The sequence below is a fragment of the Runella aurantiaca genome (assembly GCF_003339505.1).
GTDB lineage: Bacteria > Bacteroidota > Bacteroidia > Cytophagales > Spirosomataceae > Runella > Runella aurantiaca.
The window spans coordinates 1-57,671 of sequence record NZ_QPIW01000007.1; the positions used below are offsets into that span (position 1 = coordinate 1).

Sequence of the window (57,671 nt, forward strand, 5' to 3'; positions counted from 1 at the left end):
ATAGATGAAAAATTTGTAAATGTTGTATTATTCTGTGGTAAGTTAATCAAAAGTTAAAAACCCCAGCAATAGTTAGCTGGGGTTTTTAAAGAAAAACAAAGTCCAAAGTAATTTCCAAGGGAAGCCTGATTAAATCTTAATGCCCCAAACGTCGTTCATCGAACGTCCAAGCAAAGCATTGGCTTCTTTATCATTTTTAAACGATTCTTTCTTTGGATTCCATTGCAGCGGTCGATTGAGTTGGTAGGCAATATTTCCGATGTTGCAAACCGACGCCGTCCGGTGGCCAATTTCCACGTCACAGATGGGTTTGCTCCGTTTACGCATTGCATCAAAGAAATCTTTATAGTGATTTTCGCTCTTATACACGTGTTTTTCAGTTTCTGCGATTACCCGCGTAGCCAATGAGGCAGGCGTAGTTTCTATTTTTTTACGTTGTACCCGAAGTTCACCTTCCGTTCCCGTAAAGAGAATCGCGTTGTTCCAGTCCCATTTTTCGTGGGTCATCACGATGCCATTTTCATAGCGATAGGTCAGAAAAGGATGCTCTTTGCCATCGGGGGCAATCACTTCTACGGGGCCGCTGTTGTCCATGTCAAGTGCCCATTGTACAATGTCAAACATGTGAGCCCCCCAATCGGTCACCATGCCGCCGCCGAATTCTTTGTAATTCCGCCAATTGGGAAATACGTCTTTTGACGTGGGGGGGGCCAATTCTGAATTGAAAGGAACTGCCGCATTGGGCCCCAACCATGCACTCCAATCCAATCCTTCAGGAATGGTTTCGGCGGGCAAATCATAGGGTTTGGGCGGCGGACCAACATTTACCTTAATGCTTTTAACTTCGCCGATGTAACCATTCCGAATCAATTCGGCAGCCTGACGAAACTCTGGCCACGAACGCTGCATACTCCCCGTCTGAAACACACGGTTGTATTTGCGAGCGGCATTGACCATAGCCCGACCTTCTTTTACGGTCAATGCCAGCGGTTTTTCGCAATAAATATCTTTTCCTGCTTCGGCTGCACGTACGGCCATGGCCGCATGCCAGTGGTCAGGAGTAGCAATCACAACTGCATCTACATCTTTTCGAGCCAGCAATTCACGGAAATCATTGTAGACAGGAATCTCAGAATAAGTGCCCGACTGCGGATTTTTTTCGTAGAATGTTTTAATTCGGTCAATCGTCAATTGGGCTTTGGCTTTGTACACTTCGCTCATGGCCACAATCCGGGCTTCATTGGTGCTCAAAAACGAATTTGTCAGTCCACGACCCTGCTTTCCCGTACCGATAAAACCCAGCGAAATAATATCACTTGGCGCAACATACTTCGTTCCGTCGGGGCGAGTTCCTCCTAAAACGTGACGTGGAACAATCATTATTCCTGCCAAAGCAGTGGCAGCTTTGGCGACAAAGTCTCTACGGTTGATGGGGGTTGAGTTTTCTTCTTTCATCTGAAAATTGAGATTGAATATAGATACTCTCCCAAAAGCAGCCTAACCAAAAGTTTATACTTGTGTTAGGCGCTATTCACCGACATTTCCCAAAAGGCATTTCCTGAAAGGCTGTGATGAGTGATTATCAAGGTTATTAATGAACAGGTACTGAAATTTACATTTTGAAATATGTAACCCAAACTACCTTTTAGGAGTCTACCCATTATTCCATCCGCTGAATCATGATTTTTTCAATGATAAGACAAATCATTTTTTGGACAATCTTTTTGAGTGTTGTCGAGGCCGCATACGGACAGAAACGCTATTTTCCGCATTACACCACTGCCGACGGCCTTCCCAGCAACACGGTTTACAAAGTAGTGAAAGATGAACGCGGCTTTTTATGGCTAGCCACCAGCAACGGTATTTGTAGATTTGACGGTCACCACTTCGAAACTTTTTCTCTCAAAGGGTTAGTAAACGATGTTGAATTTATCGATATCTATATCGGTAAACAGGGCAGAATCTGGTTTATTCCTTTCTCAGGTGATGTTTTGCTTTACGACGGCTATACATTTCAAAACGGAAAAGATTTTTTCGGTACGTCTTTCCAATCTGTACAACAAATTTATGAAGATGACTTCGGCCATGTATGGATTGTTAAACAAGCGGCTGATATCTTTCGCTTCCATCTCTCTTCCCGAATACTAACTGTAATCAAAGGGAAAGCATATTCGTATAAAACCATTGTAAACATTTTGTCTCCCCATGAAGTATTTGTCAATGACGGCTATCATTGTTTAGAGTTATTCAGTAGAAAATCTCTTTTTTCATTGCCTGAAAGTTTCAGCCGCAACCGTCCCCGAATCATCTATCATGTAGATTCCCTTCAATACATTTACCCTTCAAACTCTGCCATTTGTTTTTATAATGCAGGGAAAATCAACACCATTCAAGTGCCAGAACTGCCTTATAAAAACACTATTTTTGTCAATTTGCACTCCAAAACAGTATGTGTCGGCACTTCTGATCGGGGATTGTTTTTGTTTAAAATGGAAGGGGATAAACTTTCGTATGTCTCCAACGAATTGCCGGGGCGAAGCATTACTTACACTGCTCCCGACAATGAAGGAAACATCTGGATCGCCACCTACAACGATGGGCTTTATTGTATGTCTCCCCAAGCAGCTTACCAAATTTCCAACATCGGCATCTACAATACCGAGCCTTTGAGCGTTGGAAAACTTGACCGGGAGTTATTGATCGGTCTCAACCGAGGAAATATTGAGATTGTGGTAGATAATATTCCGCGCAAAAGCATTGACTTTGAAAAGTCGTATAGTGTAAAACCCCTTACATCGCGTGTCAAAAATATCCGTATCAGACCGAAGGCTGCTTGGATGTCGTATGAAAATATCCTTTACCACTACAATGGTCGAACATTTAAATCGTACTTTATCAACGGAAATATCAAAGACATTGCCTTCTCTGATTCATTGATTTTTCTGGCCACGCATCATGGCGCTTATATCTCCACTGAAAATCAATTGGCAGAATGTGAAATAAAGCCTCCTTTTACCACATCCAAATACCATTATTTATTATCCAATCATTCCGATAAAAGAAAAATAAATTTGGAGCGTACTACGGCCATTGCTTACGATCCGTTTGAAAAACGCCTTTGGATAGGACAAACCAATGGGTTGATGACATTCAGTCACCGCAAAATAGATTCTACCCTGAAAAATAACGTTGTCAAGCCGCAAATACCGGATATACTGCCGCCGGCTTTGCAAAACTTCAAATACAGAATAACTGCGTTAGCTACTCTGCCAGACGGCAGCTTGGTGATCGGGACCACCGTTGCGGGTATTTTTTTCTACAGGAACCGGCAGCTTTACAGCCTTTCCGTCGAAGAAGGTTTATCCAATAATTTTGTGCAGTCCTTCTTTGTAAGCAACGATAAAACGCTGTGGGCAAGCACGATCAATGGACTGAACAAAATACGCATCGAAAATGTCCTACAAAAAAAATGGCAAATCACGGTTTATAACGTGAGCAACGGATTGGCTACCAATGTAGTGAATGATGTGTTTGTAAAAAATGACTCTATCTGGGTAGCGACAACGGGTGGAGTCACTTTTCTAAAAGACATTTCGAGCAGCGCTAAACTGCCGATTCTCGTACACATTACCAACGTTTGGGCAGATGGCCACCTCACTCTTGTCACGCCACATTTATCCATAGAAAGCAAAGAAGAAATTAGGTTTAACTTTTATGCCATCAGCCGTCAGTGGGCTGGCAATGTACGCTATCGTTTCAGACTCTCGGGGAATATGTTCGGTTCTTCTTCGTCTTATAGTCAATGGAGTAACACCGATGAGCATACTGCTGTCTTCACAAAGTTACTGCCAGGCAGCTATCGGTTCGAGCTGGAAGCTATTTCGAAAGAACGAGGGTTACTCTTAGGAAAAACATCCTTAAATTTCAAAGTTATGATGCCTTGGTATCTCAATCCCATCATACAGGGCTCCCTTATTACTTCTTTTTGTTTTGCTCTACTGACCGTTTTGTTTATGTATTATTATCGCCGGGAGCGTAAAGCAAGGGCATTCAATGAAGAATTTAATGAGTTGGAAAAACAGGCGTTTCGGGCCCAGATGAACCCTCATTTTATTTTTAATTGCCTCAATGCCATTCAGGAGTTTCTGCTCAACAATGAATCTGAACAGGCCCATCGGTATCTTTCACAATTTGCCAAGTTGATTCGTAAATCATTGGATTTTACTAAACACAGCAGTGTCTGTTTAACCGATGAAATCGACTTCTTGAGGCTGTATATCAAATTAGAACAATTACGGTATCTCCAACCCTTCAGGGTTGAGGTGAACATCCATCCAAGTGTGAAAGCCAATGAAATAGAAGTTCCTTCTCTTTTGTTGCAGCCTTTTGTTGAAAACGCCATCAGACACGGGCAACTGGGACGGATGCGGGAAGAGGGGCTTCTTAAAATAGATTTTGAGTTTGCAGAGAAGTATTTATACTGCACAATCGACGACAACGGTGTAGGTTTGGAGTTTTCCCAAAGTGCCAAAACGACCCTTACAAAAGAACATACTTCACAAGGTTTGGACATCGTTAAAAAAAGAATAAAATTAATCAATCAGTTGAGTGACGAAAGCCACAGTATCGACGTCTTTGATAAGAAGCACCTCAATCCTCCATTGCGGGGGACGCGTGTGTTGATGAAGTTATATACCGGTTAACCTGTGAATACTGCCTTGCCTGACCCACGTGAAGTATACCGAGCCGTCATTGTTGAAGACGAAGATCGGAGTCGTAAATTACTAGAGATCATGCTAGGAAAATATTGTCCGCAGGTTAAAATCGTCGGTGTTGCCGATACCTTGGAAACGGCCGTAATAATTATCAGTTCCCTCCAGCCGGATGTGGTATTTTTAGATATTGAACTGCCCGACGGCTCAGGCTTCAAAGTGCTGGACCAGCTGCTCCATCTTTCATTCAGCGTTATTTTTGTAACTGCCTACGAGCATTACGCCCTAAGAGCCCTCAAACGCTCCGCGCTGGATTACCTGCTCAAACCTCTTGATATTGATGATTTGGTAGCCGCTGTAAAAAAGCTACCCCCATTAGGTACCGTTAAAAAACATCTGGAAGGGCAGAATATGATTTTGAACAGCTATATAAACGGAGCACCCCGCGACCAATACATCATGGCCTTGCCCACCCTTGACGGGCTGATTTTTATTCATGACGAAGAAGTGATCGCCTGCCGCAGCGACAGCAATTATACCCATCTGACGTTAACCAATAACCGTAAATTTCTGGTTTCTCGTACCCTCAATGATATTGAGGAGATGTTGTCAGAAGATTTATTTTGCCGGGTACACCATTCCCATATTGTAAATCTCAAACATATTCGCCGCTACTTTAAAGGCAAAGGCGGCTATTTGGAAATGTCTGACGGCTCTACAGTGGAGGTTTCTTTTCGTAAAAAGCATGACTTTTTGGCTCGCTTCGCCTAAACGCACTTCCTGCCTTTTTCTTCACACTTACTCACTCACTGCCCACACTTACTCAGTATGGTTTTAGTGGGTTAGTGTATTCCTATATGTTTGATGCATCAATCAATGCCAAAGATTGGGCTAAAAGTGCATCAGTTACTACTAATTAAGCACCATGAATACTCACTTGCTTCCGCTTTCCAACCTTGGTTTACCAAATCTGATGATACAGACCCCTGATGGCAAACGTCCGGTCCATATTTCAGAAATCGTATTTTTAGAAAGTGCCCGCAATTATACCTTCGCTTATTTAGCAGACGGCACCCGCCTTATTACTTCCAAAACCATTGGACTTTTTGAATTACCCTTTGCCAAGCATGGCTTTATCCGTATCAACAAGAGCATCATTACCCATTTGTCCTACATCACTGAAAGCTGTAAAAACGACGGTTATGCCATCAGGCTCCGCAATGGCCAATGGCACACCTGCTCAAGACGCCGAACCCCAAAAGTGAGAAAAGTCCTTAAACAGTTAAAAACTTTATAATTATTCATCTATGAGAAAGCTATTTCCGTTATTCCTTTTATTTCCTGCTTTGAGTTGGGGGCAAACCAACATGACCATTCAGGATAATACTGCAAGTATTACCATTACACCTGATGGACTTAGAAGTTATCGTCCCATCAATACTGGGCTGTATAATACCGCCATTGGAGAGAAAGTTCTTGAATTGAATACGACAGGTCAGCGAAATACCGCCGTCGGCTATAGCTCTCTGAATAAAGTAAACGGCAATTCAGACAATACGGCGGTGGGGTACAATGCCCTGAAACTTACCAATAATGTCGAAAATACTGCTGTCGGCGCAGAGGCTTTGTCAAAGAATGCGGTCGGAAACGGCAATACAGCTTTAGGTTTCAGGGCCTTAGGGGAAGAATTTGAGGGTTGGCAGAATATTGGCATCGGCACTGGTGCCGGCATGAATCTCTACGGGGGAGGATACAACATTTGTATTGGTGCAGGGGCAATGGGCAGCACTCCTTTCGGAGGAGTAAGTCCCTCCAATTATCCGGAAAACAATGTCGCCGTTGGAGGTTTTTCTTTGGCAAACTGCAAGACAGGGTTCAACAACGTTGCCATCGGTTATCAGGCAGGCGCTTCCGAGACCGGCTCCAATCGACTTTATATCGAAAACTCTGGCACTACCACGCCACTCATAGGAGGTGATTTTGCCAATGATGTTGTAGGAATTAATATGCCCATTGGTGCCCTGGCCGCCAATCCGACCTGGAAACTCAAAGTAGGCGGCGATATCAATGCCACCGGCAGCGTAAGAGCAGCGGGCGTTGTCCTTACTTCTGATCGCCGTTTCAAAAAAGACATCGCTCCCCTGCAAAATGCCCTGACCCGGCTCACTGGCATTCAGGGAGTGACCTATCTGTGGCGGAAAAATGAATTTCCCGACCGGCATTTTACGGACAAAAAACAAACCGGATTTATCGCGCAGGAAATAGAAAAAATATTTCCTGAAATGGTCGATACTGATGCACAGGGGTACAAATCCATCAATTATATCCAATTAACTCCCGTTTTGGTGGAAGCCATCAAAGAATTGTCTGAGCAGGTAAAAACGCTTCAAAATCAGCATAAAAACCTTGAGGCTTCGATAGAAGACATTTTTAAAATACTAAAAGAAAAAGGAGCAAATCATCCGGGTGTAAACTAATGAAAAAACATTTCCTTTGGCTTTCTTGTTTTTTTCAGGCAGTATCACCCTATTTGGACAAAACTGCGGCACTCCCTCTGCTACGGATGCGGATGAACTTTTCTTTGGCAAATTCATCCATAAGCGCCTAAAAGGTAAAAACACCTGGGCCGGTGCCGTAACCGTCAACTATGTCCCTGTAAAGGTGCACATTAATCGCAATGATGACGGCAGCGGCGGGGTGGACCTCTTTGCCCTCAATGCCAAATTTGCCGAATTGAACAGGGCTTTTTTACCCGTAGGATTTCGGAGGTTTGTGCGCCAGCGAAGGTCTCATTAACTGCCACTACCAGCGAAGGCTACACCTATGCGTGGAAAAACAATGCCAGGACACTGCCCAACTAGACTTCTCAAACGTTGGCTGCGGCCCAAACGGAGAATTACTGGGTGGAAATTTCACAGAACGGGTGCAGCAATGAATCTGGACCCGTTGTAGTGACTATCAACCCCAAAGTGCAGGTGAATCTTTCGGGAATTGCAAGTATATATGCAGGTCAGTCGGCCAATCTAAGTGTATCATTGGCCGCCAGAGCCCTTCCCTATCAGCTTACCCTTTCTACCGGTCAGCAGTTTACAAACAGTATGAATAACCCTTTTACGATTACGGTTTCTCCCACAACAACGACAACCTACACGATTACACAGATAAGCAATACACAATGCGGGGCCAGCACTGCGGGTGGAAGTGCCCTGATTACAATCCTGCCAACGCAGTTGCCATGTCCCCAAACGCTTGCCGTCCATACCGCCCACCCAGGGCCTTATCAAGCCTCGGAAACAATAACAACAACGGGTACGATTCAGTATACTTCCGGAAATATATCTTACACCGCAGGCAAGTCAATCACCATCACCTCTCCCGCCACGGGCGGCTTTTGGCAAAGTGGCCCCAATACCGTTTTTGAAGCCAAAATTACAGGATAAAAGACTCAGGCTTCTCCTATTTCCAGTTTTATCACTTTCTTTTCGCTAAAAACACCTTAGAAAAGCCCCCCAATTAATTTCTAGTCACTTTTTCGAATGGCAAAAAACAAAAGCATTTTTTATCTTAATTACTTTTCAAAATCAGTTTCTAACAGTTGTTTTTCATTAAAAATACCATTTCCGTCTGGCTTTCTCTCTCTCATTTTTTTAACGTCATCCACAGAAATGCCTTTTCCTTCTTTCGCAAACGCATTTTGGGTAAATCGAATAATGTCAGTAATGTCCTGATCGCTAATTTCTTTGTTATTAATAAGTGCCGGCATTTCGTTGTTCAATTGGTAGAGTTTTCCATTGACCTGAATCGGCCCGCTGACACCGTGTAAAATAATGGCGGCCAAGCGGCGCATTGAGCCGTCGATGTATTCGGAACCCTTGAGCGGCGGGGCTAAATCCTGAATTCCCTTGCCATCCGCCCCATGACAGGTAGCGCAGATGGTTCGGTACAGTTGTAGGCCTTTGGTTCGGTTGTCTACTGTATTTTTTTCTTTGACAAAAATGGGGTTCATTTCCTTTTTCTGCCGGTTATTGAGGGCTACAGTCAAGCTACTTCTAAGTAATGCATTGGGATTCATGGCATTGAGGTAATTTTCTTCTCTCCCTTCCAGACTGCTGACAATCGCCTCCTGATAGATTTTTTGAGCCGCGTATTTTTTGTCAATTTCGGTGAGAATGGGTAAGAAGGTTGCCTCAGACAATTTGAGCCAAGCATTCAACGACATAGATAAATAGAGGTCTATCACTTCATTGTTTTGCGCCAATAGCTGGGTGCAGGTAGTTTTCATTTTGGCAACATTGGGCATGGAAGCAAAACGCTCCAAAAGTCCTAAAGCATGGGCGATGGTTTCGGGCTGTTTTGATTGATTAACCACATCGCTCAAAGTGGTAAACGAAAGCGCATTTAAGCCTTCAAGTACATATAGCGCGTGAATGGCCGTTGCAAATTCATTGCTGTTTTTAGTTAAATTAATCAACTCTTTGACCACTATAAGGTCTTTCTTTTGAATCAAAATCTGCTGTGAACGGTCTCTTATCCAACCATTTGAATGGCTGAGTAATGCCACCAACTCTTTTGTAGAAGCCTTTGTCAAATCTGGGATTGGGTGGGTTTTGACGGCTTTGCTCGTTATTTTCAAAATACGCCCTGCATTCTGTAAAGTGTCCAATTTCTTAGCGGCAAGCTGCTCGGTCAGGTATTGCGAAATATACGCCTTGTGCTGAATAATACCCCGGTGCATATCGACCACATAGATGGCGCCGTCGGGTCCGTTAAACAAATTGACGGGACGGAAACCTTCGTCGGTAGAAGTAAGAAACTCTTTCCCCTCAATGGCTTGGGTGGCGGTAGTTTGGGTGTTTTTAAACGTCAGAATATTTCGTTTGATGAGGTTGACCTCGGGCACGCACACAAAAGCATTTTGGTTATACGACGCAGGAAAAGCCCCTCCCCGATACACCAACGGCCCACAGGCAGCAGTCACATCTTTCAGTAGTCCTTTTTCGTCCAAAACTCCTTTTTGATACCCCCGATTGACCGACGTTTGTTGAATTGGGAATACCCTATTATTAGTCAGCCGTTGATTTTCAGCTGTTGAAGGTTTAAAGTACCGGTTCCGAATCGCTTTGTTGGGCAACACATAGTCACCCTGCAATTGGGTGCTGTTGTTGTTATAATAAAGCCGTCCAAAATTATCTTTGGTTATCCCCCACTGCCCCCGATACGACGTCGGTTCTTTGATCCATTTCCCATTTTTAAGCTGGTACCTAAAATTGTAATTGGCGTTGTAAATCCAATTGTCAATGTTCATCATCAATCCGTTGGAAGAGTGCTCCACGTTGCCGCCTTCGGCATATACAGGGTCAACCAAGGTTTTTTTGCCGGGTTTATCGTTTTTAATTTCTACAAACCACAGTTTGGGGCCATCAACGTACAGAAGTCCACCGTACACGTGAGCCAGTCCACGGGGCAAAACGAGTTTATCCAAAAAGACTTTGGAATGGTCGGTCACACCGTCTTTATTCCAGTCTTCTAAAATGGTGATTCTACCGTTGGGCACTTCTTCGCCAATGCCTTCGAGATTGGGCATATAGCCAATCATTTCTACCACCCACATTCGGCCTTTGTTGTCAAAGTCCATGCTCACGGGCGCTTTTAAAAATGGTTCGGAGGAAATAACTTTCAGTTCAAATCCATCTTCCACTTTGTAGCCATCGAGCGAAATTTTGGGTACATCAGAGGGGAGAATTCTGAAGCTTACCATGAAGATGGAAAGCGTAAAGATTAAACAAAATGTAATCTTAAATTTAAGGGTGTTAATGGTGAATCTTGGGGTTTTCATTATTGCTCAACTGCTGGTTTTACTTCTTCAAATAAGGTCCTTTTTTATTCCAACCGATTTCTACTTTAGACAAATACCACGTTTTTCCTTTGTCATTATTGCCCTGAAAAAACAGATAATATCGGCCATCTTGGGCTTTAAAAATGTTGGGATGCCCGCTTTCACTTTCATTCCATGCGCCTACCTCGCCGTTTTTTAGGAAAGGCTCTTCTGATAAACGTTTCCAGTGAATGCCATCCCTACTGCGGGCAACGCCGATTTGCTGAGGTTCGTTGTTGTAAGCTCCCGCATAAAACATGTACAAATATTTGCCATTTTGAATACAGGATGCCGCTTCAATGCATTTTTTCTCCCAGGCCAATTCGGGTTTCAACATGGGCATGTTGGGCACTTCGGTCCAACTGTTGCGGTCAAAATTGGCCGTAATGGGTGCCACGGCTACGCCTTGTTGCTGAATTTTGTAATCAGGGTCTCTGGTAGCGTAGTACAGAAAATAGTTGTTTTTGTAAGCAATCACTTCTGCATCAATCGCCCTTCCACAACTCCAATCGCTTATTTTCGGTCTGAAAATGGGGTTTGTGGCATCTCGTTCAAAATCAATGCCATTGGTAGATGAGGCGTGACAGATAGCGTCCAGTTTACCATTTCCATAGGTTTGATAAAACAAATGCAAAACCCCGTCTTTTACCAATGCTCCCGGTGCACAAATGCCTTTTTCTTCTACAGTTCCTTTTTGGCCTTTGATGTTCCCTTTTTTATCCCAATGCACCAAATCATTGCTGGAAGCAATACCAATGTACCATTCTTTGAACTGCTCGCCTGGCACCGAATAATACATCCAGTACTTTCCCTGAAAAAAATCACGTAAGGGTCCTTAGCATACGGTCTGGTGGGAATATCCAAATCTCCGTAATACATTTCGGGTTTTTGAGCAATCAGCATTTCTCCCTTCACCATAAATAGAATGAAAAGCAAAATGTTTAGGAAAACTCTTTTATCGACGAAATTATTAATAACTTGACTGACTTCAAAAAAAGTCACACGGATGACGCGGATTTCTTTGAAAACACGGATTTTCACGGTTCGCCGTTGTGCGGAGCCGTCTGTGCGGCAAAATCCGCGCTGAAACATCCGTGTTCTAATGTTGTCGCTAAATTCCTTATAGCTTCGTTTATTTAATTGAGTTTCATGTCTCATAAAAATGAGCAAAAATTTTATCAGTTCTTTAATTTGCAGGCGAGACACTGCAACGGGAAATGTCTATTTACCCTCTCACTTAGAATACATCCGCAACATCACCACACCATGATGCCGAATGTCAGTTATAAATGAACCGTTAAAGATACCCAAGTCTTTTTGCCGCCAAACATCGCGCAGCATAAACTTGCCTTTCAGGCCCACTTTTGCAAAATCAAAGGTAAACGATTTCGATGTTTCATCACCCCAACGGAAGTAAGATTCGGGCGTTTTGCCAAAATCACCAACGTTAAACAAACCCACCGCATACGAGCCGTCTTCCAACGGCTTGAGCCATATTTGAATACCATCTTTGTTCCAAACAAGCCGAGCCGACTTGCCCAGTGGGTCCTGGTCAATTTCAATGACTTCATCGTTGGTCAACAAATTCAGCGTGAAGGCATCGAGCTGTTCAATAGGACAACCTATCAGCAATGGGGTGGCCAAAAGGCTGAATAAACTCACGTGGCTGTATTGTTCGTCGGGCGTAAGGCGGGTGGGGTGTAGTTGCGTGCCCGTGGTGACATTACCCACAATCATCATGTCGGGGTCGTTCCAATGTCCGGGACCGCCGTAGGGTGCCCACTTATCTAACGTAAACGCCGACACAAAGAGGCTGTTCCAACTGTCGCGAATATCAGGCCCCGTACGGTAGCTGTTGGTCAGCCTTACCCAATCTTTGACGTGGGCAAAGGGGGCAGAATTGGAAATACTGTACAAAATATCACGCCCCGATTGCTTCAAAGCCACCGACATCCGCTCCGCTGATGGAACTTCGATTCGCCAATCGTATTTGAGGTAATCAATGCCCCATTCTGCAAATTGTTTGGCGTCATTGGCTTCAAAACGGTATTTACCCACGTAGCGAAAAGCACGTTTATTGGCGACGATAGAGTCAGTAATTTGGCCATTTTCAAAATCGGAAGAGCCACCGATATAACCCGCATAACTCGTAATCATGGGGGTAGAATAAACGCCAACTTTTAGGCCCAAACCATGAATGTAATCCACCATTTCGGTAAATTTTGGAAACTTATCATTTGGCTGAATGGCGTTAAATTTCCCGCCGCGTTTGCCCTGCCAAGCATCGTCAATGTTGATGTAAGTCCAACCGTGTTGGTTCAGTCCCATTTTCACCATGGCCTCGGCGGAGGCAATTACTTTTTGTTGGTCGATGTTTCTAGCCCAAGAATTCCAGCCGTTCCAGCCAATCGGAGGCGTGAGGGCAATCGTATCGCCAATCTTTATTTTTAGTTCTTTGGTGGCTTCACCGAGGGCATTTTTGGCCTTCAACGTTGCGGTATAAGTCCCTTTTTTCAGCACTTTCCCAGTAATAATACCCGTTTTTTCGTCCAATGAAAGGCCTTTCGGCAAGCCTTTGGCCGAGAAGCTCATGGGGCGGTCGCCTGTGGCGGCGATGGTGTACAAAAAAGGGTTGTTGGGCGTAGCGCCGAACACTTTGGCGGAGTTAATTTTGGGATATTTTGCCGTTGGAGGGGTCAAAATATAGCGTTCATCGGTATTTGGAATGTTTTTGGGAAGGTGTTTATCCAACATCACCAATTGGGCATCAGCCCAATTTGAATAGACCTTGGTTCGTCCCTCGTCATTGACTTTCACCAGTAGGCCCAGCCGCTGTACGCCATCCAACTTAACATTTACGGGTTTGGGGGCATCGCCCAACCGCATTTCTCCGCTGTCAAACAACACTTTACGGTCTGCCACCACATAAAAGGTATGGGGCAAATCTTTGTTGCCTTTGTCGTCAACGCCCACCAACGCCGAAAATTCGGTCGCTTTTCCGTTCAGATAAAAAGCCAAAATACTCGTAGCATTCACCCCTACTCCACGGTTGAAATACCTACCGTTGATGAGCATCGAATCTCCCGCTGCTGTCGTTTTGGGCAAGACCGCTGGTATGCCTTCCGAAAAAGATTTGATGGGTAAATCATCGAGCCAAAGGGCTTGTGTTTTTTGGGCAAAAAGAGGCACTTGTACTGCACAACATATAAGTATTAACCAAACTACTCTGTACATATTTTCAATTCATTTTATTTCACTGCTCTACATTTCTCTAATTCCCAAGTTGGTGAATCGTGCCTTGAATAGATCCGTTTAGAGGCTCGCCTTTGGTATTCTTAATTTTATAATCGACGGTGATTACGTCCACTTTTTCTAAGTTTTCGATGCTCAAAATCAGGCTTTTATCTTTTGACTGCGATTTGCTTACTTTCAATGTTTTTGGGTTATGACGTTCAGAGCCATATTTTTTACTACGTAATAATTGCCAAGTTTTTACTTCAAAATTAGACAAATCAGACGCAGAATTTTGGTCTATTTGAGTATCAAAATCAAGCACTATACTTTTTTCAAGGACTTTCATTTTAATGGGTACAGGCATGGTCTTACCTGTATAGCGTATTCTGTATAGCCCTCCCCCACGCATCATCTGGTTGGTTCCCCATGCCGACATACCGCAAGCATACAGTTGACCATCGGTTGGATTAAACCTACCACGCATCACCCCCGTCAGGAATTTAATGCCGGGCAAATCAATCACCGCGCCTTGTTCTTGCCCATTTACGGTTTCGTTTAAAACATATTGAATCTTGCCGTAGCCATACGAAAGGCTCAAAAGTCCACCATTCAATGCACCCCATTTGTTGCTTTCTACCCAAACCATTTCGGAGGGCGAGCGGTCGTATTTCATATCTACCCACACCAAAGGCTGTTCCATGGCGGCCCTTGATGAGTCTTTGGGTGGATTATAGCCCCACATATTGCCATAAAACTTACCAGCGCCTTTCACCCAGTTTATTCGGTTCATTGGGTTCCAATAGCCTTGTTGGTCGGTCACGATAAAACTGCCATCGGGGTTGATACAAACGCCATTTGCCGCTCTGAAACCTGTGGCAATAATGTCGGTTTTTGAGCCGTCGGCACTTACTTTCAATAAAGTCCCGTGTTGCGGAATAAGTGCCTCACGGGCGTGGCGTCCGCTTTTGGCATAATAAAAATTACCTTCTTTATCGGTTTGCAAACCCATGGCAAATTCATGGAAATGATCCGTAACTTGATGATCATGATTGAAACTTTCGTAAAAATCAGTTTCCATGTCGCCATTCAAATCTCTCAACAATACGAGCTGGTCCCTACACGTGACGTATATTTTTTCATTGACCACTTTTATTCCCAAAGGCTGAAAAAGCCCCGAGCCAATGCGCTGCCAAGTCAATGCACCCTCAGGATTGAGCACGCCTTTAATCAACCATACATCGCCGTCGGTAGCACATACCACGGCAGTATTGGCATCTTTAAAAAAGTCTATCCCGCTCAACTTCATTCGACAAGCCCATGGATTCTCGAAAGGCGGGGTGAGTTGGTCAACGGCAAACGGGCCGTCCTCTTTTCCTCTGGTAGTAAAGGTTTTGAGCACTTCGGGATAATGCGCACGGCCAGTACCCAAGGTGTATTTTGTCAATGATTCTGGCTCTGGCAAATCCTTTTCAGAAAAACTAGAACCTTTTTCGCTAATGGCCAACGTGACTTTAACTGCTTCTTTGGCATTGACATTCATAAAAATCTGTCCATTTTCTTCTACCAGCGTAGCTCCTTTGCCCCGTAAACTCACCTTGGCGGAAGCCGTCGCCACGCGCATTTTCAACATTGAATTGGAGGGTGAGATATTGAGCGTTCTTGTAAAAATGGAGGGTTCGATAACCCCAAATTTCTCTAAAATGGCCGATTCACCTACGGTGTATGAAACGATGATTTGGTCTTCGTAATGATAAAGCCCTTTGTAGTTTGCCCAAGATTTAGGCAACGGCCCAAAAGCCCTTCCATCCCGAGCTACAAACCTTGGGTCGTCAAATTTTCCCGTTGTAGGATTAGCCCAGCCTGGGCTTACCGGAGTTTCAAAATGCAGTTTTCCGATGGTGCGGGGGTAGGTTTCGTGTTTATCATTTAACAAGATAGCGTTCCAATCAATAAATCCTTCGCCCGTGTAGGCACCCGCTATTCGCATGAGGTCATGGTCAAAAATCATCCAAGCTTTTCCTTTAGAAACGCCCCCTGCACCTTTGTCTAAGCGAACTGCGATACCTTTGTACGCAAAATTGTTTTTTGAGTAATCTTCATCTTTGAAAGGCGATGGTCCTGGCGAATGAAACCGTGGGATACCCGTTTTTTCGTCGGCCAATTCGTAGGTGTTTATCAAAAAATTACCGTAATCCATGTCGGCCCAAGGCTGATAAGGCCTTGATGCGGGGCCTCTTGATTTGCCTTTGGGGAGAGAAGAAAGATATTCGGGCGTTACTTTCGGAAGGCTTACGGCTTTGTTTTTTGAAACAAATTCTTGTTGAATATAGTGAATCACGTCGTATTTCTCCTGTGGAGTTAGTGCTACTTGCGGCGGCATAGAACCGTACCCTTTGGTCACAGTTTGATACATCGAATAGGCATCGCCCCCCGCTTTGAATGGCTCTGACCAAAATTTTAATGACATCGGAATTGAACCTTCGTTTTCTTCATTTCCATGACAATTGATGCAGGTAGCATTGTAGATGCGTTCGCCCCGCACAAAGGCTTTATCGTCAAAATCGGCAATAAAACCCGCATGATCTAGGCCCTTTTCAGTAGTTGGCAGGTCCTTTGACGCAAGATTGTATGCGATGTTATTACTCGTTTTGCAATTGATAAGTATCAATAAAAGTACAAGCAAAAGATAAAAATGGCGCATATTCATCATCGTAAAATAGACTGAACAATTAACTAACCACTGAGATTGATTTTTAAGGTTTGAGATAGTCTATTGACTGGAGAAAAGCATCTGCTTTCAAAATCGTTTCTGATAGGAAAGGCTCTTTATTGAAAAAACCATGCCCTTGATTTTCAAATAAAAAAAGGTCGCAACGACTTCCTACTTCTTCTATTTTTTTCTTGAATTTCTGCGCAGTTTCTACAGGAATCAGGTTGTCTTTTGTACCCAAAAAGAAAATAGTGGGTGGAAAACCTTTTTGGATGTTGTGCATTGGCGAAAACTCAACATATCTTTCTCCAATTCGTTCAAATCCATAGCCATCTTTTCCATTGTCAATCACGGGATTAAACAAAACTAGGGCATTAGGTTTTGCACTTATCGCCACATCGTCGGTTGGTTCATTGATAGATTCATTGGTAAAACAAGCCGCAGCCAAATGCCCACCCGCCGAACCGCCCGACCCGACAATTCGATTGGCATCAATACCCAGTTTATGGGCATTTTTTCGCAAATACCGAATCGCTGACTTTGCATCTTTCAAACTTTCAAAAGGAGTAGTGTTGTGTCTTGACTTTACCCTGTAATCTACCAAAACCGTAATTAAATTCTTAGATGCAAAATATAAAGCATGAGGTTCAAATTGTTGGGTAGTACCCCCGTTCCAACCGCCGCCAAAGAAGACCACGATGGTTGGATAAGTTCTATCTATCTGGAAAGACGCTGGATAATAGACTTTTAAGCCTAATTGTACAGTATCAATCTGTTTATAATCTAATTCCACAACCTTGTTTTTTTCTTGCGAAAAACAATTCATTGAAAAATGTACAAGGATAAAGTAAAAAAGGAACCTGATTTTTATAAAATGCCTCATCTTCATACAAAAAAATATTTATTGTAACGTTTATACCGTCATTATAGTAGCGCTTGAAGGCCCTTTAAAACGCCCAATGGTTATTCCTTCACCCAAGTCAACTGCTTCCAATGGCTTGGGCCTTCATTGGTTTGATTTACGCCTTGGGTACTTCGGCCGTCTCGGATATATTTTGTCAACAAATCAGTGAGTTCTTGAACTACTAGAGGTTGTTTGTCTTGCACATTTTTTGTTTCGGCAATATCGTTTGCCATATCATACAGCTGTACCGAAGGTAAAGTTTTTGCTTCTTCGCTATTTTCTTTAGGAAAGCTGTTTCCTCCCGAATGGGAACATAAAACAAGTTTCCAATTTGCTTTTCTGATGGCAAAGAACCCATTAGAAGAATGATGAACCACGGCCTCACGTTTGGCATAACGTGTGTTTTTACCCGTGATTTCACTTAAAAAACTGTAACTATCCTCGGCGGTGTTATCGCTTATGGTCGCATTGGTAAGTTCGGCGGCAGTTCTAAAAAAATCGGTTGTACTCACCAATTGAGCACTTACTTTTCCTTTGTTTAATTTACCACCCCAAGATACGATAAACGGCACCCGATGCCCTCCTTCAAAAATATCGGTTTTTACACCACGGTACATTATAGAAGGATTATGTCCTTTGCTGAGTTGAGCTTTCATGTCGGCAGGATTGGCAAAACCATTGTCCGACGCAAAAACGATGATGGTATTTTCATAGACACCATTTTTTTTCAGGGTTTCAACTACTTGCCTCACCACGTCATCTACCATTAGTACAAAATCACCATAGGGTGAAACGCCGCTTTTACCTACAAATTTACCAATAGGCAAAATAGGCGTATGCGGTGCTGCCAAAGGGAAATAGAGAAAAAAAGGTTTGTCTTTTTTGGCATTTTCGTTGATGTACGCAATCGCTTTCTCCGTAAATTTCCCCAATACTTCTTCCGGCTTGAAATCAGGTGCCGCAAGCCCTGCCCTAAAGAGCCGAATTCCAGTCATCCCCGCAATCGAGTCTTTCGGAATAGAAGTACAAAAACCATTTTCAACGTAAGCATAGGGCGGCATATCCAACGAAGCAGGAATACAAAACGAATAATCGAACCCTCTCGCGTTGGGACCTTCTTTCACTTGCTTTGAATAATCAATTTTGGTTTCGCCAGCCTCTCGGTTATTCCAGTTCCACCCCAAATGCCATTTACCCACAACGCCAGTGGTGTAGCCTTGTTTTTGTAAAAATCCAGCAATGGTTTCCCTTTTTGAATCCATTAAAGGCGGGTCATAGCCGTGCAAAACGCCACTTTTCATGGTAGTTCGCCAGCTATATCTACCCGTCATGATGCCATAACGAGTGGGTGTACAGACCGAAGAGGTAGTATGCGCGTCTGTAAAGCGAACGCCCGATTGCGCAAGTTGGTCAATATTTGGGGTAATGATTTTGCCGTTTGGATTATAGGCCGACACATCACCAATCCCCAAATCGTCGGCAAGGATGTAAACAATGTTTGGTTTTTGCTGTTTTTGGGCAAATAATGCCAAGCTACTCATCAACAAAAAACAGGCGATTTTTAGGGTTTGCATTGGGTTCTGATGTTAATTGAATATTTCTTAGCGACGCCATCGGATGGGGGCCGAGGCATTCACCCCAAAATGATTACCTCGTTACTAGGACAATCTGATAGTATGCCTGAAAGGTGTAAAGCCCGTCAAATAGACCGTCGGGGCATCCATTGCGGGCAGTGCTCCTCTCAGTTGTATACCTTTGTGTTCGGCTTTGCCCGGACCAAATTGAATGGTATCAGCATTGACCGTGTAAGAGGCTGATTCGCCCGTCAATAGGTACGCAGTATCTTTTTTGGGATGTTTTGTAATCCCCGAAAACGTGCCCCCCGCCCTAAAAATCAACTCAAATGACACAGGTACACCTTCCGTTCCAGTCATTTCAATGTCGATTTGCAATCCATTATTGGCCTCGCTTACTTTTACGATTGTTTCCAGTTTTTGAATTTCACTCTGCGGACGGTTTGCCCTCGGCATTTTGTCCCAATCTCCATCAGGCACAATTTTCTCTTTGGCAATCGGCTGATAATAAGGCCCTTCGAGCGAATTTTGCATCACCCAAGTGGTTCCTTCCTGCGTGATTTTTGCCGATTGAAACTGCCCTTTCCCGAAAAAAGACGCCGCTACCCGCATGGCTTGCAACACCGCGTTGCCTTTGTGAAACGTGAGCCAACTTGCGTTGTTGGACAAAATCGTGGCGTCCCAATTTTCCCGTCGAATCCGCACCAAACCCGAATACGGAAAGGCTTTGGCATAACTGGTCGGCAGGGGTTTGTCGGCGGGTAAGGCGCGCCCAAGGGTGGGGTCTTCCAGAAAATAATCCAGATAACCCGCTAATTGATTCTTAGTGCTCGTTTGTTCAATGAGCCGACACATGGCGGCCATTTTGCCGTTGTTGTCCAGCAAAGCCATGTAGCGATAGCAGTAATAATAACGCGACATGTTGCCGATGGTGCCTTTGTCTTGTCGGTTGGAGGCTTCGGTTACCACCTCACCGTTGGGGTGGACGTAATAAAGCGTCATCATCAAATTCTTACGGACTGGCTCCAACAATTCTGGTTTATTCAAGCCTTTCGCAATGATAATGAGTGAACGGTTTACAATGGGTGAATAGCTGTTGGTGCTTTTCTCGTTGTATTGTCCATCGGGGTCAATATCTATGTGCTCAGCCAACCATTGTTCGATACGAGCCACGTAGCGCGGGTCGGGGAAAAGTTCATTTAATTTGGTCAGGGCCGCCGAGACCACCCAACGGTGATTTGGGGTATGAATACCGCCCACGGTCAGGGCTTCGCCCGCTCTTTTCAAAAATGTTTTTATCAATTCGAGCGGCGATTCCGCACCTTTGACGTTTGACAGTTTCAAGTATTTATAGGCAGGAATCATATTTTCCAAAATAAAACCCGTATCGGGTGTAGAATGGAAATTGGTTTCCAAGAGGTCAATCGTTCCGTCAGAATGCTGCATTTTTAGTAGACACTGCGTTGCCGATTCTACCTCTTTTACCAATTCTTTGGATTGATAAAAAGCAGATTCGGGGCAAGACATTAACATACAGGCCGTGGCAATAAAAGCCGCTGTAGAATGTGGATTCGGAATCTCCATGTCATTCATATAGCCACCAGCATATTTATGATTGGCATCGGTGACTTTCAGCGCTTTGTAGTTGGGGAAATTTTGGTCGTAAATTTTAATCCAATCGAGCAACCACGCAGGTTTCGGAGCGGTGTATTTATCAAAGTGTTGAAATCCCAACAATGGCACAGCACAGAGCGTACTGACTCCTGTGGTCACAAAAGTTCTTCTATTCATTCGAAATGGGCGATTTAAGGGCTTAGTTTAATGAGTTGTATAAAACAACAAGTATGGGAGAAAGAGTACAAAAACCTCTCTTCTACTCTTTTATACGTTAATTATTGCGTAGGCCAATTACAGTCTTGATTACCTATTTTTAAAACTCTCTGATTTTAATGCTTCTAAAATGGACTTCGTCGCCGTGGTCCTGCAAAAGAATATGCCCGGCGGGTGCCTGCGCAAAATTCGGGTAGGTGTTGTATTTACTTTTGGCCACTAGATTGCGAAATATCTGCGAATAGCGGTCGTATTCCACCATTTTGAGGTTATTGAGCCAATGTTCGACGTGCCCATCCCTTACTACCAATCGCAATTTATTCCATTTACCCGGCGGATTCATCCGTTTTGCGGTACTACCTTCCGACAAATTTTCGGCCGTGATAAGGTCATACAAAGAAGCCGTGGTACGGTTGCCCCCCACCCCTGCTTTGGCATCAGGATGCTCTTTGTCGTCGAGGATTTGAAACTCTGGTCCTAGGCCCGTACCCGCTCTTTCTTTACGGTCTTCCACCACAAAATATTTTAGCCCGCTGTTGGCCCCCGTCGTGAGTTTAAAATCCATTTCAAGCTCAAAGTTTGAAAATTCTTTGTCGGTAATAATATCACCACTTTTGACCAGCGTATCTTTTTTAGTACCAAACACTTTCAAAACTCCGTCCTGAATAGCCCAGCCTACCGTTGGAAATGTATCGTAATTTGCCAATCGCCAGCCCTCGGTGGTCTTGCCATCCCACAGCAAACGCCACCCCTTCCTTTTTTCATTTTCCGACAACTGGTTGAGCAGATAACTTATTTCGGGTGCTTCTTCGCCCCCTTTAAAAATGACCTCTTTCAAGTTATCCGTTGCAATTCTGATGTTTTTCCATTGAACCGTCAGCCCCACCTGCTCTTCTTTCTTGATTTGATGCACCTGCAACGCAATAAATCCACGAGCGGTTTGAGGGTCGAGAAGGTTGGTACATGGAATACCGTTTATCCAAGTTTTAAGACTATTACCGATGGCCTCAATGTGGTATTTATTCCATTGACCAAGTTTAAAGGCCTTTTGTCCTTTGGGATTTACGGACAAGGGATACAGCCAACCGTTGCGCCCTTCGTCGAAAATTCCTCCCGACCAAGCCCGGTCGCCAGGGTCGATTTCGACCTGATAGCCGTGTACTTTTCCAGCCATAACGGCGGGGTCGCTGATGCTTCTGATTTGAATGCCTGAGTTCAGGCCTGCTTCTACTTTTACGTCAAGTTCCAACACAAAATCACCATAAATCTGCTCGGTACACAGGAAGGAATTGGGTGTATTGAGTTGAGAAACTCCGACAATCGTGTTGTTGATGATTTTGTATTCTGCATTTCCATTCCTTTTTACCCAACCTTTCAAATCTTTTCCGTTAAAAAGGTCTTTCCATTGGGCAAAGGAGTGAAGGGAAAGAAGTATAATTGCGCAAATTAAAAAAAAGGATTTCATTGTGTATTTTGAATAAAAATTGAGTGGTGCAAACCAAAAGAATTAAAAAAAAGAGAAGAAAAATGGCTTCTTCTTCTCTTTTTTGGGGAATAAATTAATTTTTAATAGCCCGGATTCTGGGTCATTTTAGGGAACGACAAATCAATTTCACTTTGCGGTATCGGCCTTAAATTATGAATCGCTGAAATCGACTGTCCTTTTACCCAAGGATTGTATTTCTTGACGCGTTCCACCAATTTTCCAGTACGTTTCAAATCAAACCATCTGCTGTATTCACCCATCAGTTCTCTCGCTCTTTCGTCCAAAATCAAGTCTACGGTGATATTCGCCGCCGTGGCTCTATAAGAGGCGGTTGTCAATGATTTTTGGTTTTCGGGGGCAGCGGCACATTTTGGGTCAGTCCCTTTTTTGGTTCCTAAGGCACGGTCCAATACTCGATTGTAATAAACCTCTGCACCACCCAATTTGCCATTTTTAGCACCTTTGACGATGGCTTCTGCCGCAATCAGATAAGCTTCCGCCGCTCTGAATACACATTCATTAAACGTTCCGAAGGCATCACCGTAAGGAATGCCCGGCTGCCAAAATTTCCACATCAGCGGCGGTTGAATGTTCAAGCCCGAATTGTCAATGGGATAGCCGCCGCCATATTCATCGGCATTTACCACGGCATAGTTTTTCTTTCCTCCCAAGTCCACCCCTCTTTCGGCCAATGTTGTGGCAGGTTTGTTCCAAGGCCTAGCAATCATCACGGTATCGCCCACGTTGAAGTTAATCCTTAAAGCGGGATTGCTCAGCGGTAGCGGTCGGTAATCTTTGACCGCCGCAAGAGCATAGCCAACACTTACAAAATTGTGCGCATAACGGGTGTCATTATCGGTATCAAAAAAGCGATAACCAGCTGGCGTAACTTGATGTATGCCCAGGCAGCGATTATAGTCACTTGTTCTGCCCTTTGTACCGACAAATCCCTCGCCACTTGGCCCAAACTTAGAGTGCAGGTCATTGCCACCAGCTGCATCAGGGCTAAATGCCGCGTCTGTTTTGTTGGTCAATACGTCAGAATTGTATTGAACTGCAAAAATAATTTCGGCATTTTTATCATTTTGAGCGCCCGTGTATTGCGTCAGGGGGTTGTTTGAACGCTTTGGGAATAAATCGCTGTAGTTGGCGGCCAAAGGATAAGTATCAATGACTTTGTCGGCGTATAGAAGTGCCTGATCAAAGTCTGCTGTTGTCCCGCCTAAAGCGTTGTTGAAGTTCCAACCTCTTGTTAAATACACCCTTGACAACAAAAACTGCGCTGCTCCTTTGGTTATGCGACCGTAATTAGTGGCGGTAACGGGCAATTTTGCTTCACAATCCAACAAATCGGTGATGATTTGTTTGTACACATCCGCCGAAGCTACGCGTTGAAAATCTTTGCTTGGCGACGTGATTTCTGTGAGTGGCATCGGAATATCGCCCCATTGCTGCACCGCATAAAACAGACACAAAGCCCGTAAAAACTTCGCTTCTGAAACCCTTGCATCTTTCAATGCAGGCGCCATTGTGGTAATATCATTGGCGCGAGTGATGGCCGAGTTGGTTCTGGCAATCTCTGCATACAGGAGCTGCCAAAGGCGTTGAATATCCGCCAAATTAGCATTAAACTCAGCATTATAGACATCAAACAAACTGGGAACATTCTCTTTTCCAGTGACGGCCGAAGGATTCCAGCCGCTCTGGGCGGTAAAAATATCGGTTCCCTGCAACACCAAGATTCTGTTTTGGTGAATGTTTCTCAAAAGAGGATAACACGCACGAACCAAATCTTCAAAACCCGCTTCGGTTTTAAAATAAACGTCGGTGGTAAGTGTGGTAACGGGCTTTTCAACCAAAAAGTCTTTTTCACAACCCGTAGCAAAAACGCCCATAAAGGCAATTGCCACCGATGTAAGTCGTATTTTATAGTGTGATTTCATTGTTTTTCTGATTAATGTCAAGGTTAGAAACTGATATTTACGCCAAAGGAATAGGTTGCCGACGGCACATCATCCTGGAAAATAGCGGAATTGAATTCGGGATCAAAACCAGTAAAATTGCTAAACACAAATGGATTCAACACTTGCAGATAGAGCCGTGCATTCGACATTTTCACCTTATTCAACGCCCGGTTGCCCAAGGTATAGCCCAAGGTAATATCAGAAATTCTTAAGAAGCTGGCATCTTGGTAAAAAATGGCATTGCGATAAGGATTTGCCGCTACTGTGCCGAAGAAAGTATTGGACGGATTATCGCTTCTCCAATAATCCAAGCCTGCTAATTTGTTGTATCTCGTACTACCAATCTCTCCAAAGGTCCCTGCCAGGGTATTGTTTCTGTATTGTACTCCGTTGCGGTAATAGGTAAAGAAGGAGAAATCAACATTTTTGTACTTAAAACGATTGGTAATACCCAAAATCCAATTGGGAAGCTGCGTACCCAGATACGTCCGATCATCAATGGCATCGGTTGAAGAAATCTGTCCGTCATTGTTTTGATCCACTACCCGCACAGACCCGGGCACTTGCTTGTATTTTGTAGCCAAGTCTTTGTCGGCGGTTTGCCAAATCCCGTTAAATTGAAAATCAAAATTGGCCCGGATCGGATAGCCGACAAAAAGATTATTGCCTTTATCTGCCATCTGACCGTTTCCATACAATTCGAGCAATTTGTTTTGGTTTCTGGTAAACGCAAACGTAGTATTCCAATTAAAATTCTGTTTAGAAATGTTCACCGTATTGAGCGTCAGCTCTACGCCTTTGTTCTCAATTTTACCCACGTTGGCTATTACTTGGGTGAAACCCGTCGTGGTGGGGAGTTTTTGATTCAAAATCAAATCATCGGTCTTTCGGTTGTAAATTTCGAGCGAAGCGGCAATCCGGTTTTTAAAGAATCCAAAGTCAATCCCTAAGTTTAACTCTTTGCTCCGCTCCCATCTCAAATCTTTGTTAGCCAAATTTAAAGGGGCAAATCCATACGCCGCCGCTCCGTCAAAATCATAGCCTGTATTTAGCAAACCAGCCTGTGTACTGTAAGGATTGACGGTTGAGTTGCCTACTTGACCGTAGCTCAGGCGCAGTTTTAGGTTTGAAAACACATTCAGACTATTAATAAATTGCTCATCACCCAATCGCCACGCAAAAGCCACCGATGGGAAAAACGCCCATTTGTTACCTTCGGCAAGTTGTGAAGCGCCGTCTGAACGACCAGTCAGGGTCAGTAAATATTTATCATTGAAAGAATAATTGATTCTTCCCATGTAGGATAAAATAGAGCGCTCGACCAGCGAACTGTTGATTCCTGAAATGGTTGCTGCCGTGTTCAATGCATACCAATCAGAAGCGTACGGCAAGTCCCTTACGGCGATTGAGTAGGCTTCATTTCTTTGATAATAAGCGCTTTGCAGGGCCGTAGCGGTAATTTTGTGCTTACCAAAATCCAAGTTATAATTCAGGATGTTGTCAATGGTATAGTTTCCGATGGTACGGTTGTCGTACTGTGCTCTTGGCTTTGCCCCGATCTGCGATTTTGACCATTGTCCTCTGAAATCACCCAAACGCTGTGAAGTATAAGACGCCGACAGGGAGGAGCGAAACGTCAGTCCTTTGAGTATAGTTACCTCCCCGTAGGCATTGGCCATGGCGTTCATGGTGGTGGTTTGCAGTTTTGACGTTTTGGGGTCAATATCAAGTAAGGGATTTCCTACCTGCTTGTCGTTGATTCCCATCCAAAAAGCATAGCCTTCTATATTCAAATCGCCATTTTCTGACGGATTGGCAAGGTCTGAATAATATACAGTACCCGTAGGTCTGGCCCGATAGGCGTTTCTCAGGGATTCGCCCGAGCCTACATTTTGGTCGCTGTAGGTCAAATAGGTGGTAAAACCTACTTTAAAACGTTCTCCCAACTTACTGTCCAGCCCTGCGTTTAAGTTGTATCTTTTGAATCCTGTATACAACACGTTGCCATCTTCGTTCAAAAAGCCACCCGAGAAGCGATAAGTAGTTTTCTCACTTCCTCCTGAAACGCTGATATTATGACTCATCTGAATACCTGGAGCGGTCACCAAATCCACCCAATCAGTTGTTTTTCCAGCATTAATATTGGCCGTTTCGGCGGCGGTAAACGTAGCCCCCGTTGCGCCTTCCAAGACTCTGTCTGTATAAGTCACTTTATAAAATTCTTCGGTATTCATCAAGCGCGGTATATGAGCCGGCGTTTTGATTCCGACATAGCTATCATAACTTACCCTTGGCTTACCAGAAAGTCCTTTTTTTGTCGTTATGATGATTACTCCGTTGGCCCCGCGAGCCCCGTAAATAGCCGTCGAGGATGCATCTTTCAGCACATCCATCGACTGAATATCGTTGGGATTCAGGTTGTTGATATCACCTCCCATTAAGCCATCAATAACGACCAAAGGCTCGGTAGAGTTGTTGACCGTGTTTTCGCCTCTGATAGTGATGCTATACCCCGCCCCAGGCTTATTGCTTGATTTAGTGACAGTTGCGCCCGCCACTTGCCCCTGAATGGCTCTTGCCGCCACCACGGGATTAGCCCTGACGATGTCTTTTGTTTGTACTGATGCCACGGCGCCCGTCAAATCAGTTTTTTTGATTTCACCATACCCTACCACAACCACCTCATTGAGGGCCATGTCGTCGGCTTTCAATGATACATTCAGCGTGGTTCGGGTACCCACCAAAATTTCCTGTTTTACGTAACCAATAAAACTAAAAATCAATACACTGTTGTCGTCGGCAACTTCCACGCGAAAGCTCCCGTTTTCATCAGTGGCGGTTCCGCGCTGGGTTCCTTTAATGACGACGTTTACCCCCGGCAGGCGCTCGCCTGACTCACTCGTAACTACCCCAGTTACCATTTTTTCAATGGTCTGATTGGCGGGGAGGGAGTTGTTTAACGTTGAAAGTTGAGCCACCAAGTTTGATGGACGCTCCACAACCGATGGCCCCACGGGTGACGGGGTTTCTTGTAATACCGCTTTGGGATTCGCTTTTGAAGAAACAATGACAAAGGTGTCTTTACTCACTTTTTTTAAACGTAAGCCCAAAGGGCGCAGCATCTGCGATAAATTCCGCTCCGCATTGTTATGGCGACTCAACTGCCCCGTAGGGATAGAAATACCGTCAACTATTTTTTCTTCAAAAAGAATGTCGATTCCATGCTGTTTTTTAAACTGCATCAGGGCATCCCTTAACGAAACTTTTCCTGCCGGTGTTTGCGGTTCCAATCGCGGCGCTGCCTGTTGGTTAAAGGCCAATAGTTGGGCCGAAAGCCGTGGTGCGGTGAGTAGCCACAAGACTACTCCTACCAAATAAACGGGAATACGGATAGGTCGAATCATTATCAATAGGGGTTTAATTTTCAATAAGTTAAGGTATAGGTTTGGGTAGCACCCGAAGGAGTTTCGTTGCGAATAATTCTTACTTCCAGCATTTCGGCCATTACCTGTAAAAACGCATCAGCCGTTTCGGCTTTAAACGTCCCGCCGATGGTTCGTTTGGCCAATGTTGAATCTGCAATCACAATTTGGACTCCAAATCGTTCGGTCAGTTGGTAGGCTATTTCCGATACAGAAGTGTTTTCAAACATAAAACGGTGTTCTTTCCAACCCAAATGAGGCGCAAGCGACTGATCGTGGCGCAACGTGAGGCGGCCCTTTGATGAAATTGTAACAACATCGCCTGAGGTAATAATCAGGGGTTTCGTTTCCTTGGTTTTCAGGGAGCGCAACTGTACTTTGCCTTCGTTAAGCACCACCTTACTTCCCCGTGAACGGCTGTAAACCATAAATTCTGTTCCCAAAACCTGTACTTCCAATTGGTCGGGGGTGCGGACAATAAATCGGGCGTGATTGGGTAAATGTTTCACCGAAAACTCTGCTTCGCCCTTCAAAAATACTTCCCTCGACGCTTCCCCAAACCCAAACCGTGGGACTTTAAGGGACGAATTAGCGTTTAGGGTCACGCGACTGTCATCGGACAATTGAAGCGTTAGAAGCTCCCCGTTGGTGGTTTCGTACTGTTGAAAAAGAATCGCGTCCCGAAAAACGTACGTGCATATCCCCGTCAATAGCAATACAGAAGCGGCTATTCCTAAAAAGAAATTGAGGCGACGAGAAAACGGACGTACCGCCGTCGTTTTAGGGCTTTCAGCCTCGGCCTGATTTGACAATTGAAAAAAAGCCGCATCGGTATCCACAATCAATTGCGGGTTTTGTCGCTCCCACTCCTCCAACCACTGAAAATAAAGCTCCTGATGACTCGGCTCTATCAACCATTCTTCAATCAATGATTTCTGCAAAGGGGTTGCTCGACCTTCAAATAAGGCCAAAATGGCAGGTTTAAATATATTCTGGCTCATGCGTGTGGGTAAATTACGACCATTGTGAGAGAAAAAAGAACATAACACCTTTGCTTTGAGCCCATAAATCACTCATTATGAACAAGAAAAGCAGCCCATAATTTCGTAAGGATTGCCGCAACAACGAGAGGACTTTTGTAATGTGTCCTTCCACTGTTTTCGTAGAAAGGTGCAGTTCTTCGGCAATAGCCGCATTTTTCTTGCCTTCAAACCTGCTCATCACAAACACTTTTTGACTCTGAGGAGAGGTAGAACGAAGAACTTCTTCGATTTTTATGTACAATTCATTGTATTGAAGAATTTGTTGAGGCGTAATAGGCGGGGTTTCGGAGTTATCATTTTCTGAATAATCACTGGACTTTTCGTTTCCTAACTCCGTCCGCAAATATGCGTAAGAAGCATGTCGAACAGAAGTAAACAAATAAGCTCTGTAGGAAGACGTAACGGTCCGATGCAATTGTTTTTGCCAAAACTGACTGAACACTTCCATCACCAAGTCTTCGGCCACTTCTTTTGAATACACAAACCGAACGGCATGACTACACAACGGTTGATAGTAACGCTTGAAAAGCAGTTCGTAACCTTTGGCGGTATCCGCTTCAAAGGCACGTTTTATCCACAGTTCTGAGTCAACAATTCCAGCAGAATTGTCCTTTAGCTGAGGGGCAAAACGGTTACTCTCGTCCGGTTGATGATATTCCGGCTCATTTGAGTCCATTGAAGGCAAGGGCATAGGGGTAAGGGGATAACAAACGGGTGTTTATCTACTAAGAGTATAAAAACCTTGGTTTACCCTTGCCTATTTTGTGAATATTTTTAAAATAATTCTTTGTATAATGATAATAAGGCAAAAAACAGGCTTTAAGCCTAGTTGGGCGTGATTCCCGCAGGGGCATTGAAGAAGCCCGTAGGTTTGCGGATACTGTATTGACTAAAATCCTGGTTGGCATCCAAGCCCAGCCCGTTCATGCGTTCTCCCGATTGTTGATTTTCGATGGTTACCTTTTTATCGGTAAATACTTTCTGCGTTTGTGGATTCCATGTCAACTCATCCGAAAACAAACGTTCCTTTTTTTGGGTAACTACCTTGACATTCCCTTTTACTTTGTATAAACCCGTTCGATATTCATAGCGACCAGAATCGGATTCCAAGGTGGTGATGACATCACCCGCAGGGCCGTAAAAATCTACAAAAACTTTTTTGGGGAATACTTTATCTTCGGAGGGGAGCTTTATTTGTTTTGCGGTTCTGACCCGCACTTTCAAAAAACCAAGCTCGCTAAACAGTACTTCAATATTTTCGGCCTCTTCGAGCGGGCCGTTGTAAGCAATAAATTTTTTGGAATTTTTGTCTTCCTCGCAGGCACCAAGAAACACCATTGATAAAATAATGAGAGAGTACTTCATCAACCTTAGCGTATAACGAAAAGTTGACTGCTGTAAAAAACAAATAGGAGATAAAAGTTTATCTCCCATTTGCATCCTTGCAGATGTTGTATTAACCCACCTTAACATCTTGAAGGCAAAATTAAGGTGTTCTAACGTCTTTTCCAAAAACAATTGATTTATAGAGGGATTTTTTTTCATTTTTTTTAGCAAAAAATCGTATGCTTGCATACAAATATGCTGAAAATAAACACCTTATTGTTTTTTTTAACAATTTTTAAATCGCCATTAATCCACCTTGAATTTCTGGAACCACGTATCTTTTAGTGAAATTCCAAGAACTACCCGTCCGTATCGCTCCCGAAAGGTTTGGGAAGAAACGGTTCCTCGCTGCCCCGCCACAAAAGAGATATTGATTAAATTCACGAAGTTCCGTCCTACGGGAAGGGACATTCCCATTGACACACTCATGTCATCCACGGGCTTGGTTCCGATGACCAGCGGAGTCTGGTGATAGATAAAACCTAAACGATAAAAGACCAAATCCCAATACTTTGTTGAGTTGAATTTGGGGACATATTCCATACCAAAGTGAAAACTTTGTCCGTCACGCATGTTTTCATTATTGCCCGATATTCCTTTGTATTGCGACCAATTTTGGCGGTCGTAGTCAAAGCTCAGCAACAGCTTAAAGAATTTTTCATAGCTCAACCCTACGCGCCAGTTGGCGGGAAGATTCACGTTTAGATTGGCCTGCGTTAAGGTATCAGGATTGGTAATAGGCTGACCTGCACTACTCAATACCTCCAGGGTAGTGTTACGAATTGTATTTAAAGAAGAAGCCAGATTATAGGTAGCCCCAAAATTCAAGTAGTGGTCCTCTTTCAGTTTTTGACGGTAAGCAGCCCCTAATTTCAGGTTAACATCGCTAAAATTCAACCGGTCATCCCGACTCACGATGTAATCACGGCTATCGCCGATGCGTAATTGAGAAGTGACACTACGGTTAAAGTTTCCAAAAAGATACGTAAAATCGGCCCCAACGCTCAGATTTTTACCAATTTGAAAGCCGTTTGTCAGGTTAATTTGATTCAGTCCCCCTTTTCCAGAATATACATACTGGGCTTCGTAAATAGAGGTACCGATACGACCGTACGAATTTTGTTGGTAATTCACAAAGCTGTAAGGCTTTAGGCTCAAACCAAGCGACCATTTGGGTGCCACGGGGAACGACAAGGCCAAATACCCGATGTTACCCCCAAAATCACGTTGATTTTGTTTCGTATCCTGAAGGCTTTTGTATTGACCAATCACCCCCACATCAAACATGGTATATCGGTTCCGAACAAGCAAAGCAGGGTTTAAAGAATTGATATAGAGAGGATTAGAAGCACTAACCCCCACATCGCCCATGGCATTGCTTGGCGAATATCCTTTACTTAATAACTCTCCTATTCCGATGGCTGAATAAGGGGCGTTTCCTAACCCCTGAGCATGAACATTTGTTTGCAAAAATAGGACTCCCAGTACCCAACTCCACTGAAGAAGCTTACGCGTTTTGTACATTGACATTGTATAATAAAATTCGATTCAGACCCATCAAAACCAGATTTGGCGCCGCAAAGATGCGATTTTTAAGCCGATTTTCAAAGAAAGGCGCGTCTCCTCCGCACAATAGTACGCGACATTCGCCGTATTCGTTGCGATACCGTTCCACAAAGCCTTCCACTTCCGCGAGCAGTCCATTGATGACTCCACTTTCCATTGCTGTATGTGTACTTTTCCCGACCAACGGCACAGAAACTTTGCTGTGTGTCTCTACCACGTCAATCAAAGGCAATCTCTTAGTAAACGTGTGCATGGCCTGAAATCGCATACGAAAGCCTGGAGAAATTATTCCGCCGTGAAAAACCGCGTCTGCACTTACCCAATCGTAGGTGATGCAGGTTCCCATATCAATGACCAAGCAGTTTTCATTAGGAAATAAAACGGTAGCACCCACGGCCGCCGCCAAACGATCAGCGCCAAGGGTTTGCGGAGTATCGTAATCTTTGCCAATCGGCACGGGAAGCGTGGGAGAAAGCTGTACAACCCGAACACCTTGTTGGCGTAACAAATCAGCATACAGCTGCGTATCCTGACTTGTGGAGGACAAAATGGCGTACGTTGGCAATTCATCCAACAATATTGCGGTTAACTCCTCAAACGGAATTTTATATTGTGCTTTTACAAGTTGCTCATTTTCAAACCAAGCGATTTTGGCAAAGGTATTTCCGAGGTCAATGGCTGCATTCATTGAAATAAACGAGTTGGTATTTTGGAGTTAAAATTTAATAATCTTTGTTACCTTATAACACATAACCTTTTACTTTCACGACGCAAAATTGTTGTTTTGCAGTAAAAAACCGACAGTCACCATGGAAATAGTATCAAAGTGGCTTAATTACACAATTTTGGACAACCCCATCCGAGACTTGCTTTGGTTTGGGGGAATCATTGGTTTAAGTATACTCATCAGACGCGGACTGTCATTTACAATCAGTCGTACCATTTACCGATTTATCAAAAATGAATCGGGGGAAATCCCCTTGGCTGAGTTTGTACGCCTCACCCGCCGTCCCTTTGAATTGCTCATTACGCTAGGCATGATATACCTCGCCTTCAGTCACTTGGCCGTTCCTAAACAATGGGATTGGATGACTTCCAAAAAATTCGGTGGGTTGATGCTCATTCAGAACTTATTTTTCACGCTGTTGGGTGCCGCCATTGGCTGGTTGGGCATTCGTATCATTAAATTTACCGCGTTGATATTTAAGCAAAAAGCCGCCACAACCCCTACCCCAATTGACGACCAACTCGTTCCGTTTTTCAAAGACATTGCCATCATTCTGTGGACTTTGACCAGTTTTTTTGTCATTCTTCACAAAGTGTACGAAGTCAACGTCTGGGCGCTCATTACCAGTCTAGGAATCGGGGGATTGGTCATTGCGTTGGCCGCCCGCGAAACCCTCGAAAACTTAATCGCTTCGGTCGCGATCATGCTTGAACGCCCCTTTGTGATTGGTGATTCCATCGTGTTGGACAAGATTTCGGGCGAGATTGAACAGATTGGGTTTCGTAGTACCCGCGTCCGTTCCGACGATGGAAGTTTGATTACGGTTCCCAACCGACTCATGACCACCCAAGCCCTCGAAAACGTTACCCAACGAAGCTACCGCCGCGCCAAATACTACGTTCGTCTGTCGTTTAACACCCCTCCCGAAACCATTGCACAAATCGTGAAGGACATTCGTCTCCATTTAGAAAGCAATTATCTGACCAATTCAAAAATGCCGATGGTTCGCCTCGAAACCCTCGCCGAAAATTCGTTGGATATTTTGGTAATTTACCACGTCCATAGCTCTATTTGGCGGGTATTTATGGAAACCAGAGAGGAAATTAACTTCAAAATTATTGAAATAGTGCACGAACACGGTGCTACATTTGCGTATCCTAGTCGCAATCTGTTTATCAAAGAATCCGTCGAAAATTAACGCAAAAAGCCTGATATTAAGCCTGCTAAAACCAACATTATATGAAATATTCCATTGTCTTTCTTTTCGTCCTCATTAGCATTTATTCTTTTGGACAATCAATTACCATCAGTCCCAAAAATGTTGAAAAACATATCTCCTACCTTGCTTCCGATGAATTGAAAGGGCGGGGAACGGGCACCAAAGACGAACAAAAAGCCGCGCAATACATTGCAACCTTCTTTAACGATTTAGGCTTACAACCCAAAGGGACCAATGGTTTTGAACAACCCTTCAAGGCCAACCTTGACACAGTACACGTACTAGACGCCCGCAATGTGGTAGGCTATTTGGACAACGGTGCCGAGCGCACCATCGTCATCGGGGCGCATTACGATCACTTGGGTGAAGGCTATCAGCGCGGGTCGCTCGACCAAGATGCCAAAGGAAAAATCCACAATGGTGCCGACGACAACGCCTCAGGCGTGGCAGGAGTGTTGGAATTGGCACGGTATTACGCTAAAAACGGCGTTAAGGAAAGCCACAATTTTCTTTTTATTTGTTTTTCCGCCGAAGAATTGGGGCTGTTAGGTTCAAAATTTTACGCCAATAATCCTACCATCGACCTTACGAAGGTAAATTGTATGCTTAATTTTGACATGATTGGTCGTTTTGACCCCACCAAACCCATTACCGTTGGCGGATGGGGCACTAGCCCAACGTGGGGACAGGTGATTCCGCCAGTGATGCAACGCGAAAAGATGGCGTTTAAAATTGACTCTTCGGGAGCAGGGGCTTCTGACCACACTTCGTTTTATACAAAAAAAATCCCCGTGCTTTTTTTCTTTACGGGCGTACATTCTGACTACCACCGCCCAAGCGACGACATCGCCCTCATCAATTTTGCGGGCGAATCCCAAATTTTGAATGCAGTCACTGGCATCCTCAATGAATTGGATAAACTGCCCGGCCGCCTCGAATACCGCGAAACCGCGATGCCAATGGCCCGCAATGCAAGTTTTAAAGTAACGATGGGGTTGTTGTTGGATTACTCATTCAACGGCCCGGGCATCAAAGTGGACGGCGTTTCTAAAAACCGACCCGGAGAAGCAGCTGGTATCAAAGGCGGCGACCTTATTTTACGACTGGGCAACTATACGCTCAATACCATTTATGATTACATGGGGGCACTCGGAAAATACGAAAAGGGGCAAACTGTGGAAGCGGAAGTGCAACGGGGAGCGGAGAAATTGATGTTGAAAGTAACGTTTTAAACATGAAACCACGCGTAAAAATTTGCTGCATCAGCAGTCTGATGGAAGCCAAATTGGCCATTGAAGCGGGGGCTTCTGCATTGGGTTTAGTGGGAAATATGCCCAGCGGGCCTGGAATAATATCAGACGAGCTGATTGCGCAGATTGCCAAGGCAGTTCCGCCGCCAGTTGCTACTTTTTTGCTCACAAGCGAGACCAATCCCGAGGCCATCATTGCCCACCATCAGCGCGTTCATACGAGTACCATTCAGATTGTGGATGCGCTTTCGGAAGGCACCTATCACCAAATCCGTGAGGCGCTGCCGGGCGTTAAACTCGTGCAGGTTATCCACGTAATTGATGAAAAAACGGTAGAAGAGGCCGTTCAAGTGGCCGAATTTGTGGATGCTATTCTATTGGACAGCGGAAATCCAAACCTACAAATCAAGGAATTGGGAGGAACGGGAAGGGTCCACAATTGGGCCATCAGCCGCAAAATACGCGAAGCCATCCCGATTCCACTCTTTTTAGCAGGAGGTATCAAAGCCGAAAACGTAAAAGAGGCGATTGAAACCGTACAGCCGTTTGGATTAGACCTTTGCAGCAGTGTACGTACCAATGGACAGTTGGACCCCGAAAAATTAGAAGCCTTTTTTGCAGCGATTGGTTAAACAATCAAACTCCACAATTGATGTTCTCAGTGAAAAATATATTCTAGATTATACCCCCTGAATCGCATCAATCATCCACTTGTTATTACTGTTTATTAGCGTAACCACCGCCGCTTTTTGGCCAAACATCCAAAAATTAAATATTGCTTTTGTGGGAGATTGAGAAACAGGTTTCAGTAAAAATTTTTCTTCAAAATCCTGCGCCTGGAGAATCGGATCATACCCGCCTTCGTTGTCTTTTTCCATCTTCCTAAAAAAATTCGTTAAGCGTTTTTGAAAGGAAGGGGTTAAATCTGAGCGCTTTACCACCTGTCGCCATCCCAAATTGACTCCTTTCGTCAGATACCATTTGTAAAAATCATTGACAGCTTGGGCGGCGGTTTGGGTTTGAGCGTTCAGTGAATGTAGGCTGAGCCCAATAAAAATCATTAAAAAGAGGGAGCGTTTCATTTTTTCAAAGTTAGGTTGAGGTTGCTTACAAAAGTAACGATGGAAACATAATTTTTTAGCTAAAAACCGCAAAAATGTGCCACGTAAAATGACATTCCGTTGTCTAAAGCCGAATAATAATTGTCAGTTACATAGTGGCAAATACTTTTTGAGTTGTCTTAGACAAAAAAAGCAGATAAAACGTTATATAAAAGTAGTACCATTTAACTCTGACAAGCTATGAAATCGCGCATCACACTTTTTGTAACCGTATTGGCGCTCAGTACAATCATGAGCAGCTGTTTTTATTCAGGTGGTGGGTATCGAGGCGGATACGACCGAGGTTATTACGGCTCTCGTTACTACGCTCCTCGCCCTTACGTGCGGGTTGTGCCGCCACCGGTAGTGGTTCGCCCTCGGGTATACGTCAATCCGCCGCGTTATTCGCAACGCCCACGTTACGACAGCCGTAATTATGGTCATCGCGGGCGTGGAAGGGGTCGTTGGTAGAACATCGTTTTTTTCATACTTTCGCCGTTTCCAACCGAATTCGTTCTTAAAATTCATACCCATGAAAAAAAGTATTTTGTTGCTGTTGTGTATCAGCTTTTTGCAGTTTGAAGCCTCTGCGGCGGAAGTCAAAGTAGTTACAAACAAAAAAGCGACCGTTGAGGCCGCTTCTGAGCAATCGTCGTACCGAAAACGCAAGCGTAATCGGCAACGTAAAGGTTTTTTGGGGGGCATTTTCCGCAAACGCAACGCTTGCGACTGCCCGAAAAATTAATAGTTTGCAGTAGTCAGTTGGCAGTAATTTCACAAAGAACTGTTGACTGCCTACTGCAAACTGCTTACTTCTTTACGCCATTTCCATTTCTTTTGAATTGCGTTTGCGTTCGTTTTCGTCTAAGTATATTTTCCGAATACGAAGCGTCTGCGGCGTTACTTCCAAATATTCATCCTTTTGGATATATTCCATTGATTCTTCCAATGAGAAGTTGATTTTAGGTGCAATACGTACGTTGTCGTCCGTACCTGAAGCACGCATGTTGGTCAACTTCTTGGTTTCCTGCAAGTTTACTACAATATCTCCAGGGCGGCTGTGCTCACCGATTACCATTCCCATGTATAATTCTTCACCTGGATCCACAAAGAATCTTCCGCGCTCTTGCAAACGGTCTAAGGCATAAGGAGTAGCTACTCCAGTTCCTTTAGAGATAATTGAACCGTTGATACGCCCAGGAATCGTGCCTTTGTGGGGTTCGTAGGCCTTAAAACGGTGCGAAAGTACCGCTTCTCCCTGCGTGGCAGTCAGTACATTAGAACGCAACCCAATCAAACCACGTGAAGGAATATTAAACTCCAAGTGTTGCAAATCACCACGTGGCTCCATCACGAGTAGGTCACCTTTCCGTTGGGTAACAAGTTCAATTACTTTTCCCGCTGATTCTTCAGGAACATCTACCACGAGAATTTCGATAGGCTCAAGACGCTCGCCTTTGTCACCTTCTTTGAAAATCACCTGTGGCTGGCCTACCTGCAATTCGTAACCTTCGCGACGCATGGTTTCAATCAACACCGACAAGTGAAGAATACCACGTCCGAACACCATAAATTTATCCTCGCTACCCATTGATTCAACGCGTAAGGCAAGGTTTTTTTCCATTTCTTTAAACAGACGCTCACGCAAGTGGCGAGAAGTCACAAATTTGCCTTCTTTGCCAAAAAACGGTGAGTTGTTGATGGTAAACAACATGTTCATCGTTGGCTCGTCTACCGAAATACGCGGTAGCGGTTCAGGGTTTTCAAAAAGCGTGATGGTATCACCGATTTCGAAATCTTCCAAACCTGTTACGGCACAAATATCTCCCGATGAAACTTCCGTTACTTTTTGTCTGCCCAAGCCTTCAAAAACTTGCAATTCTTTGATACGGGCGCGTTTTACGCTACCGTCTGACTTGCAAAGGCCCAATTGAGCACCTTCCTTAAACGTACCACGGTGTACGCGACCGATGGCAATACGTCCGACAAAAGAACTATAATCCAATGAAGTAATCTGCATTTGCGGATCGCCTTCGTTGTTGGGTGCTGGTGGAATATGTTCAACGATTACGTCCAACAAATACGAAATATCGGTGGTTGGTTTTTGCCAATCAGGCCCCATCCATCCTTGTTTCGACGAACCGAAAACGGTAGGAAAATCAAGTTGAACGTCGTTGGCTTCAAGGTTAAACATTAGGTCAAATACCGCTTCGTGTACTTCGTCGGGGCGGCAGTTTGGCTTATCTACTTTATTGACAACCAACACTACTTTCAATCCTAATTGTAAGGCTTTACCTAACACGAAACGGGTTTGCGGCATGGGCCCTTCAAAAGCATCTACCAGAATGACGACACCGTCAGCCATTTTAAGTACGCGCTCTACCTCTCCTCCAAAGTCGGAGTGGCCTGGGGTATCAATAATGTTGATTTTTACGTCTTTGTAGCGTACAGATACGTTTTTAGAGACAATGGTGATTCCTCGTTCACGTTCGAGGTCATTGTTGTCCAAAATGAGATCGTCAAACTGCTGATTCTCTCTAAACAGTTTTGAATAGTGGATGAACTTGTCCACCAATGTGGTTTTACCGTGGTCAACGTGCGCAATGATGGCAATGTTGCGGATGCTTTGCATTTGAGTTGTTTGTTAACTGTTGATAGCTAATCGAATAGGTTGAAAGTGTTGTTACTAACGAAAAACTATTCACAATCAGCTTGTCTTCTAAAAGACCCGCAAAGGTACCACTATTTTATGACAAAACACAGATGAATCCAATACTATATGCCAATATTAATGAAATATGGCAGTTTTTTATTAAATTAATACAATTAATTTTTTCTTGTTTTGGGTTAGAAAGCCCAAGAACCGTCAAAGGTACTTTTTTACTTTCGCCAACAATGCCTCTACCTTCACCTTTGGGTCGCCAGCTCCGAGGGTTTCAATGGGGACATAGCCCTGATAATCGGACGGTTTGATGAGATTAATGACCCGTTCAAGATCCGTATCAATTTCTTTTCCTTCCACAAATATCTTCTCTTTCAACTGCCAGTTAACGGCGTATTTGATGGTTCGTTCGATTTCCTTATAAGGGTCGCCGATGCGATAACTGCCCGTATCCAGAATCAGCCCAAACCACTCCGACTTAATCGTTTCAAAAAAGGGAATCACTTGGTCGGCGGTCTGAACGAAATCAAAATGGTTTTGCAGACCAATGATTACGCCATTTTGTTTGCCATACTCAACACAGGTTTCAATGTCTTTCAACATCCAATCGGTTATTTGCTCGCGCGGAATCCCTTCGTTTTTTTGCGTTCCTGCAAAAATCCGCAGTACTGGGGCACCCAATTTTGCGGCTACTTCCACCCAATTTTTTACAAGTTGTACTTCTTTTTTACGTTTTTCTTTGTCCGCAATCGTAAAGTCATTTCTCACGCCTGTGCCGCTGATTTCCAAGCCTTTCCGAAAAGCTTGGCGTTTTACGTGATAAATGGTTTCATTGGAGGGAACGGTAGGATAGCCATCAAAATAATAACCCGTGATATCCAGCCCATCAAAGCCAATGCCCGCGCAGAAGTCAATCAGCTCGTCCAAACTCATCGTTTTATTCATCAGCGGAGCATTGAATGAGTAGGCATTCAGGCTGGTTTTGAGTCGCTTGCTTTTGGCGGGCAAAAGTGAGGCCTCACCCATGCTTGGAATAGACGCGATTGAAGCACTGGCCAGTGCTTTTAGGAATGTTCGGCGGCGTGACTGTGCGTTCATGGTTTTAAGATTAAATTCCTGTTCGAACGTTTTAATTTTATTCTACTTTTGTCAAAACATTAATAGTCATCGAAAATACTCTATGAAAGCATTCCTCCCCCTTTTAATCTTGCTCTTTTGTGCGCATCAAAGCCACGCCCAAACCCCCAATTTCGTCAAAGACAATTATGAGAAATGGGACCGCCAAATCACCATGCGCGACGGCATTAAGCTTTACACCGTCATTTATATTCCAAAAGACAAGAGCCAAAACTATCCCATTCTGATGGAACGCACCCCCTACTCGGCAGGTCCGTACGGCGAGGGTAATTATACAGGAAACGGCCCCGGGCCGAGCAAACTGTTGTCGGAAGAAAAGTACATATTTGTCACCCAAGATGTACGCGGACGCTACATGAGCGAAGGGAAATTTGAGGAAATGACCCCGCATAAATTCACCAAAAAAACGCCGCAGGATACCGACGAAAGTACCGACACCTACGACACCGTAGAATGGTTACTGAATAACATTCCGCAAAACAACGGTCGCGTCGGCATTACAGGCATCTCTTACCCAGGCTTTTATGCTTCGGCGGCCCTGCCCGACGCTCACCCGGGCATCAAAGCCGTTTCTCCGCAAGCCCCCGTTACGGACGAATTTGTGGGCGACGATGCCCGCCACAATGGCGCTTTTTTCTTGCTCGACAATTTTAACTTTTTGAGTTATTTTGATGCCCAACCCGACAAACCCGTTCCGACGTACAACGGCATTTTCAACAACCGCAGCAAAGATGCCTACGATTTCTTCCTGAAATTAGGACCGCTCAAAAATGCCAACGGTGAAAAATACTTCAACAACAAAGGCCGAATCTGGAACGAATACCTCCAGCACGAAACCTACGACGACTACTGGAAATCGCGCAACATTCGCCCAGCCCTCAAAAACATCAAACCCGCTACGCTGGTGGTGGGCGGTTGGTTTGATGCCGAAGATTTATTTGGCGCGTTGCGCACCTACGAAGCCATTGAAAAACAAACTCCTACCAACAAAAACCAACTGGTGATGGGCCCGTGGACGCACGGCGCTTGGTCGCGGCCAGAATGGAACGAGTTTGGAACGCTGAATTTTGGCACCAATACGGCCAAGTTTTTTCAGGAAGAATTGGAACTTAAATTTTTCAATTTTTACCTCAAAGACAAAGGTCAATGGAACGCCGCCGAAGCCACTATGTTTAACACCGCAACCAACGAATGGAAAACCTTTGAAACTTGGCCCCCAAAAGACAGCGAGAAGAAAGAGTTACATTTTCAGGCCAACGGAAAATTATCATGGAATGAAAACACCGAAAAAGACGGTTTTGACGAATACGTAAGCGACCCCGCCAAACCAGTGCCGTACACGGACGGTATTTTTGCCCGACGCAATAATCAATACATGATTGAAGATCAGCGCTTTGCATCGCGTCGCCCCGATGTTCTTACTTATGAAACAGAACCACTTACGGAAGATGTAACCTTGGCGGGGCCGATGACAGCCCACTTTTTTGCTTCTACCACGGGCACCGATGCCGATTTTATCGTCAAACTTATTGATGTGTTGCCCGAAGATGCCCCAAATCCATCGCCCAACCCCAAAAACCTGACCATGGCGGGCTATCAGCGCTTAGTCCGGGCGGAAGTACTGCGCGGCAAATTCCGTAACAGTTTTGAGAAACCAGAACCGTTTGTGCCCAACCAAGTCACCGATGTGAAAGTGCGGATGCCCGATGTGCTTCACACCTTCAAAAAAGGGCACAAAATCATGGTTCAAATTCAGAGTTCATGGTTTCCGTTGGTAGACCGTAACCCTCAGAAGTTTATGTCAATTCCCCAAGCCGACGAAAAAGACTTTCAGAAAGCAACGATTCGCATTTATCACAGCACTCAGCACGATTCACACTTACACGTCGGAACGGTGAAGTAGTTATCGTTCATGCCTAACACGAGACAATGTCTCGTGTTTTTTTGGGTTAAAATGTACAAAAGAAAAATAACAGGTATAATTGTCGGTTTTTGTTCCTACAAATACACCAAAATGTGCAATTTTTGAGTAGATTGACCACAAAGTACCGATTTCTAATAATATATTTAAAAATACATTACGGGATATTACTCCTCTATTCTGTGCCTGTTTGAACCAACAACCTATTATGATAAACTGCTAAACCCGCTATGACCAACGTAAACAACGCTCTCATTAATCACCTAGAAACCAACGTTTTCCCGAGTTATTTCAATGCAAGTCGCTGGTTTGCGGGGAAAGCTCGCTCACAGAAAGATTTCCGTGTTCAACATACGCTGACTTTTGGCGATTTTTTGATTTTGATTGTAGAAGTTTCGTACCATGACGGGCCTTCAGAGTTATATCAATTGCCGTTTACGAGGGTTTCACTCGACATGGATATTCCCGAAAAAGGGATTCTCGAAAAAACCGAAACTGCCCAATGGATAGACGCCATTTATGACGCTCGATTCAGGAAAGAACTGTTCGCCAATATTTTCAACGCAACTACCCTCCCCTCCTCCGCCGACCAATCTTCGTTTCTTGCGTCCCTAAAAGGCAAAGGGCTATCCGATTCAGACACGCCAGAAAACATTGAAAGCCACGTTTTGCCCGTCGATTCGAGCAATTCTGCCATGCTGTTTGGCGGCAAATATTTTTTAAAACTCTACCGAAAACTCTTCGACCAAACCAATCCAGAAGTGGAAATGGTGAGTTTTTTGACCCAACATTCCGACTTTAAAAACATTCCAGCCTACGCAGGCAGCCTTACTTGGCAACGGACTGGGCAGCCCGACATCACCTTGGGAATGATGCAACAAGCCATCCGCGCCGACAAAGATAATTGGATGTTGACGGGCGATTTTCTCAACGATTTTATGTACGGTGTTCCAAACGGCATGTTTGGCATTAAAGAATGGGTATTTGAACAAGTAACCCTGCTTGGAAAACGTACGGGCGAAATGCACTTGGGGCTGTTTGCGCCGGGAGCTGATGATGCCTTCGCGCCCGAAGGGTTTGACGATACCTACCGCGCATTTTTACTGCACCGCCTTACCGACTTACTCGACCGCCGCTACGCGCTGCTGATTGACAATTATCAAAAACTCGACGAGCCTACGCAACGCTTGGCGTGGATTTTTATGGAAGCCCGTGAATTAATCGATGATTTTGCCAAAGAAATGCTCACCCGTCCGCTGGACTCGCTGCGCATTCGGATTCACGGTGATTACCATTTGGGGCAGGTTCTCACCCAAGACGGCGACTTTATCATCATTGATTTTGAGGGAGAACCTGAAGCCACCATTGCCGAGCGTAAAATAAAGCATAGTCCATTTAAGGATGTTGCGGGTATGATACGCAGTTACCATTATGCGGTCAGCGCAAAGTTGTTTGAGAGCCACGAAACCAAAGACATTTCGTCCGAAAAACTCCAAATTGTATCCGACCGTTGGTACAAACTCATGCGCGAAACCTATTTTGAAGCCTACTTGGAAGCATTTGGGTGGCCGCATCCGCTTTTTAATAGCCAACATGAAATAAACTTTTTATTGCTGTTTTTTCTGTTGGAAAAAGCCGTGTATGAATTAGGATATGAAATCAGTTATCGCCCCTCGTGGGTTAAGATACCCCTCAGGGGGATTGTGGAAGTAATCAGGGAAATTGAAAAATTAAAGGAGCCGCCGGTCCGAATCAGCCGTCTAGCCAACCCTAGCTAGGTTCAAAACTTAACTTCCCGAAAGTTCCAAAACTTTCGGGAAGTTAAACCAAGTTGGAGACATCAAAGCGAGTTTACTCAAATTCGATTTTAACTGATACTGGATTTTCCCGATGAAATTGTTCAAATAAATTGCTCCCTCCAAACCACTCCAAACCCTCCTCCCTAGCAAGTTGAGTAGGTTTGGACGACAAATAGGTGTGATAAGAACTAAATTCCCAATCGGCAAAACCTTTTACAAATCCATGATGAATCGGGTTTGCATGTATGTAATGGATTAGTTTGAGGTAATAATCCGTTGTTTCAACAGGCTTTCGCTTAAAGTTAGGAATAAATAAACTGCCCTTTCTGTGCTGCTGTCTGTTAAATGCTTGCGAATAGGCGCTAAACAAACTACCCCATTCTCGACTGATAAAACCTGGCAATGCATTTTCTTTCAGCACAGACTTACTGTACATTTCAACATTTCGAAAAGAAGATACATTACGTGGAATTTTCTGCTGATATGCCGCTTGCAGTTCTTCATTTTTTTAATTCTTACCATAAAATGCAGATGATTCGGCAGTAAGCAAATGTATCAGCAATTGGATTGATAAACTCAGCATAGCGGCGCAAAAAATATAAATAATTCTCCCGTCTTTTAAACAAATTCTCCCAACCATTTGCATGATTATAAATATAATAAAACCCTTCTGGAAGCAACTGAATTTCGTTGTTTTTCATGAACTTGCTTTTGTCCGTTTTGACGAAATCTAAGCCTAGAAGTAACTTCGTGTAAACTTCCCGAAAGTTCTAATCTTTCAGGAAGTTTACTATTTTTGTCCCCATGATTAAACAACCATTTTAATGATTAACATTCAATCCATCGTACAAGCTTCTATTGATACCAAAAATCGTGTCCTTGCCGACCAAACCCTCCTTGCTACCGTTGGCTCCGTTGCCGAAGCCATGACTACGGCCTTTAAAAACGGCAAAAAAGTGCTTTTTTGCGGCAACGGCGGCAGTGCGGCCGACGCCCAACACTTAGCGGCGGAGTTTAGCGGGCGTTTTTATTACGACCGTCCTCCGTTGTATTCGGAAGCGCTCCACGTCAACACTTCGTACGTAACGGCCGTCGGCAATGATTATAGTTACGATGTGATTTATTCAAGAATGATAGAAGCAATGGGGAAAGAAGGCGACGTACTGGTCGGAATTTCAACCTCTGGCAATTCAACCAACGTCGTAAAAGCCCTTGAAGCCGCCAATAAACTCGGCATGATAACGGTAGGGATGACGGGCGAAAGCGGCGGAAAAATGAAAGAAGTAAGTACTTTTTTGGTGAATATTCCTTCCAAAGACACCCCGCGTATTCAGGAATGTCATATCTTGCTTGGCCACATTATGTGCGAGATTGTAGAAGCCAATGTATTTCCGAAATAGTGGCTGGTGAATGGTGGCTGGTGACTCGTTTCACCAACCACTAATCATCAAACGCTAATCACCAAACACTAATCATAAATCATCCATTTATAATGTCTCTTTTACAAAACAAAGTAGCTATCGTAACGGGCGCATCCCGTGGAATCGGCAAAGCCATTGCCACTCGGTTTGCACAGGAGGGTGCGCAGGTAGCATTTACGTACTTATCGAGCGTTGAAAAAGGTCAAGCACTGGAGGAAGAACTCCAACAATTCGGCACCAAAATCAAAGGCTACCGCTCCGATGCGTCTGATTTTAAATCGGCTGAAGACCTCATTACGCAGGTAGTAGCCGACTTCGGAACGGTTGACATTGTGGTAAATAACGCGGGTATCACGCGCGACGGTTTGTTAATGCGTATGACCGAAGAACAATGGGATGAAGTAATTCGCGTTAACTTAAAGTCTGTTTTTAATTTGACCAAAGCCGTAACCCGCGTCATGATGAAAGCCCGCAGCGGTTCTATCATTAATCTTACGTCGGTAGTTGGTTTGACAGGAAATGCTGGACAGGCCAATTACGCCGCGTCAAAAGCAGGTATCATTGGATTTACAAAATCAGTAGCCAAAGAACTTGGTTCCCGAAATATTCGTTCTAACGCCATTGCCCCGGGTTTCATTGAAACCGAAATGACGGGAGAGTTGAACGAAAAAGCGATTGAGGAATGGAAACAAAATATTCCGCTCAAACGCGGCGGTCAGCCCGAAGAAGTAGCCGACTGTGTCGTATTTTTGGCATCAGATTTGTCTAAATACATTACAGGACAAGTATTGCAAGTAGACGGCGGTATGGTCATGTAAGTTGGCGTCGTTAGTCAATCGTCTACCGTCAATGTAAAACACTGTAAATTAAGCTTTAATATAAATTACGGCCGATTATTGATGGCCAAAGACTTTTGACTGACGACCCCACCAGACAAACACCATACAAATGCTTTTAACTGAGATTATCTTTCAAACTTCCCCGTGGTACATTGGATTTTGCTTGTTGTTGGGCGCCGCTTACGCGTTTTTTCTTTACCAACCCAAGCCCGTATGGAGTAAACTTCTCAACACTGGATTGGCCATTTTGCGGGGAGCGCTAGTCAGTATCATTGCCTTTTTATTATTGAATCCGCTCCTGCGCAGCATCCAAACGCTCGTAGATAAGCCCAAAGTAGTTATCGCGATTGATAACTCCGAATCAATGGCAAACGACGGCCCCAAAACGCTCACTGCCTTGGCCACGCTGCGAGAAGCGTTGGCGGATGACGGGCTGGAAGTGGCCGTTCAAACCCTCAACAGTGAAAATTATCAGGATGAACTTCCCAAACTGAAATTTGACCGAACTACCACCAATCTCTCTGATTTATTGAACAATGCCAAATCCAACTATGAAGGACGCAATCTGACCGATGTGGTATTGCTGACCGACGGCATTAGTAATCAGGGACTTGCACCCACCTACGGCAACTTTCCATTTCGGATTCACAGCATTGGCGTGGGTGATACCCTCCCCAAGCGGGATGTAAGTATCAAAGCCGTTTCGGCCAATAAAATTGCGTATTTGGGCAATCAATTCCCGATTCAGGCCGACATTGTAGCAAGTGGGTTTCAGGGACAAACGGCGACCGTCTCGCTGCGCCAAAATGGCAGTACCATCAGCACCCAACGCATTGCATTCGGCCAAAAAGAAGATTTCAAACAGGTTACGTTTCAAACCTCTTCTACCCAAAAAGGTGTGCAGCATTATACCCTTGATGTAGAACCACTTAAGGGTGAATTTACCACCCGCAACAATCACCGCGATGTTTATATTGACATCATCGACGGCAAAGAAAAAGTATTGATGCTTGCTTTGGCCACTCACCCAGACATCAAAGCCATCCGTACAATTCTCGAAAAAAACTTAAATTACGAAGTCGATGTCAAAATTTTTGGGATAAATCCGGCGGCTGAAACCTTTCCCGATAAGAAATATGATTTGATTATCCTCCATCAGTTGCCTGATTTATTTAACATTGGCGGCGACATAGTACAACGTTTCTTGCAACGCGACAACACCCCCGTTTTCTTCATTTTAGGCTCACAATCCAACACATCGAAAGTGAGTCAACTCAATTCTGCCGTTACGGTTGTCTCAAACCCAGGGCAGATTGACAAAGTATCGGGCCGTTTTAATCCCAATTTTAAACTGCTAAACTTAGACGCCGACAAACTCAGCATTTTGGAAAAAATGCCCCCTTTGACGGTTCCTTTTGGAGAATACCGCCTGATGCCTGGCAGCGAAACGATTCTGTTTCAGAACGTTGGCAATCTTCGCACCAACAAACCTTTGTTGATTTTAAACACTGGTGGCGCTCGAAAATCTGCCGTATTGGCGGGCGAAGGAATCTGGCAATGGCGCCTCGAAGAATACGCCCTTACTGACAAGCAAGAAGCCGTGGATGAGTTGCTGCAAAAAGTGATTCAACTGATTTCGGTCAAGGAAGACAAACGTAAGTTCCGCGTCTATCCGTTGGCCAATGAATACAACGTGGGCGATAAAGTGACTTTTGAGACGGAAGTCTACAACGACATTTACGAAAAAATCTACGGCCAAAGCATCCGCCTCGAAATCACGGACGAAAAAGGCAAAGTACAGCCTTACACTTACACCAACGGGGAAGGCAATTCGCGTTTTGAGCTGAGCGGCCTTCGGCAGGGAGTGCATCAATTTAAGGCAACTACGAGTCTAAACAACAAAATCGAAAGCGTAACGGGCCAGTTTATCGTGCGTGATTTGGCGCTAGAGTCCTTAACCAACACCGCTGATTACGGAATGCTGCGCGCACTGGCCCAACAGTCGGGTGGGCAATTTGTGAAAGCAAACCAGATTGAACAACTGAAAGACTATTTACTCAAAAATAAAGCCGTTGACCGCCTCGACAGCACCGAAGATTTATCAGAATTGATTCAAAATAAGTGGTTGTTTTTCTTGTTATTACTTTTGGCGACGTTGGAATGGGGAACACGGAAATATCAGGGAAGTTATTAAGTGATTTGTGCCCCCCTGAAAGGGCCTATTCACCACCTTCGCATAGTCGTTTAGGTGCTTTAAGCACGACAAAAACTCTTTTTTTTTATTTGTCATTCATCATTCTGACTTCATCATTTGTCACTTGCCAAGCCCAATCTGACTCCCTTCGGCCCAATTATCGGGCGTTGCGGTGGCTTCTGGCAGGCGAATCAGTGGCTTATTCGGCGTCTATTTATGGATTAAGTAAAGCATGGTACAAAACGCCCTTTACGAATTTTAGCGTCAAAGACGACTTTCATGAGTGGAAACAATTTGATAAAGTAGGACACTTTTTTACGGCCTATCAGATTTGCCGTCACACGGCGGCGGTTTACAAAAACACGGGGATTACCAACCGTCAAGCGGCTTTGTACGGCGCACTTTCTGGCTTTTTGTTCCTGACCCCCATTGAGCTTTTAGACGGTTTTCAATACCCCACCTACGGGTTTTCGCCCAGCGATATGGTGGCCAATGTCATGGGCCCGTCTTTGTATTTGGGACAGTACGCCCTCTGGGGCGAAGAGCGCATTACCCCAAAATTTTCCTTTTCCCCCACTCCCCTCGCCAAGGTTCGGCCAGAACTTTTAGGGCGCAATTTCAGTGAACAATGGCTCAAGGATTACAACGGGCAAACCTATTGGTTTTCGGTCAATCTGGCCTCTTTTGCACCGCATTCAAAGATTCCTAAGTGGCTCAGTGTATCGCTCGGATACGGGATTCACAACATGGTCGGGGCCGAAGTAGAGAAGAGCCAATCCTTGGGTTATGACCCATATCGGCAGTATTTTCTCTCGCTAGACATCGACTTTCGCCGTATTCCCACCCGCCATAAGGGCCTAAAAACGCTTTTCTTCTTGCTCAACACCCTCAAAGTACCCGCCCCTGCCCTGGAATTTAACCGGAAGCAGGGCTGGAAAGGGCATTGGTTGTATTTTTGAATGAAAATTTCTTATCACTGGATTGCCCAACATCCACCTAAAAGGGGATAAAATCAAAATAACCTCGATTTTAAAGGTCAACGAAAAACAATTTCTCAATCTCGCCTATATACAATGGTAAGATTGGCTTTTTTGTGAGTATTTGGAGAAAAAACATAACTTTACTTTTCTAAAAACCTTTGCAAAAATCATGGCTAAAACCAAGTTGATTCCCCGAACTCCATCGGCCTACGACCCTCCTTTGTTAATCAAAACCCTCTTTGCGCAAGCCGTTCGTTACAATCCCCAACGCGAAATCGTATACCGAGATTTGTTCCGAATGAATTATACCACCTTTGACAAACGCGTACGCCAGCTTGCCAATGTCCTCACCAATGCAGGTGTGCAAGCAGGCGATACCGTAGCCGTGATGGACTGGGACAGCCATCGGTATTTGGAGTGTTTTTTCTGCATTCCCTGCCTAGGAGCTATCTTGCATACCATCAATGTACGCCTTTCGCCAGCGCAGATTCTGTACACCATGAACCACGCCGAAGACAAGGTGGTGATTGTTCATGAAGATTTTGTGCCGATTCTGGAAGCCATCAAAGGGCAACTCACCACTGTTGAAAAATACATTATCATCAGCGACAAGGTGTACACCAACCCTGAGGCCGAAATCATCACCACTACATTTGCCTTAGAAGGCGAATACGAGCGGTTGGTCAATGACGCTAACGACCAATTTGAATTTTCTGATTTTGAGGAAGATTCCATTGCCACAACCTTTTATACGACTGGCACCACGGGCAACCCCAAAGGCGTATACTTCTCGCACCGTCAATTGGTGATGCACACCTTCTGTTTGTTGGCCTATTTTCCAGGCTACCGCGCCCTCCCATTGGACAATCGCGACGTGTACATGCCCATCACGCCGTTGTTTCACGTCCACGGTTGGGGCTTTCCGCTGTTGGCTACCATGCTCAATTTCAAGCAGGTATATCCAGGTCGTTATGAGCCAGAAATGTTGCTAAAACTCTTGTTAAAAGAAAAAGTAACCTTTTCGCATTGTGTGCCAACCATCCTGAATATGCTGGTCAACAGCCCCGTAGCCAAACAAGTAGATTTGAGTAAATGGAACGTGCTGATAGGTGGCTCGGCTCTGACGCGCGGTTTGGCCAAGGCCGCTTTAGAGCTTGGCATCAACGTAACCCAAGGCTACGGAATGTCAGAAACGGCGCCCATTATGTCGGTTGTTCACTTGAATGAAGAACAGGAAAAACTCCCTATCGAAGAGCAACTTGAGTTTAGAACCAAAGCGGGAAAAATTGCTCCGTTTGTGGAGTTGAAACTTATGGACGAAGAGGGCAATTTTCTGCCCCACGACGGCGAAACGGTTGGCGAATTGGTGGCTCGCGGCCCATGGATGACGCAGGGATATTACAAAGAAAAAGAGGCTTCCGAAAAACTGTGGGCGGGCGGATGGCTCCACACCGGCGACGTGGCCACAATCGACCCCGATTATTACGTCACCATTGCCGACCGCGTCAAAGATGTCATTAAAACAGGTGGCGAGTGGGTTTCTTCGTTAGACATTGAGAATCTGCTTTCTCAGATAGAAGGCATTGCCGAATCGGCCGTGGTGGGCTTTCCTGACCCTAAATGGGGCGAACGCCCACACGCCATTCTGGTCATCAAACCCGATTATCAGGAAAAACTAACACCCGAAAGCATCAAATCAACCTTACAAGCCAAAGTGGACAGCGGCGAAATAAACCGTTGGTACGTGCCTGACCAAATCAAATTTGTATCCGAAATCCCTAAAACATCCGTAGGGAAGATTGATAAAAAAAGAATTCGTTCTGAAATGAAAGAAATGATTTTGGGATAAAAATCACAAATAGAATCTTGAAATAACAAGATTCTATTTTTTTTATAATTTTACTTTAACAAACCTTTACAACTATGAAGAAAATTTACTGTGTCTGTTTGCTATGTGGTTGGCTGGTATTGTCCCTTAATAGTCAAGCCCAAAAAACACGTTTTGGAATCGTCACTGGAACCAATTATTCACTGGACAACCGTGTTATGGACAAAATGCACTTAGGTGCTTCAGGGGGAATGTTTGTTGAAGTGCTTTTTAAAAACCATATTTTTCTAAAAGGAGAAGCTACCTACCTAATCAAACAACGTGCTAATTTATCACAAACCGAAAATGGCAAACCTACCCCTTATACCATAGGTGCCTGGCAGTTTCCCGTCAACATTGGTTATCGCTTCCACTTTGGCCAATGGCAACCGTATGTGCAAGGTGGGGCATTTGTCCACTCTGCCCAAAATAGCCTCGGCAAAAATCGCGTAGGTTTGAGTTTAGAAGGCCGTCACCAAGAATATATTAGACCCACCACGGGTGCGGGTATTCAGTGGAAAAAAATAGCTTTAGAATTAGAATGGCAAATAGGAAAAAAAATCAGTAAAGATACATTTCTCAGTACAGGCAATCGAAATATCAACAGTAGCACTTTTATTTCGGGAGGATGTTTTTGGCCTATAGATAATTATAACGTTATGAGTGTTCGTAACGATTGCCTGCTTATGAAATTTCGCTATTATTTTAATTAACCGTTTTTATCATCCATTTTGTTGAACACGGAGTGAACGGATACAACATATTTACACTGATTTTATCAAATTTTATCTTTGTGTGAATGTGTCTAATCCATTCAATCCATTCGGTTCGCGCTGCTATTTTATTTTTTGCGATTTTGCGCAGAAATAAACCCTAAGAATGAAAAAAACACCCACCACCAATACCCTTCTCGGTGCCGCTTTTTTGATGGCTACCTCCGCCGTTGGGCCAGGCTTTTTGACGCAGACCACCGTTTTTACGCAGCAACTACTGGCCAATTTCGGCTTTGTCATTTTGTTATCAATTCTTTTAGATTTAGGCGCTCAACTGAACATCTGGCGCATCATTGCCGTCACCGAAAAACGCGCCCAAGACATTGCCAATGATTTGTTTTTTGGGTTGGGCTACGTTCTTTCGGCCCTGATTGTCATCGGAGGATTTGCGTTCAACATTGGCAACGTGGCTGGAGCAGGGCTCGGTATCGAAGTCATGAGCGGCATAGACGTCAAAATCGGGGCCACACTTAGCGCATTGATTGCCATCGGGCTTTTCATATTGCCAGAAGCGGGAAAAGCCATGGACAATTTTGCCAAATGGTTGGGACTCCTGATGCTTTTGTTGATTGCCTACGTAGTTTTTTCGGCCAACCCTCCCGTTGGCGAAGCCCTCGTCCGAACGGTTTTACCACAACAATTTGACCCCATCGCCACCATTACCCTCGTGGGCGGCACGGTAGGAGGCTACATTACTTTTGCTGGCGGGCATCGGCTTTTGGAAGCAGGCGTTAAAGGTGTTGATGCACTTCCATTGGTCAATCGTAGCGCTACGACGGGTATCTTGGTAACTTCATTTATTCGGTATTTTTTGTTTTTGGCCACGTTGGGCGTTGTCGCGGCGGGACTTACGTTAAACAAAGCCAATCCTCCCGCTTCGGTATTTCAGTTGGCTGCTGGACAGACTGGCTACCGGCTATTTGGGGTTTTGATGTGGAGTGCGGCCATTACATCTGTCATCGGCTCGGCCTATACTTCGGTGTCGTTCCTGCGAACTTTCCATCCGAGCTTAGAAAAAAATAATCGCTATCTCACGATTGGCTTTATCTCCATTTCAACGATTTTGTTTTTATGGATTGGTAAACCCGTACAGATTTTGGTGTTTGTGGGTACGCTGAATGGTTTTATTTTACCCATTGCCTTGGCGGTGATGCTCATTGCCGCGCGCAATAAGCGATTGGTTGGCACGTATCAGCACCCTATTTGGCTACAAATGGCAGGTTGGCTCGTGGTGGCGATGATGAGCGGGATGGCTTTTTATACCCTAACAAAGTAATATCTATCAAACCAACACTCGGAAATCTGTCCTAAAACATGACCCGCATCGGCCTCTTATCTGACACTCATTCTTACCTAGACGAAGCCATTTTTGACTACTTCAAAGACTGCGACGAAATTTGGCACGCTGGCGACGTAGGAACCGTTGAGATTTTGGAAAAACTGGAAAAATTTAAGCCCTTACGCGCTGTGTATGGCAACATCGACGCCAAAGAGATTCAATGGAAAGCCCCCGAACACCAACGGTTTGAACTCGAAGGCTTCCGCATCTGGATGACCCACATCGGCGGCGCGCCGCCCAATTATAACCCCCAAGTCAGGCCCGAATTAAAGCATAACACGCCCGATATTTTCATCTGCGGCCACTCACACATCCTGCGCGTACTGCGCGACCCTAAACTTCAAAACATGCTCTACATCAACCCCGGGGCGGCAGGCAATGAAGGATTTCACAAAATCCGAACCATACTTCGATTCACGCTTGATGACGGAAAAATCCCTCAATTAGAGGCGATTGAGTTGGGAAAGCGGGGCAGGCTGTAAACAAGAAAAGGTCACGTTTCCGCAACCTTTTACTCTACTTGTTCGCTAAATATCACTCCTTCTCCCCATCCAAACCATCCGTAATCATCTTCCGAATCATTTGGTGTGGGCGCAGGCCGTTGGTGCGTTTGGTGCCGTTTCCATTGCCATAATTCATGCTTCGGTCTGCCGAAGAAGACGCTTTTACGGCCAAATTATGAGTATTGAGCATTGAGTTGCGGAATTGGGTAAACTCCTCCTCATTCATCATTTCGCGGGCTATTTCTCCTTTGGCGTAGCCATCGTTAAAAGACGCAATGCGGCTGTCGGTCTGCGCCAAACGCGTTGATTCGATGAGTTCATCCAAGTCATTGCGCATTTTTGTACGCTCCGCCCGCAAATCATCCAAGGTCTGAAACTGTTGAAGCTCATGCTCCAAAATATCTTTTTGCGTTGTTTGCTCGGCCAACTCTCTGTCGGCTTCCTCCAACTGTTTGTTTAATTTACGACGACGACGGCTTAAACGCCACAGTCGTGGGTCAATTTGCAGCCATCGGTACCAAAAATTCTGCAACACAGGCAGCGCCATTCCGAGCGAAACCGCCCCCGCCAAAGCAAACAAAATACCACTCAACACAAACGATGCCAACGCCCAAGGGCTGTTGACAAGGCCCAGATTGAGCTCATCAGAACGCAAAAGTTGTTGCTCAATTTTTTGCAATAAAACTTGTTGTTCCTGCGGCGTAATCGTACTGTTGGGGTCGAGCGGCGTAGCGCCCAATTGAAGATTTTTGACCGATTTATTGATGGCTTCTTTCATTTTATCGGTACGGTAGGCCTCGTATCGAAACCATCCCAAAATCCCCAACGTGATAATGGCAAAACCTGCCAAACCTACTTTAAACCAAGCATAACGCGTACGTGCTTTTTGGGTATGTTCATCCACATACGGCTTCTCAATGAGGCGGTCGTAGGCGGGTTTGAGCAAAATAGAAATCATGGCCAAACCAATGGCAAACGCCCACGCCTCGTTGTTGTTGCGAATGTTGAGGGCGTAGGCCACAATTTCGTGCGAAATAATAAGGTCACCAAACACAAACGCTGCCCCTGCAAAGAAGAAAAAGAAGCCTGCCAAGAGCGAATACTCCGATTGTGTTTGTTTACGCCGCGCCCGCAAGGCTTCGGTTTCGGCATCAACGGCTTCACGTTGCGTCGTCAGTTCTGTTACACGCTTGGTGGCTTTGATTACCCGTTGCACAAACTCTTGCAAACGGTCGTAAGCAGTTTTACGCTTTACGGCCGTTTCTTCAATCTCTTTATCAACCCGTTGGATTTCATTTCGACGGTCCTCAATCCGTTGGGCCAACCAATTATAATGTATCTGGCTTGATAGATAACTTTCGTATGGATTACGATTTTCCGAGCCTTCAATACCGCTATGGTAGCCGTGTTGAAAATCGGGTTCGTCAGTATGGTCTTTTGTTGGTTCCTGCATGGCTTTTTTTTTTAAATCGTGCTACTTATTTTTTACCAAGTGCTTACTGCTGATTTTGGGCGGTTGATTGAATCGCCCTCATTTGTCGGTCTGTCAAACGGTCGCGCAGTTGGCGGGCCAGGTAAAATTCACTTTCAAACAGTTTGATGAGGGCATCGCGTCGGGCGTTGACCCGCGCAAGTTCGGCCTCTACCCGATTCAATTGCGGCACAATCTGCCATTTTTGAATGCGTAATTCATCAATTTCTGCGTTTAAGCGGTTGGTTTCCTCGTCCCAAGTCTCTGTTTTGCTTGTTTTTTCTTTTTTCATGTTGGCACCCGTCAGCCAAATCCGTAAATCATTGCGAAGTACGGTGATATTGCTCAAAAGCAATTTGCCCGCAAAAAGAAACAGAAAAAACACAAAGACAAACAACGCCACCGCTCGCCAAACGGTCTGATTTTGTAATGCCTGTACAAATACAAACATGGCTGCTGCAAAAGGCATACCAACCTCCTCTAACAACCTGCGCCACGACACATTGCTGTCGGTATCGTGAAAAAGTGAAACGCGACCGAACAAGTTAAACATCCCTGCCAGAAACACCCCAACGGCTATCCACTGACTATTGGGATATAAAGGGCGCAATGTATCATCAATCAAAAAGAAATTCCCCACGCACATCGCCATCGAAAACACCAAGCCTACGATGGTTCGCGGCAACTGATGCTCTCCTTCATTTTGGCGGGCATCCAACTCGGCGGCTTTATCTTTCAATTCATTGATTCTGGTTTCTTTTTGTCCAATAAACAAATTTAATTCCTGAATTTTTTCACCATATCGTTCCACATCTAACTCTAAATCAGCGGCTTGATGCACAAAATAACTGCGAATGATGGCTACTTTTTCTTCGGGCTTTGATTCCGAAAGTCCAAAAATGACGCCTTCATCCCGTAGCAAAGTTTCATCTTCCAACCACGATGGCAACTCAATGGGGATTGTAGTTTGCGTGGATTGAGGTGGTGTTAAATCCCACGTATGGGTTGGGGCGGGAGTCTCTTCGGTCATGGCCCGCGTCTGCGGAACAATGGCTGGCAAGGCAGGCACAGAAACATCGGCCGTTACCTTTTTGGTTTCGACTTGTGGCGGCTCTAACTCCGCAAAAGACACCAATTCGGGGTCTTTTCTGAAGTTATCGGGGCTAAAATAGGCTTTGATTCGATCAAAGAGGCTCATAGTAGGTGCATTTGGGCTGTTCAAACGAACGTTTTATAAACTTGAAGTTCAACAAAATTATTGTACTTCTCCCCAAAAATGGGACGAAAGGTGCAATTTATGACGCAGAGTATCATTTTTAATCTTTCAATAAAAAAACTCCACACCAAAAATGTGGAGTTTTTTCTACAAAAAAGTGCAATAGCTATTTTTTCAAAATAGTCAAAATGGCTTCAATTCCATTGCGCAGCTCCGTCTGCCCTGCTTCTACATCCTTTTGAAATTCAGCCAATCGTATAGCTTGCTCATTTTGTTTAGTTTCTACACGATCAAGTTTTGTCTCCATTCGGGATATTTTCGCCTTCAAAAGTGCCATCTCCGAATTGAGGGATGCCATTTTAATGTTTAGACTTGTCATATCTTCGGCAAGTAAGTCCTGCTTATTCAGCATTTCGGCAACAATCTCTTCCAATTGAGCCAATCTCTCACGGTCAGTCATGCGGTTGCTTTATTTTTTTAGAAAGATAATAAAATCTTCTTTAGTTACGCTTTCGTCGCAATTTTCAATTCATCCAGCTGCTTTTGGTCAATGGTTGAGGGAGAATCAATCATAACATCACGGCCTGAGTTGTTTTTGGGGAACGCAATGAAATCCCGAATGGAATCCACCCCGCCAAAAATAGAACACAGGCGGTCAAATCCAAAGGCGATTCCGGCGTGTGGCGGCGCTCCAAATTCAAACGCTTCCATTAAGAACCCGAATTGAGCTTTGGCTTCTTCGGGGGTAAAGCCCAAAATCTCAAACATCTGCATCTGCAACGGCCGCTGGAAAATCCGTACGGAGCCACCTCCTACTTCGGTTCCGTTGATGACCATATCGTAGGCATTGGCCCGAACAGCGCCCAAATCCGTCGTTAACAAAGGAATATCTTCGGGCTTAGGACTGGTAAACGGATGGTGCATGGCATACCAACGATTTTCTTCGGGGCGGCCATCCGCTTCGCCATATTCCAACAACGGAAAATCAACCACCCACAGCACTTTATAATCGTCGGGATTGCGCAAGCCTAAACGGCTACCCATTTCCAAACGGAGTTCATTGAGTTGCTTACGGGTTTTGTTGGCTTCTCCCGCCATGATAAGCATTAAGTCACCCGGCTGCGCGCCGAATGCTTCCGCCCATTGCTTCAAATCTTCTTCACTGTAAAACTTATCAACCGACGATTTGATGGTTCCGTCGGCATTGTAACGCGCATAAATCAATCCTTTTGCGCCAATTTGCGGACGTTTTACCCACTCGGTGAGTTCGTCCATCTGCTTGCGCGTGTATTCTGCACAGCCTTTGGCACAGATTCCAACCACTAATTCAGCAGAGTCAAATAAGCCGAAATTTTTACCTGAAACGAAGTCATTATCGCCTTTCAACTCCACAAACTCCATCCCAAAACGAATGTCGGGTTTGTCGGAGCCGTATTTTTTCATGGCCGTAGCGTAGGTCATGCGTGGTACTTCAGGCAAATCCAGTCCTTTCACGGCTTTAAATAAATGCCGAATCAGCCCTTCAAACATTTGCAGAATGTCTTCCT

Annotated in this window: 46 protein-coding genes (1 of these 46 running past the window's edge); 21 read left to right on the forward strand and 25 right to left on the reverse strand. The window is 44.6% G+C overall.

The window, feature by feature from the left end; genetic code table 11:
• Window positions 1-129: 129 nt before the first annotated feature.
• Window positions 130-1,455 carry a Gfo/Idh/MocA family protein gene (locus DVG78_RS10420; protein ID WP_114461030.1) on the reverse strand — a complete coding sequence of 442 codons (1,326 nt, stop codon included), beginning with the start codon at window positions 1,453-1,455 and terminating at the stop codon, window positions 130-132.
• 236 nt (window positions 1,456-1,691) lie between these two features.
• On the opposite strand from DVG78_RS10420, the gene DVG78_RS10425 reads away from it, so the two are divergent.
• The 6 genes from DVG78_RS10425 (at window position 1,692) to DVG78_RS10450 (ending at window position 8,152) form a co-directional block, all read left to right on the forward strand.
• Window positions 1,692-4,703, forward strand: a complete 3,012-nt coding sequence (locus DVG78_RS10425; RefSeq protein WP_158550001.1) for a sensor histidine kinase — start codon at window positions 1,692-1,694, stop codon at window positions 4,701-4,703.
• Window positions 4,704-4,706: 3 nt separating this feature from the next.
• Window positions 4,707-5,483, forward strand: a complete 777-nt coding sequence (locus DVG78_RS10430; protein WP_114461032.1) for a LytR/AlgR family response regulator transcription factor — start codon at window positions 4,707-4,709, stop codon at window positions 5,481-5,483.
• A gap of 154 nt (window positions 5,484-5,637) precedes the next feature.
• Window positions 5,638-6,009, forward strand: a complete 372-nt coding sequence (locus tag DVG78_RS10435; RefSeq protein ID WP_114461033.1) for a LytR/AlgR family response regulator transcription factor — start codon at window positions 5,638-5,640, stop codon at window positions 6,007-6,009.
• 10 nt (window positions 6,010-6,019) lie between these two features.
• Window positions 6,020-7,189, forward strand: coding sequence for a tail fiber domain-containing protein (locus DVG78_RS10440; protein ID WP_114461034.1), 1,170 nt, complete (start codon window positions 6,020-6,022; stop codon window positions 7,187-7,189).
• A gap of 16 nt (window positions 7,190-7,205) precedes the next feature.
• Window positions 7,206-7,508, forward strand: coding sequence for a hypothetical protein (locus DVG78_RS10445; RefSeq protein WP_147277041.1), 303 nt, complete (start codon window positions 7,206-7,208; stop codon window positions 7,506-7,508).
• A gap of 107 nt (window positions 7,509-7,615) precedes the next feature.
• Window positions 7,616-8,152, forward strand: coding sequence for a hypothetical protein (locus DVG78_RS10450; RefSeq protein WP_147277042.1), 537 nt, complete (start codon window positions 7,616-7,618; stop codon window positions 8,150-8,152).
• 128 nt (window positions 8,153-8,280) lie between these two features.
• On the opposite strand, the gene DVG78_RS10455 is transcribed toward DVG78_RS10450, so the two are convergent.
• From DVG78_RS10455 to DVG78_RS10525, 15 genes are all read right to left on the reverse strand, one after another.
• Window positions 8,281-10,470, reverse strand: a complete 2,190-nt coding sequence (locus tag DVG78_RS10455; RefSeq protein WP_229598187.1) for a DUF7133 domain-containing protein — start codon at window positions 10,468-10,470, stop codon at window positions 8,281-8,283.
• A 97-nt stretch (window positions 10,471-10,567) separates the two neighbouring features.
• Window positions 10,568-11,386: a family 43 glycosylhydrolase gene (locus DVG78_RS10460; protein ID WP_229598188.1), complete on the reverse strand. Its 819-nt coding sequence runs from the start codon at window positions 11,384-11,386 to the stop codon at window positions 10,568-10,570.
• Window positions 11,387-11,820: 434 nt separating this feature from the next.
• Window positions 11,821-13,821, reverse strand: coding sequence for an NPCBM/NEW2 domain-containing protein (locus DVG78_RS10465; RefSeq protein WP_114461038.1), 2,001 nt, complete (start codon window positions 13,819-13,821; stop codon window positions 11,821-11,823).
• Window positions 13,822-13,858: 37 nt separating this feature from the next.
• Window positions 13,859-16,531: a DUF6797 domain-containing protein gene (locus DVG78_RS10470; protein ID WP_229598189.1), complete on the reverse strand. Its 2,673-nt coding sequence runs from the start codon at window positions 16,529-16,531 to the stop codon at window positions 13,859-13,861.
• Between the two features lie 43 nt (window positions 16,532-16,574).
• On the reverse strand, window positions 16,575-17,324 hold the full coding sequence (locus DVG78_RS10475) for an alpha/beta hydrolase (protein ID WP_229598190.1): 750 nt from the start codon (window positions 17,322-17,324) through the stop codon (window positions 16,575-16,577).
• A 170-nt stretch (window positions 17,325-17,494) separates the two neighbouring features.
• Window positions 17,495-19,009: a sulfatase family protein gene (locus DVG78_RS10480; protein WP_229598191.1), complete on the reverse strand. Its 1,515-nt coding sequence runs from the start codon at window positions 19,007-19,009 to the stop codon at window positions 17,495-17,497.
• An 84-nt stretch (window positions 19,010-19,093) separates the two neighbouring features.
• Complete coding sequence (locus DVG78_RS10485; RefSeq protein ID WP_114461040.1) at window positions 19,094-20,800, reverse strand: hypothetical protein; 1,707 nt, start codon at window positions 20,798-20,800, stop codon at window positions 19,094-19,096.
• Between the two features lie 139 nt (window positions 20,801-20,939).
• On the reverse strand, window positions 20,940-22,304 hold the full coding sequence (locus DVG78_RS10490) for a 3-keto-disaccharide hydrolase (protein WP_114461041.1): 1,365 nt from the start codon (window positions 22,302-22,304) through the stop codon (window positions 20,940-20,942).
• A gap of 101 nt (window positions 22,305-22,405) precedes the next feature.
• Complete coding sequence (locus DVG78_RS10495; protein ID WP_114461042.1) at window positions 22,406-24,268, reverse strand: RagB/SusD family nutrient uptake outer membrane protein; 1,863 nt, start codon at window positions 24,266-24,268, stop codon at window positions 22,406-22,408.
• A gap of 23 nt (window positions 24,269-24,291) precedes the next feature.
• A complete protein-coding gene (locus DVG78_RS10500) occupies window positions 24,292-27,693 on the reverse strand; it encodes a SusC/RagA family TonB-linked outer membrane protein (protein ID WP_114461043.1) in 3,402 nt (1,133 codons plus the stop codon).
• Window positions 27,694-27,713: 20 nt separating this feature from the next.
• Window positions 27,714-28,712, reverse strand: coding sequence for a FecR family protein (locus DVG78_RS10505; protein ID WP_114461044.1), 999 nt, complete (start codon window positions 28,710-28,712; stop codon window positions 27,714-27,716).
• Between the two features lie 13 nt (window positions 28,713-28,725).
• On the reverse strand, window positions 28,726-29,445 hold the full coding sequence (locus tag DVG78_RS10510) for an RNA polymerase sigma-70 factor (RefSeq protein ID WP_199563229.1): 720 nt from the start codon (window positions 29,443-29,445) through the stop codon (window positions 28,726-28,728).
• A gap of 134 nt (window positions 29,446-29,579) precedes the next feature.
• Window positions 29,580-30,119, reverse strand: coding sequence for an LPS export ABC transporter periplasmic protein LptC (gene lptC, locus DVG78_RS10515; protein ID WP_229598192.1), 540 nt, complete (start codon window positions 30,117-30,119; stop codon window positions 29,580-29,582).
• 267 nt (window positions 30,120-30,386) lie between these two features.
• On the reverse strand, window positions 30,387-31,670 hold the full coding sequence (bamG, locus tag DVG78_RS10520) for a BamG family beta-barrel-assembly machinery protein (RefSeq protein WP_147277043.1): 1,284 nt from the start codon (window positions 31,668-31,670) through the stop codon (window positions 30,387-30,389).
• Window positions 31,648-32,394, reverse strand: coding sequence for a type III pantothenate kinase (locus DVG78_RS10525; RefSeq protein ID WP_114461046.1), 747 nt, complete (start codon window positions 32,392-32,394; stop codon window positions 31,648-31,650). The genes bamG and DVG78_RS10525 overlap by 23 nt, the downstream gene beginning before the upstream one ends.
• A 121-nt stretch (window positions 32,395-32,515) precedes the next feature.
• On the opposite strand from DVG78_RS10525, the gene DVG78_RS10530 reads away from it, so the two are divergent.
• From DVG78_RS10530 to DVG78_RS10540, 3 genes are read left to right on the forward strand one after another with little or no spacing between them, the layout of a single operon-like run.
• Window positions 32,516-33,631, forward strand: coding sequence for a mechanosensitive ion channel family protein (locus DVG78_RS10530; RefSeq protein WP_114461047.1), 1,116 nt, complete (start codon window positions 32,516-32,518; stop codon window positions 33,629-33,631).
• A gap of 41 nt (window positions 33,632-33,672) precedes the next feature.
• Window positions 33,673-34,884, forward strand: a complete 1,212-nt coding sequence (locus tag DVG78_RS10535) for a M20/M25/M40 family metallo-hydrolase (protein WP_114461048.1) — start codon at window positions 33,673-33,675, stop codon at window positions 34,882-34,884.
• A gap of 2 nt (window positions 34,885-34,886) precedes the next feature.
• Complete coding sequence (locus DVG78_RS10540) at window positions 34,887-35,534, forward strand: phosphoribosylanthranilate isomerase (RefSeq protein ID WP_114461049.1); 648 nt, start codon at window positions 34,887-34,889, stop codon at window positions 35,532-35,534.
• Window positions 35,535-35,582: 48 nt separating this feature from the next.
• Here DVG78_RS10540 and DVG78_RS10545 read toward each other — a convergent pair whose 3' ends face one another.
• Complete coding sequence (locus DVG78_RS10545; protein WP_114461050.1) at window positions 35,583-35,984, reverse strand: YqhG/Tai3 family protein; 402 nt, start codon at window positions 35,982-35,984, stop codon at window positions 35,583-35,585.
• Between the two features lie 219 nt (window positions 35,985-36,203).
• On the opposite strand from DVG78_RS10545, the gene DVG78_RS29895 reads away from it, so the two are divergent.
• Together DVG78_RS29895 and DVG78_RS10550 are read left to right on the forward strand one after the other, a co-directional pair.
• Window positions 36,204-36,473 carry a hypothetical protein gene (locus DVG78_RS29895; RefSeq protein WP_147277044.1) on the forward strand — a complete coding sequence of 90 codons (270 nt, stop codon included), beginning with the start codon at window positions 36,204-36,206 and terminating at the stop codon, window positions 36,471-36,473.
• 61 nt (window positions 36,474-36,534) lie between these two features.
• Window positions 36,535-36,747: a hypothetical protein gene (locus DVG78_RS10550; RefSeq protein WP_114065428.1), complete on the forward strand. Its 213-nt coding sequence runs from the start codon at window positions 36,535-36,537 to the stop codon at window positions 36,745-36,747.
• A gap of 72 nt (window positions 36,748-36,819) precedes the next feature.
• Here the strand turns inward: DVG78_RS10550 and typA are convergent, their stop codons facing one another.
• Together typA and DVG78_RS10560 are read right to left on the reverse strand one after the other, a co-directional pair.
• Window positions 36,820-38,634 (reverse strand): translational GTPase TypA, encoded by a 1,815-nt coding sequence (gene typA / locus DVG78_RS10555; RefSeq protein WP_114461052.1) that lies wholly within the window; start codon window positions 38,632-38,634, stop codon window positions 36,820-36,822.
• A 234-nt stretch (window positions 38,635-38,868) separates the two neighbouring features.
• Window positions 38,869-39,762, reverse strand: a complete 894-nt coding sequence (locus DVG78_RS10560; RefSeq protein ID WP_114461053.1) for a sugar phosphate isomerase/epimerase family protein — start codon at window positions 39,760-39,762, stop codon at window positions 38,869-38,871.
• A gap of 82 nt (window positions 39,763-39,844) precedes the next feature.
• Between DVG78_RS10560 and DVG78_RS10565 the strand changes: the two genes are divergently transcribed.
• Together DVG78_RS10565 and DVG78_RS10570 are read left to right on the forward strand one after the other, a co-directional pair.
• On the forward strand, window positions 39,845-41,704 hold the full coding sequence (locus DVG78_RS10565) for a CocE/NonD family hydrolase (protein ID WP_114461054.1): 1,860 nt from the start codon (window positions 39,845-39,847) through the stop codon (window positions 41,702-41,704).
• A 248-nt stretch (window positions 41,705-41,952) separates the two neighbouring features.
• Entirely contained in the window at window positions 41,953-43,500 is a 1,548-nt protein-coding gene (locus tag DVG78_RS10570) for a maltokinase N-terminal cap-like domain-containing protein (RefSeq protein WP_114461055.1), read from the forward strand.
• A 73-nt stretch (window positions 43,501-43,573) separates the two neighbouring features.
• Here the strand turns inward: DVG78_RS10570 and DVG78_RS10575 are convergent, their stop codons facing one another.
• Window positions 43,574-43,942 carry a hypothetical protein gene (locus DVG78_RS10575; RefSeq protein ID WP_147277045.1) on the reverse strand — a complete coding sequence of 123 codons (369 nt, stop codon included), beginning with the start codon at window positions 43,940-43,942 and terminating at the stop codon, window positions 43,574-43,576.
• A gap of 94 nt (window positions 43,943-44,036) precedes the next feature.
• Window positions 44,037-44,222, reverse strand: a complete 186-nt coding sequence (locus DVG78_RS10580; protein WP_114461057.1) for a hypothetical protein — start codon at window positions 44,220-44,222, stop codon at window positions 44,037-44,039.
• 123 nt (window positions 44,223-44,345) lie between these two features.
• On the opposite strand from DVG78_RS10580, the gene DVG78_RS10585 reads away from it, so the two are divergent.
• From DVG78_RS10585 to DVG78_RS10620, 8 genes are all read left to right on the forward strand, one after another.
• A complete protein-coding gene (locus DVG78_RS10585) occupies window positions 44,346-44,921 on the forward strand; it encodes a D-sedoheptulose-7-phosphate isomerase (RefSeq protein WP_114461058.1) in 576 nt (191 codons plus the stop codon).
• Window positions 44,922-45,013: 92 nt separating this feature from the next.
• Window positions 45,014-45,760 carry a 3-oxoacyl-[acyl-carrier-protein] reductase gene (gene fabG / locus DVG78_RS10590; protein ID WP_114065422.1) on the forward strand — a complete coding sequence of 249 codons (747 nt, stop codon included), beginning with the start codon at window positions 45,014-45,016 and terminating at the stop codon, window positions 45,758-45,760.
• Between the two features lie 130 nt (window positions 45,761-45,890).
• Window positions 45,891-47,975: a vWA domain-containing protein gene (locus DVG78_RS10595; protein ID WP_114461059.1), complete on the forward strand. Its 2,085-nt coding sequence runs from the start codon at window positions 45,891-45,893 to the stop codon at window positions 47,973-47,975.
• A gap of 89 nt (window positions 47,976-48,064) precedes the next feature.
• Complete coding sequence (locus DVG78_RS10600) at window positions 48,065-48,934, forward strand: DUF2279 domain-containing protein (protein ID WP_229598193.1); 870 nt, start codon at window positions 48,065-48,067, stop codon at window positions 48,932-48,934.
• 190 nt (window positions 48,935-49,124) lie between these two features.
• A complete protein-coding gene (locus DVG78_RS10605; protein ID WP_114461232.1) occupies window positions 49,125-50,804 on the forward strand; it encodes a fatty acid--CoA ligase in 1,680 nt (559 codons plus the stop codon).
• 74 nt (window positions 50,805-50,878) lie between these two features.
• Entirely contained in the window at window positions 50,879-51,535 is a 657-nt protein-coding gene (locus tag DVG78_RS10610; protein WP_114461061.1) for an outer membrane beta-barrel protein, read from the forward strand.
• 166 nt (window positions 51,536-51,701) lie between these two features.
• Window positions 51,702-52,871 carry an NRAMP family divalent metal transporter gene (locus DVG78_RS10615; RefSeq protein ID WP_114461062.1) on the forward strand — a complete coding sequence of 390 codons (1,170 nt, stop codon included), beginning with the start codon at window positions 51,702-51,704 and terminating at the stop codon, window positions 52,869-52,871.
• Window positions 52,872-52,909: 38 nt separating this feature from the next.
• Window positions 52,910-53,416, forward strand: coding sequence for a metallophosphoesterase family protein (locus DVG78_RS10620; protein WP_114461063.1), 507 nt, complete (start codon window positions 52,910-52,912; stop codon window positions 53,414-53,416).
• A gap of 52 nt (window positions 53,417-53,468) precedes the next feature.
• Here the strand turns inward: DVG78_RS10620 and DVG78_RS10625 are convergent, their stop codons facing one another.
• The 4 genes from DVG78_RS10625 to aspS all read right to left on the reverse strand — a co-directional run.
• On the reverse strand, window positions 53,469-54,890 hold the full coding sequence (locus DVG78_RS10625) for an AAA family ATPase (RefSeq protein WP_114461064.1): 1,422 nt from the start codon (window positions 54,888-54,890) through the stop codon (window positions 53,469-53,471).
• Window positions 54,891-54,933: 43 nt separating this feature from the next.
• Complete coding sequence (locus tag DVG78_RS10630) at window positions 54,934-56,106, reverse strand: hypothetical protein (protein ID WP_114461065.1); 1,173 nt, start codon at window positions 56,104-56,106, stop codon at window positions 54,934-54,936.
• 184 nt (window positions 56,107-56,290) lie between these two features.
• Window positions 56,291-56,584, reverse strand: coding sequence for a hypothetical protein (locus DVG78_RS10635; protein ID WP_114461066.1), 294 nt, complete (start codon window positions 56,582-56,584; stop codon window positions 56,291-56,293).
• A 44-nt stretch (window positions 56,585-56,628) separates the two neighbouring features.
• Window positions 56,629-57,671, reverse strand: the 3' portion of a protein-coding gene (gene aspS, locus DVG78_RS10640) for an aspartate--tRNA ligase (RefSeq protein ID WP_114461067.1). 730 nt of this gene lie beyond the right edge of the window; 1,043 of the gene's 1,773 nt are visible here — the last part of the coding sequence; its start codon lies beyond the right edge, outside the window; it ends in the stop codon at window positions 56,629-56,631.

What these genes read in the sequence shown, in the direction of transcription:
- DVG78_RS10605 (WP_114461232.1), top strand. Translation starts at nt 49,125, where the DNA reads ATGGCTAAAACCAAGTTGATTCCCCGAACTCCATCGGCCTACGACCCT.
- DVG78_RS10470 (WP_229598189.1), bottom strand. Translation starts at nt 16,531, where the DNA reads ATGATGAATATGCGCCATTTTTATCTTTTGCTTGTACTTTTATTGATA.
- DVG78_RS10460 (WP_229598188.1), bottom strand. Translation starts at nt 11,386, where the DNA reads ATGTATTATTCGGTGCCAGGCGAGCAGTTCAAAGAATGGTACATTGGT.
- DVG78_RS10440 (WP_114461034.1), top strand. Translation starts at nt 6,020, where the DNA reads ATGAGAAAGCTATTTCCGTTATTCCTTTTATTTCCTGCTTTGAGTTGG.
- DVG78_RS10495 (WP_114461042.1), bottom strand. Translation starts at nt 24,268, where the DNA reads ATGAAATCACACTATAAAATACGACTTACATCGGTGGCAATTGCCTTT.
- typA (WP_114461052.1), bottom strand. Translation starts at nt 38,634, where the DNA reads ATGCAAAGCATCCGCAACATTGCCATCATTGCGCACGTTGACCACGGT.
- DVG78_RS29895 (WP_147277044.1), top strand. Translation starts at nt 36,204, where the DNA reads ATGAAATCGCGCATCACACTTTTTGTAACCGTATTGGCGCTCAGTACA.
- DVG78_RS10465 (WP_114461038.1), bottom strand. Translation starts at nt 13,821, where the DNA reads ATGTACAGAGTAGTTTGGTTAATACTTATATGTTGTGCAGTACAAGTG.
- DVG78_RS10565 (WP_114461054.1), top strand. Translation starts at nt 39,845, where the DNA reads ATGAAAGCATTCCTCCCCCTTTTAATCTTGCTCTTTTGTGCGCATCAA.
- DVG78_RS10490 (WP_114461041.1), bottom strand. Translation starts at nt 22,304, where the DNA reads ATGAAATCCTTTTTTTTAATTTGCGCAATTATACTTCTTTCCCTTCAC.
- DVG78_RS10580 (WP_114461057.1), bottom strand. Translation starts at nt 44,222, where the DNA reads ATGAAAAACAACGAAATTCAGTTGCTTCCAGAAGGGTTTTATTATATT.
- DVG78_RS10425 (WP_158550001.1), top strand. Translation starts at nt 1,692, where the DNA reads ATGATAAGACAAATCATTTTTTGGACAATCTTTTTGAGTGTTGTCGAG.
- DVG78_RS10435 (WP_114461033.1), top strand. Translation starts at nt 5,638, where the DNA reads ATGAATACTCACTTGCTTCCGCTTTCCAACCTTGGTTTACCAAATCTG.
- DVG78_RS10595 (WP_114461059.1), top strand. Translation starts at nt 45,891, where the DNA reads ATGCTTTTAACTGAGATTATCTTTCAAACTTCCCCGTGGTACATTGGA.
- DVG78_RS10505 (WP_114461044.1), bottom strand. Translation starts at nt 28,712, where the DNA reads ATGAGCCAGAATATATTTAAACCTGCCATTTTGGCCTTATTTGAAGGT.
- DVG78_RS10635 (WP_114461066.1), bottom strand. Translation starts at nt 56,584, where the DNA reads ATGACTGACCGTGAGAGATTGGCTCAATTGGAAGAGATTGTTGCCGAA.
- DVG78_RS10500 (WP_114461043.1), bottom strand. Translation starts at nt 27,693, where the DNA reads ATGATTCGACCTATCCGTATTCCCGTTTATTTGGTAGGAGTAGTCTTG.
- lptC (WP_229598192.1), bottom strand. Translation starts at nt 30,119, where the DNA reads ATGAAGTACTCTCTCATTATTTTATCAATGGTGTTTCTTGGTGCCTGC.
- fabG (WP_114065422.1), top strand. Translation starts at nt 45,014, where the DNA reads ATGTCTCTTTTACAAAACAAAGTAGCTATCGTAACGGGCGCATCCCGT.
- DVG78_RS10570 (WP_114461055.1), top strand. Translation starts at nt 41,953, where the DNA reads ATGACCAACGTAAACAACGCTCTCATTAATCACCTAGAAACCAACGTT.
- bamG (WP_147277043.1), bottom strand. Translation starts at nt 31,670, where the DNA reads ATGTCAATGTACAAAACGCGTAAGCTTCTTCAGTGGAGTTGGGTACTG.
- DVG78_RS10485 (WP_114461040.1), bottom strand. Translation starts at nt 20,800, where the DNA reads ATGAATAGAAGAACTTTTGTGACCACAGGAGTCAGTACGCTCTGTGCT.
- DVG78_RS10480 (WP_229598191.1), bottom strand. Translation starts at nt 19,009, where the DNA reads ATGCAAACCCTAAAAATCGCCTGTTTTTTGTTGATGAGTAGCTTGGCA.
- DVG78_RS10540 (WP_114461049.1), top strand. Translation starts at nt 34,887, where the DNA reads ATGAAACCACGCGTAAAAATTTGCTGCATCAGCAGTCTGATGGAAGCC.
- DVG78_RS10550 (WP_114065428.1), top strand. Translation starts at nt 36,535, where the DNA reads ATGAAAAAAAGTATTTTGTTGCTGTTGTGTATCAGCTTTTTGCAGTTT.
- DVG78_RS10545 (WP_114461050.1), bottom strand. Translation starts at nt 35,984, where the DNA reads ATGAAACGCTCCCTCTTTTTAATGATTTTTATTGGGCTCAGCCTACAT.
- DVG78_RS10630 (WP_114461065.1), bottom strand. Translation starts at nt 56,106, where the DNA reads ATGAGCCTCTTTGATCGAATCAAAGCCTATTTTAGCCCCGATAACTTC.
- DVG78_RS10420 (WP_114461030.1), bottom strand. Translation starts at nt 1,455, where the DNA reads ATGAAAGAAGAAAACTCAACCCCCATCAACCGTAGAGACTTTGTCGCC.
- DVG78_RS10535 (WP_114461048.1), top strand. Translation starts at nt 33,673, where the DNA reads ATGAAATATTCCATTGTCTTTCTTTTCGTCCTCATTAGCATTTATTCT.
- DVG78_RS10560 (WP_114461053.1), bottom strand. Translation starts at nt 39,762, where the DNA reads ATGAACGCACAGTCACGCCGCCGAACATTCCTAAAAGCACTGGCCAGT.
- DVG78_RS10615 (WP_114461062.1), top strand. Translation starts at nt 51,702, where the DNA reads ATGAAAAAAACACCCACCACCAATACCCTTCTCGGTGCCGCTTTTTTG.
- DVG78_RS10585 (WP_114461058.1), top strand. Translation starts at nt 44,346, where the DNA reads ATGATTAACATTCAATCCATCGTACAAGCTTCTATTGATACCAAAAAT.
- DVG78_RS10620 (WP_114461063.1), top strand. Translation starts at nt 52,910, where the DNA reads ATGACCCGCATCGGCCTCTTATCTGACACTCATTCTTACCTAGACGAA.
- DVG78_RS10625 (WP_114461064.1), bottom strand. Translation starts at nt 54,890, where the DNA reads ATGCAGGAACCAACAAAAGACCATACTGACGAACCCGATTTTCAACAC.
- DVG78_RS10510 (WP_199563229.1), bottom strand. Translation starts at nt 29,445, where the DNA reads ATGCCCTTGCCTTCAATGGACTCAAATGAGCCGGAATATCATCAACCG.
- DVG78_RS10455 (WP_229598187.1), bottom strand. Translation starts at nt 10,470, where the DNA reads ATGGTAAGCTTCAGAATTCTCCCCTCTGATGTACCCAAAATTTCGCTC.
- DVG78_RS10525 (WP_114461046.1), bottom strand. Translation starts at nt 32,394, where the DNA reads ATGAATGCAGCCATTGACCTCGGAAATACCTTTGCCAAAATCGCTTGG.
- DVG78_RS10530 (WP_114461047.1), top strand. Translation starts at nt 32,516, where the DNA reads ATGGAAATAGTATCAAAGTGGCTTAATTACACAATTTTGGACAACCCC.
- DVG78_RS10610 (WP_114461061.1), top strand. Translation starts at nt 50,879, where the DNA reads ATGAAGAAAATTTACTGTGTCTGTTTGCTATGTGGTTGGCTGGTATTG.